This is a genomic window from Acrocarpospora pleiomorpha, assembly GCF_009687885.1.
GTDB lineage: Bacteria > Actinomycetota > Actinomycetes > Streptosporangiales > Streptosporangiaceae > Acrocarpospora > Acrocarpospora pleiomorpha.
The window spans coordinates 57,672-101,368 of the sequence record NZ_BLAF01000046.1 but is presented as its reverse complement, the minus strand read 5'-3'; the positions used below and the strand labels follow the sequence as shown (position 1 = coordinate 101,368).

At 66.9% G+C, this 43,697-nt stretch carries 38 protein-coding genes (1 of these 38 only partly in view); 19 read left to right on the top strand and 19 right to left on the bottom strand.

The window, feature by feature from the left end; all coding sequences use genetic code 11:
* The first annotated feature begins 296 nt into the window (after positions 1 to 296).
* Positions 297 to 1,100, top strand: a complete 804-nt coding sequence (locus tag Aple_RS33925) for a hypothetical protein (protein ID WP_155348814.1) — start codon at positions 297 to 299, stop codon at positions 1,098 to 1,100.
* Positions 1,097 to 2,170 (top strand): glycosyltransferase, encoded by a 1,074-nt coding sequence (locus Aple_RS33920; protein ID WP_155348813.1) that lies wholly within the window; start codon positions 1,097 to 1,099, stop codon positions 2,168 to 2,170. Before Aple_RS33925 ends, Aple_RS33920 begins: the two co-directional genes overlap by 4 nt.
* A gap of 76 nt (positions 2,171 to 2,246) precedes the next feature.
* Here Aple_RS33920 and Aple_RS52355 read toward each other — a convergent pair whose 3' ends face one another.
* Complete coding sequence (locus Aple_RS52355; RefSeq protein WP_170321787.1) at positions 2,247 to 2,408, bottom strand: hypothetical protein; 162 nt, start codon at positions 2,406 to 2,408, stop codon at positions 2,247 to 2,249.
* Between the two features lie 219 nt (positions 2,409 to 2,627).
* Entirely contained in the window at positions 2,628 to 4,001 is a 1,374-nt protein-coding gene (locus Aple_RS33915) for a hypothetical protein (protein WP_174889913.1), read from the bottom strand.
* Positions 4,002 to 4,161: 160 nt separating this feature from the next.
* On the opposite strand from Aple_RS33915, the gene Aple_RS33910 reads away from it, so the two are divergent.
* Entirely contained in the window at positions 4,162 to 5,334 is a 1,173-nt protein-coding gene (locus tag Aple_RS33910; RefSeq protein WP_170321786.1) for a mannosyltransferase family protein, read from the top strand.
* On the opposite strand, the gene Aple_RS33905 is transcribed toward Aple_RS33910, so the two are convergent.
* On the bottom strand, positions 5,309 to 5,842 hold the full coding sequence (locus Aple_RS33905; RefSeq protein ID WP_246264972.1) for a gamma carbonic anhydrase family protein: 534 nt from the start codon (positions 5,840 to 5,842) through the stop codon (positions 5,309 to 5,311). The two genes, Aple_RS33910 and Aple_RS33905, sit on opposite strands and share 26 nt — an antisense overlap.
* 155 nt (positions 5,843 to 5,997) lie before the next feature.
* On the opposite strand from Aple_RS33905, the gene Aple_RS33900 reads away from it, so the two are divergent.
* A complete protein-coding gene (locus Aple_RS33900; protein WP_155348810.1) occupies positions 5,998 to 7,080 on the top strand; it encodes a hypothetical protein in 1,083 nt (360 codons plus the stop codon).
* A gap of 368 nt (positions 7,081 to 7,448) precedes the next feature.
* Here Aple_RS33900 and Aple_RS33895 read toward each other — a convergent pair whose 3' ends face one another.
* The 3 genes from Aple_RS33895 to Aple_RS33885 form a co-directional block, all read right to left on the bottom strand.
* On the bottom strand, positions 7,449 to 7,667 hold the full coding sequence (locus Aple_RS33895; protein WP_155348809.1) for a hypothetical protein: 219 nt from the start codon (positions 7,665 to 7,667) through the stop codon (positions 7,449 to 7,451).
* Between the two features lie 167 nt (positions 7,668 to 7,834).
* On the bottom strand, positions 7,835 to 8,587 hold the full coding sequence (locus tag Aple_RS33890; RefSeq protein WP_155348808.1) for a GntR family transcriptional regulator: 753 nt from the start codon (positions 8,585 to 8,587) through the stop codon (positions 7,835 to 7,837).
* A gap of 151 nt (positions 8,588 to 8,738) precedes the next feature.
* A complete protein-coding gene (locus Aple_RS33885) occupies positions 8,739 to 9,290 on the bottom strand; it encodes a VanZ family protein (RefSeq protein ID WP_155348807.1) in 552 nt (183 codons plus the stop codon).
* Positions 9,291 to 9,651: 361 nt separating this feature from the next.
* On the opposite strand from Aple_RS33885, the gene kynU reads away from it, so the two are divergent.
* Positions 9,652 to 10,869, top strand: coding sequence for a kynureninase (gene kynU, locus Aple_RS33880; RefSeq protein ID WP_155348806.1), 1,218 nt, complete (start codon positions 9,652 to 9,654; stop codon positions 10,867 to 10,869).
* On the opposite strand, the gene Aple_RS33875 is transcribed toward kynU, so the two are convergent.
* Positions 10,870 to 11,229, bottom strand: coding sequence for a ClpX C4-type zinc finger protein (locus Aple_RS33875; protein ID WP_155348805.1), 360 nt, complete (start codon positions 11,227 to 11,229; stop codon positions 10,870 to 10,872). It abuts the gene before it with no gap.
* 294 nt (positions 11,230 to 11,523) lie between these two features.
* Between Aple_RS33875 and Aple_RS33870 the strand changes: the two genes are divergently transcribed.
* Complete coding sequence (locus tag Aple_RS33870) at positions 11,524 to 11,808, top strand: YiaA/YiaB family inner membrane protein (RefSeq protein ID WP_155348804.1); 285 nt, start codon at positions 11,524 to 11,526, stop codon at positions 11,806 to 11,808.
* Positions 11,809 to 11,894: 86 nt separating this feature from the next.
* Here Aple_RS33870 and Aple_RS33865 read toward each other — a convergent pair whose 3' ends face one another.
* From Aple_RS33865 to Aple_RS33845, 5 genes are all read right to left on the bottom strand, one after another.
* Positions 11,895 to 12,797, bottom strand: coding sequence for a polysaccharide deacetylase family protein (locus Aple_RS33865; protein WP_246264971.1), 903 nt, complete (start codon positions 12,795 to 12,797; stop codon positions 11,895 to 11,897).
* Between the two features lie 520 nt (positions 12,798 to 13,317).
* Positions 13,318 to 14,136: a class I SAM-dependent methyltransferase gene (locus Aple_RS33860; protein ID WP_155348802.1), complete on the bottom strand. Its 819-nt coding sequence runs from the start codon at positions 14,134 to 14,136 to the stop codon at positions 13,318 to 13,320.
* A 269-nt stretch (positions 14,137 to 14,405) separates the two neighbouring features.
* A complete protein-coding gene (locus Aple_RS33855; protein ID WP_155348801.1) occupies positions 14,406 to 14,699 on the bottom strand; it encodes a hypothetical protein in 294 nt (97 codons plus the stop codon).
* A 14-nt stretch (positions 14,700 to 14,713) separates the two neighbouring features.
* Positions 14,714 to 15,037 carry a hypothetical protein gene (locus Aple_RS33850; protein WP_155348800.1) on the bottom strand — a complete coding sequence of 108 codons (324 nt, stop codon included), beginning with the start codon at positions 15,035 to 15,037 and terminating at the stop codon, positions 14,714 to 14,716.
* A 272-nt stretch (positions 15,038 to 15,309) separates the two neighbouring features.
* Positions 15,310 to 16,959 carry a DUF6571 family protein gene (locus tag Aple_RS33845; protein WP_155348799.1) on the bottom strand — a complete coding sequence of 550 codons (1,650 nt, stop codon included), beginning with the start codon at positions 16,957 to 16,959 and terminating at the stop codon, positions 15,310 to 15,312.
* Between the two features lie 153 nt (positions 16,960 to 17,112).
* Here Aple_RS33845 and Aple_RS33840 point away from each other — a divergent pair, with 153 nt between their 5' ends.
* On the top strand, positions 17,113 to 18,372 hold the full coding sequence (locus Aple_RS33840) for an IS4 family transposase (RefSeq protein ID WP_155348825.1): 1,260 nt from the start codon (positions 17,113 to 17,115) through the stop codon (positions 18,370 to 18,372).
* Complete coding sequence (locus tag Aple_RS33835; RefSeq protein ID WP_155348798.1) at positions 18,347 to 18,586, top strand: hypothetical protein; 240 nt, start codon at positions 18,347 to 18,349, stop codon at positions 18,584 to 18,586. The genes Aple_RS33840 and Aple_RS33835 overlap by 26 nt, the downstream gene beginning before the upstream one ends.
* A gap of 619 nt (positions 18,587 to 19,205) precedes the next feature.
* On the opposite strand, the gene Aple_RS33830 is transcribed toward Aple_RS33835, so the two are convergent.
* Complete coding sequence (locus Aple_RS33830) at positions 19,206 to 20,363, bottom strand: NAD-dependent formate dehydrogenase (protein WP_155348797.1); 1,158 nt, start codon at positions 20,361 to 20,363, stop codon at positions 19,206 to 19,208.
* A gap of 95 nt (positions 20,364 to 20,458) precedes the next feature.
* Positions 20,459 to 21,382 (bottom strand): LysR family transcriptional regulator, encoded by a 924-nt coding sequence (locus Aple_RS33825; RefSeq protein ID WP_155348796.1) that lies wholly within the window; start codon positions 21,380 to 21,382, stop codon positions 20,459 to 20,461.
* A gap of 134 nt (positions 21,383 to 21,516) precedes the next feature.
* On the opposite strand from Aple_RS33825, the gene Aple_RS33820 reads away from it, so the two are divergent.
* The 4 genes from Aple_RS33820 (at position 21,517) to Aple_RS33805 (ending at position 24,782) form a co-directional block, all read left to right on the top strand.
* On the top strand, positions 21,517 to 21,915 hold the full coding sequence (locus Aple_RS33820) for a TOBE domain-containing protein (protein ID WP_155348795.1): 399 nt from the start codon (positions 21,517 to 21,519) through the stop codon (positions 21,913 to 21,915).
* A 16-nt stretch (positions 21,916 to 21,931) separates the two neighbouring features.
* The gene (modA, locus tag Aple_RS33815) at positions 21,932 to 22,723 is read left to right on the top strand and encodes a molybdate ABC transporter substrate-binding protein (protein ID WP_218038626.1); all 792 of its coding nucleotides are present in this window, start codon (positions 21,932 to 21,934) and stop codon (positions 22,721 to 22,723) included.
* 224 nt (positions 22,724 to 22,947) lie between these two features.
* Positions 22,948 to 23,754 (top strand): ABC transporter permease, encoded by an 807-nt coding sequence (locus Aple_RS33810; RefSeq protein ID WP_155348794.1) that lies wholly within the window; start codon positions 22,948 to 22,950, stop codon positions 23,752 to 23,754.
* A complete protein-coding gene (locus tag Aple_RS33805) occupies positions 23,751 to 24,782 on the top strand; it encodes an ABC transporter ATP-binding protein (protein WP_155348793.1) in 1,032 nt (343 codons plus the stop codon). The genes Aple_RS33810 and Aple_RS33805 overlap by 4 nt, the downstream gene beginning before the upstream one ends.
* A gap of 407 nt (positions 24,783 to 25,189) precedes the next feature.
* Here Aple_RS33805 and Aple_RS33800 read toward each other — a convergent pair whose 3' ends face one another.
* Together Aple_RS33800 and Aple_RS33795 are read right to left on the bottom strand one after the other, a co-directional pair.
* A complete protein-coding gene (locus Aple_RS33800; RefSeq protein WP_155348792.1) occupies positions 25,190 to 28,450 on the bottom strand; it encodes a galactose-binding domain-containing protein in 3,261 nt (1,086 codons plus the stop codon).
* Between the two features lie 27 nt (positions 28,451 to 28,477).
* Positions 28,478 to 30,607, bottom strand: coding sequence for a ThuA domain-containing protein (locus Aple_RS33795; protein ID WP_155348791.1), 2,130 nt, complete (start codon positions 30,605 to 30,607; stop codon positions 28,478 to 28,480).
* A gap of 183 nt (positions 30,608 to 30,790) precedes the next feature.
* On the opposite strand from Aple_RS33795, the gene Aple_RS33790 reads away from it, so the two are divergent.
* Entirely contained in the window at positions 30,791 to 32,002 is a 1,212-nt protein-coding gene (locus Aple_RS33790) for a Bcr/CflA family efflux MFS transporter (protein ID WP_218038625.1), read from the top strand.
* On the opposite strand, the gene Aple_RS33785 is transcribed toward Aple_RS33790, so the two are convergent.
* Both Aple_RS33785 and Aple_RS33780 read right to left on the bottom strand, forming a co-directional pair.
* Positions 31,994 to 33,013: a LacI family DNA-binding transcriptional regulator gene (locus Aple_RS33785; RefSeq protein WP_155348790.1), complete on the bottom strand. Its 1,020-nt coding sequence runs from the start codon at positions 33,011 to 33,013 to the stop codon at positions 31,994 to 31,996. The genes Aple_RS33790 and Aple_RS33785 overlap by 9 nt on opposite strands.
* Before the next feature lie 44 nt (positions 33,014 to 33,057).
* Positions 33,058 to 35,328 (bottom strand): alpha-amylase family glycosyl hydrolase, encoded by a 2,271-nt coding sequence (locus Aple_RS33780; RefSeq protein ID WP_155348789.1) that lies wholly within the window; start codon positions 35,326 to 35,328, stop codon positions 33,058 to 33,060.
* Between the two features lie 209 nt (positions 35,329 to 35,537).
* On the opposite strand from Aple_RS33780, the gene Aple_RS33775 reads away from it, so the two are divergent.
* From Aple_RS33775 to Aple_RS33750, 6 genes are all read left to right on the top strand, one after another.
* On the top strand, positions 35,538 to 36,836 hold the full coding sequence (locus Aple_RS33775; RefSeq protein WP_155348788.1) for a sugar ABC transporter substrate-binding protein: 1,299 nt from the start codon (positions 35,538 to 35,540) through the stop codon (positions 36,834 to 36,836).
* Positions 36,837 to 36,840: 4 nt separating this feature from the next.
* Complete coding sequence (locus tag Aple_RS33770) at positions 36,841 to 38,424, top strand: ABC transporter permease subunit (protein ID WP_155348787.1); 1,584 nt, start codon at positions 36,841 to 36,843, stop codon at positions 38,422 to 38,424.
* Entirely contained in the window at positions 38,421 to 39,272 is an 852-nt protein-coding gene (locus tag Aple_RS33765; RefSeq protein ID WP_155348786.1) for a sugar ABC transporter permease, read from the top strand. Before Aple_RS33770 ends, Aple_RS33765 begins: the two co-directional genes overlap by 4 nt.
* Positions 39,269 to 41,059 (top strand): glycoside hydrolase family 13 protein, encoded by a 1,791-nt coding sequence (locus Aple_RS33760; protein WP_155348785.1) that lies wholly within the window; start codon positions 39,269 to 39,271, stop codon positions 41,057 to 41,059. Before Aple_RS33765 ends, Aple_RS33760 begins: the two co-directional genes overlap by 4 nt.
* Positions 41,060 to 41,248: 189 nt before the next feature.
* The gene (locus Aple_RS33755; protein WP_155348784.1) at positions 41,249 to 42,475 is read left to right on the top strand and encodes an oxygenase MpaB family protein; all 1,227 of its coding nucleotides are present in this window, start codon (positions 41,249 to 41,251) and stop codon (positions 42,473 to 42,475) included.
* A gap of 149 nt (positions 42,476 to 42,624) precedes the next feature.
* Positions 42,625 to 43,518 carry a helix-turn-helix domain-containing protein gene (locus Aple_RS33750; RefSeq protein WP_155348783.1) on the top strand — a complete coding sequence of 298 codons (894 nt, stop codon included), beginning with the start codon at positions 42,625 to 42,627 and terminating at the stop codon, positions 43,516 to 43,518.
* A 71-nt stretch (positions 43,519 to 43,589) separates the two neighbouring features.
* On the opposite strand, the gene Aple_RS33745 is transcribed toward Aple_RS33750, so the two are convergent.
* Positions 43,590 to 43,697, bottom strand: the 3' portion of a protein-coding gene (locus Aple_RS33745) for a DUF397 domain-containing protein (RefSeq protein ID WP_155348782.1). Its footprint extends 96 nt past the window's final position; 108 of the gene's 204 nt are visible here — the last part of the coding sequence; its start codon lies off the right edge, out of view; it ends in the stop codon at positions 43,590 to 43,592.

Sequence of the window (43,697 nt, the reverse complement as noted above, 5' to 3'; positions counted from 1 at the left end):
AGAGCAGCCTGGAGGTCGTGGACGTGGCCCAACTCCTGATCAAGTCAGTCAAGTCCCAAGGGTAATCGCCGCACCATTAGTCGTATGTCCCGGCTTGGCCGCGCCTGTGTCTGGACTGAGGAACGCAGGGTCGCGAAGCGGCCCGGAGTGACGAGGGAAGACACAGGCTGAAGGCGGCCAAGCCCGCCGTGCCGGAGGCGCGGCCAATGTCACAGCATCACAAAAAGCTTTCTCCACATAACGGGAAAATCACGGTAACCTCAACGTTGGCTCAATCAACGGGGAGGGGGCTGGAAGTGGGTGTGGTCGTCACCGATGCTGAGGTAACCCTGGCGGACGTCCTCTCCCTGAAGATGGCCATCCAAGAACCCTTGGCGGCCGGAACCCAGCTCGTGCTTCGGCACCGGGGGAGCGGGGCGGAACGGCGGGTGATGCTCGGCACGCCCGGCCGGCGCGCCCGGGAGGCCAGCGTGGCCGTCTCGCTCGGCCCGCTGGCGTTATTGCCCGGCCGCTGGGACGCGTACCTGCAGCAGGATGGCCCGCGCACCCGGATGCAGAGCGTGGATCCCGGCTTCTCGCTGGACCGCCTCGACGCGTACGCGCTGGGTCGCCGCACGATGGCCTACCGCGCCTACCGGACCCGCAACGGCTTCCTGGCCATCAAGATCGCCGAAGCCGCGCCGGTCGCGGACGTGCGTGCGGTCTGGTTCCGGGAAGGTCGTTTCGAGGTGACCGGGCTGCTCGCGTACACCGGCCTGACCGACGACGACCAGCATCACACCGCCCGGCTGGCGCTGCGCCACAGCGACGCCCAGGTGATCGTCACCGCGACCGTGCAAGGGGTGCGGTTCCACGCCGCGCTCTCGCTGTGCGACGTGCTGGCCGCCACGCCCGACTCGCAGGGCGTGTGGGAGCCCTCGCTGGAGATCGACGGGATGGACGAGCCGCTGGCGCTCGGCGCGAGCCTGGACGATGTGGAGGGCAAACGCCGCAGGGTGCACTATCCGGCCACCCGCATCGACGGCGTGCCGATCAAACCCAGTTTCACCGCCGACGACCAGCTCCGCCTCGAAGTCGGCCCGGGGATGAGCGCGGCGTGAAGATCACGTTCCTGATGCCCTCCGCCTACGGGATGCGCGGCGACGTCCGGGCCATGCTCAACCTCGCCGCCGCCCTCGCGGAACGCCAGGACGTCGAGATCATCAGCGTCAAGCGCACCAGGGACGCGCCGTTCTTCCCGCTCGACGGCCGGATCAAGCTGCGCTGGCTGGTCGACGCCCGCCCCGGCCGCCACCTGCTGCCCCGCGGCCAGGTCCGCACCGAAGTGGCCCTCTGGCGGGCCCTGCGCGCCGTCCGCGCCGACGTCCTGATCACCGCCCGCCCGGGCCTGAGCGTGCAGTCCGCCAGGTACGCCCCGCGCGAGACCATCAGGATCGCCCGCGAATGGACCAGACCGGCCGTCCCTGGACCGGTCCGCCGGTTCTACCCCCGCCTGGACGCCGTGGTCACCAACACCGAGACCGGCCGCGACGAATGGTCCCGCCTGCTCGACGACGAGCTCTCCGTCCACACCATCCCCGACGCCCTCCCGGCCGGCCCCTGGCCGCGTTCCAGGATGGACAACCGCATCATCAGCGCGGGCGGCCGCTGGGTCGCCCCCAAAGCCTTCGACCGGCTGGTACGGGCCTTCGCCGTGGTCGCCGACAAACGCCCCGACTGGCGGCTGCGCCTCTACGGCGCCGGCTCGGAGGAGAAGCGCCTGCGCGCCCTGGTCGCCGAGCTGAGCCTGCACAACCATGTCTACTTCATGGGCACCACCCCCGATCTGCCCGGCGAGTTCGCCAAGGCGTCGATCGTGGCGGTGCCGTCCCGGCACGAGGTGCTCGGCATGACCGTGGTCGAGGCGCTCGGCTGCGGCGTCCCCGTCGTCGGATTCGACGGCCCGCGCGGCCTGAGCGAGTTCGTACGCCCCGGCAGGGACAGCGTCCTGGTCCAGCAGGGGGACGGCGAGACAGAGGCGTACGCGGCCGCGCTGCTGTCCCTCGTAGACGATGAGCGGCGCCGGATGACCCTCGCCGCCGGCGCCCTGGAGTCGGCCGCCGCCCACGCCGCCCCGACGGTCGCCGCCCGCTGGCAGGAACTGATGTTCGGCCTACGTTCGCGGGTGTGATAGAAGCACTGACTAGTCCCTACCAAAAACCATCCCGGACCCCATATGGAGTCCGGGATCAGTTTCGTCAGTGACTTCAGCGGCTCGCCGAAGTCCGCAACCCGAGCGCGTTGTCGAGCTCCTCCAAGGTCAGTCGGTCATCCGTGTAGTTCACGGCCGCCAACACCTCGGCGTAGAGCGCGATCTCGTCCAACGCGACACGGTCATGGACCCGAGAGTCCAGGTCGTCGTGCCCCACCGCGCTGTCCTTCCTTCCGCAGCCCACACCCACTTCGAGGTTACGTCCGTGTGTCTTGGCGCGACATGGCCCATCGGGACCATTCCTGACGCCAGGTGTCCCTCCACTGACCATTTCCCGGATTCTGAGATCACAATTCGGTGAATTCTCCGAGGTCACAGGGGTGGTATTGCTAAAGGATGAAATATCCCTAATTGTGGGGTAATAGTGACCTATCTGTTAGGTGGAGTAGAGCCAGTCGGAAGTGGTCTCAGTGACCCGTTTGCGCGGCGTGGTGGTGGGCTCCGGCGGCAAGTCGTCGCGGTTGTGGACGAGGCACTGGCCGACCGCGGCGGAGACCGGGAAACCGGTCGGCGGCGGGGTCGCTCCGGCCAGCTCGCACCAGGCCAGACCGGTCGCGTAGGCCGCGCCGAGGAACGCCGCGGCGGTGGACCGGTCCGGGGGCGTCAGGCCCTCCGGGAGGCGGCCGTCGACCGGCCAGCACCCCCGCAGCGGATGCCCGGGCTCGGCCAGCGTGACGTACATCGCCTGCCTGATCCCGTCATCCATCCACGGATACAAATATGTCACCGCATCGGTAGTCACCGACGCCACATCCGCGGCCAGCAGACTGGCCGCTACCGCCCGGGGATCGGCCCCCGAGTCCGCGGTGTACGCCAGCGCCTCCACCAAATCGTAGAAAACATGCCGGAAATGATCGCCCGGCGACACCTCCGACAGCGCGGCCGGAGCCAGATTGGGCGGGCAGCGCAGCAGCCAGCTGTGCGCCACGGCCCCGGACTGCAGCGCGGTGTGGTCCAGCCAGGGCTGGTTCAGCACCTGCTCGATCATGGCGATCAGCGCGCTCGCCCGGGGCCGGAACCGGGCGTCGGCGCGGAGCGCCTTGGCCGTCCGCGCCATCAGGGCGGCCAGGCGCAACCCCGCGTCGGGGAATCCGGACCGGCAGCGCTCGGCGTACAGCTCGACCAGGTCGGCGAGGCCGACCGGGGGCAGCCAGCGCACGAACTCGTCCCCGGGCAGCGGGCGCGCCAGGAACTCCCCGAACATCGACAGCATGACCTCGTTGCCGTCGAACGCGGGGGCGTACGCGCACCACATGACCGTGCCCCAGACCGCCGCCACCGTGCTGGCCACCTCGGCGGCGAACACCTGCCGGAACGGGCCGCCGGTGAGCGGGAAGTCCTCCCGGCGCAGGCCACGATGGGTGATGATCAGGTCCCGGACGCGCTCGGTCACCTCGTTCGGCACGTCGGGCCCGACGAAGCCCTGGGTCGAGCCACGATCGACGGAGAAGTCAGGACCGGTGGGGACCACCCAGTAGGGAATGGGCACGGTGACCGGGCGGGTGGACGCGCGGACGGGCAGGCTGGCCGGGGGAGCCGACAGGTGCCACTGACCGTCCGGATCCAGGCGATACCACCGGGCGTACGCGCCGAACAGCCAGCAGACGCCGTCCTGGGTCGCCAGGGCGCGGCGGGAGATGGCGTCGGCCCGGGATTGCGTGGGCGTCAGCGGCCATCGTGGGTCGGCCACCATGGCACGCACATCGCGTTCCATGGCGGCGAAGCCGTCCCACTGCGCCCCGTAACCCACGGTGCAATGGTAGAACTTCCTCCCCGCTTTTCCTGTTCCAATATCTGGACTGACCATGGCTCAAGGCGTGAATCTTTCACCTCGCTGACCTGCGGGAATGCCGGGGACCTGGGATTCGTCGGCGCTACGCTCTTGGCATGCTCGGCTGCCATCTACTTCCATGTCCTTCGTGACCGAGACCCGGCAGGACATGGCCGTATCAGAATCTGAGACGGCGCCGCCGCGCCCGCTGCCCAGGTGGCTGGGTTCGGCCTCCGATCGGGCCGCGCTGCTGGTGTGGTTTTTCTGGCACGTCGGGACGTACATCTACATGGTCCTGGCCGCGCCCGGGCGGACCGAGGCGCCGATGCTGGACCGGCTCACGCCCTGGGACGCGGACAACTTCATCATCATCGCCGAGTGGGGCTACGACGGCTCGCCCGGGATGACCGACGCGCCCAAGCTGGCCGCGTTCTTCCCCGGGCTGCCCTTCGTGCTGCGGATCCTGCACTGGGTGATCGAGGACTGGAGCCTGGCCATCGTGCTGGTCTCGCTGGTGGCCAGCGCGGTGGTGGCGGTGGCGCTGTCGAGGCTCAGTGACTCCTACCGGGAGGGCACCGGCACCTGGACGGTGATCGCCTTCTTCCTGAGCCCGTTCGCGGTGTTCATGCTCGCCGGCTACTCCGAGGCGCCCTTCCTGGCGCTGGCCATTCCCGCCTGGCTGCTGGCGCGGCGCGGGAAGTGGGAGCAGGCGATGGTGGTCGCGGCCCTGGCCTCCTCTATCCGGATTTCTGGGCTTTTCCTGGCCCTGGGACTCGCCGTGATGTTCCTGACCGCCGAGAACGGCCTGCGGGCCCGTGGCTGGCGCACGCTGCCGTGGCTGGTCGTGCCGGGGCTGCCGGTGGTGGCGTACATGGTGTTCCAGTGGTCGCGTACGGGTGACTGGATGGCGTGGAAGAACGTCGAGGCCGAATACTGGGGGAGGTACGCGGAGTGGCCGTGGGACACGTTCGTCAACACCTGGAACCGGTCGCTGGAGGAGGGCGCGCTGCAGACCTCCTACCGGGAGGAGATCCTGGCTGCGGCCGTCCTGGTGATCCTGATCATCTGGCAGCTGGTGCGACGGCGGTGGGCGGAGTCCGCCTACCTCGCCCCGCAGGCGGTGGCGTTGCTGGCGATGTCCTCGTTCTACATGTCGGTGGGCCGGGCTTCCCTGCTGTGGTGGCCGCTGTACATCGCCGTCGGGCTGACCGGTGCGCGCCGACCGTGGGTCTTCATGCTGTACGTCGCCATAGCGGCACCGGTCATGGCCATCAATGTCGGAAATTTCACCACCGGGGCATGGGTCGGCTAGCGCGGTGCCTTTCCGCCTTTTCCATGTAGCGTGACGGGGTTTCGGCGAAGGACGCCCGGTCGGCCTCGGTGAGCTCGCGGATCACCCGGCCGGGCACGCCCGCCACCAGCACGCCCTCGGGGATCTTGGCGCCGGGCGGGACCAGCGCTCCGGCGGCCACCAGCGTGCCCGCGCCGACTCGAGCGCCGCCCAGCACGATCGCGCCGATGCCGATCAGGGCGCCCGACTCCACGTGCGCGCCGTGCACGGTCGCCTTGTGGCCCAGGCTCACCCGCTCCTCCAGGATCGCCGGTTCGCCCGGGTCGGCGTGCAGGCAGCACAGGTCCTGGATGTTGCACTCGGCGCCCACCTCGATGCGCTCGTCGTCGCCGCGGAGCACCGAGCCGTACCAGATATTGGCGGACCTGCCGATCCGCACCTGGCCGACCACCACCACGCCGGGGGCGAGCCAGGCCGTTGGATCGATTGAAGGGGTGTCGTCATGGTCAAGACCTGCGATAAAGGGCATGCCATACATGATCCCACGCGCCGTTACACGGCCGACACGGCCCGTGTCGGATATTTCCGCAAGCAGCTGGGGCGTTCAGGTTGCGATGCGGGTCGGATAGCAGGAAAGTCGTGTCCTGACGTGTCGTTCCGCCTTTCGACTCCCCAGGGCCCTCCATGACGAACCAGACCGATAATTTCCCCGACCTCATGAGCGACGACTCCTTCGAAGTCGTCATGCGTGGCTACAGCCGTCGCCAGGTCCACGACTACATGATCCGCAGCCGCAACCAGATCCGCGACCTCGAAGAGCGCCTGGCCCGGACGATCGACCAGGCCGAGCAGAGCCGGCTGGAGCTGGCCGACGCGCGGCGCAAGCTGACAGAGTCCCCGCAGAACCCGGACGAGCTGGGCGAGCGGCTCAGCCAGATCCTCAAGCTGGCGCACGAGGAGGCCGCCGCCAACAAGGAGGCCTCTCAGAACGACGCCTCCAAGGTCAGGGACCAGGCCGCCGCCGAGGCCGAGCGGCTGGTGAACGCCGCGCGCGAGCAGGCGGAGTCGATCAGGACCGCCGCCCAGGAGGAGGCCGAGCGCCGCATCCACGACGCGACCGCCTCGGCCGAGCGGCTGCTCTCCCAGGCCGGGGCCGAGGCGGAGGAGAAGGTGGCCACCGCCAGCGCCGAGGCCGAGGAGACCCTGCGGGACGCGCGCGCCGAGGCCGACCGCCGGGTGACCGCGGCCAAGCTGGAGTCCGAGCGCCTGGTGTCGGACGCGCAGTCGGTGTCCACCACCACGCTCACCTCCGCGCAGCGCCGGGCCACCACGCTGGACGAGCACACCGGCCGCCGGGTGGTCTACCTCACCGACACCCACACCGAGGTGGTGCGCCGCCTCAACGAGATCGGCGTGGTCCTGGGCGACCTGCTGCAGCGCGAGTCCAGCGCGGGCCCGCTGATCGACGAGGCCTCGGTGCTGCCGCCCGCTCCTTCGGTGGAGGAGGGCTTCGAGGAGGACTTCTCGGGAGAGGGCTTCAACGACGAGGGCTTCTCGGGAGAGGGCTTCCCGGGAGAGGGCTTCAACGAGCCGGAGGAGGCCGCGGTCGAGACCAACCCGGTGCGGCCGGCCGGGCCCGCGCCGGAGCAGGCCCCCGAGGCGGTCCGCCCGGAGCCGGCCCAGCCCGCCCGCGTGCTCGACGGGCCGGAGGAGCCGGTGAGGGCGCGCCAGGCGAGCCACGACGAGACGCCGCCGTTCCGCGCCTAGTCCCGTGGCGGGAGGCGTTCTTGGTTGGTGCCCGTGGAGGCGCCTTTTTGGTTGGCACCAGCGGTAGCGCCTCCACGGGGGTTCAGGGAATGCGAGCGAGCGTAGGCGAACACATGTTTTGATGAGGTCAACGTCGCCCAGAGTTGCGGGGAGACGCAAAACGCCCGTGGAGCCGGTATAAGACCCACAAGGTGGGCGGTCGGTGCTGAAGCGGGAACCCCGGAAACGGGGAACGCCAGGCCGTAAGGCTACGGCTGCCTGTCCGTGCTCGCATTTTGATCACATTTCAGGTAACGGTATCGGGAACCCTTGAAAGCGGAAGCCCCCGCCCCCGATCGGGTCGGGGGCTTCCGCGCTCAAGGGTTGGGTCAAGGGTCCGCGGATTTGGCACGTTCCTCCTGTTCGTGCAGCTGCTCGCGTAACCCCTCCGGCTCGTCCGCGTCGATGGTCATCGCGCAGCCGGCTTCCCGCTGAGCGGAGGTGAGCGGGTGGTGCCGGGTGGCCCACCACCGCCCCGCGTCGCTCCGCCAGATTGTCCATTCCGGATACTCGCGGGCAATCTCGGCAAGATGCCGGTCAAAGGACATCCGCCCACCTTTCCCTCGCCGAGCCGCCCCAGGGTGCTTCTCCCGCGACCCATGCCGATCTGGGCCTGCGAGAACTTGACGTCTCACCCTCAAGGTGCGGGACTTCTCTAGAGAAATCAATGATCGGGATGGACAGGTCAACGTATCGCCGGACTTGTCTCCTTGACCTAGGCGTCGAAGTCGTACTGGAGTACATACGCGGCGGCGTCCATGGTCATCTCGTTGAGCTCGACCGGGATGCCGCCGGAGGTGTATGCCGTACGCGCCACGATGAGGATGGGGTTGCCCGCGGGAAGGCGGAGAAGTTCGGATTCGTTCGGGGCGGGCATGCGGGCCCGCACCTCCTCGGTGAAGTGGACCGGGGAGTAGCCGAGGTCGCCTAAGCGGGCGTACACACCGCCGGGCCCGGTGTCCGGGAGGGTGATCGCGGTGCCCTCGACGAGATCGGCCGGAAAGTGGGACGCGGCGAGCTGGACGGGGCGGCCGTCCACCGAATAGCGCCGCCGCCGGACCCAGACCTCGTCGGAGTCCAGCACCCGGCCGACGTCCTCGGTCGACGCCAGCCGCTCGATGTGGACCTCGTCCACCGTGTACGCGCGACCTCGGGTGTCCGAATCCCAGATCGCCCGGCCCTGTCCCCACTGTTCGCGGGAGAGCCGTCGTGAACCATGTCGTCTGATTGGCCGAAACAGCCTCACGTAGACCCCCGAACCTCGGCGCGGCACTGCCAAGCCCTCATTGATCAAAACGGCCAGCGCCTGCCGTGCGGTGGCGCGCGCGATGCCGTACTCCGACATGAGTGCGTTCTCTCCCGGAAGCCGATCCCCGTCTCGGAGTTCGCCGGACAGGATCTGGCTACGCAGACTGTCGGCGATACGCCGATAAATCGGGGGCTCGTGCTGCGCCGGGGATTCCGTCACGTGTGATCACCCTCTGTCACCAACGGGGAGTTAGCGTCTCCAGAGAACTTGCCCCGTCTTGACCACGATCGCACAGAGTTGTTGGTAGGTCCCGTGCCTATTTTTAGCGGTTCGGGCGCATGTGACGATCTTGCGGGATTTATGCAGTCCGTTATTGTGGAACGGTCCCCTCCGGTATTGGGTGAGCCCACCAACGCTTAGTCATGATTGCGGCCAGTACGGCGCCCGTGGTGTTCAGCAGAATGTCGTCAATCGATGACACACGGTGGAGGCCTAAAGCATATTGAAGCGATTCCACGATGAGAGACGACCCCGCCGCGACGGCCGCCACCCGGGGTAGCCGGGCCAGTCGCGGGGAGCGGATCGGGAGCAGCGCGCCGAGCGCGGCGAACACCAGGAGGTTGCCTCCTACCTGGGCGATCAGAGTGCCAGTAAAGCCGCCGGCAAGGGTTGTCAGGTCCTTCAGCGGGATCAGGCTGAGGTGCCTGGCGGGCTCCTGGGCGCTACCCGGAGTGAGGATCATCCACAGCCAGGGGAGGGTTCCGGTAACGGAAAGGGCATCACAGAGGGGTGTCCGGAAGGGGTGTTCCATGCCCGAACTAGCGCGTTGTCTCCCGATCAAATAGGCGGTCAGAAGCGCGATGGGGAGCGCCAAAAGGCTGAAAAGAATGATATGTCCCCACATACGCCATGCCAGCAACATGACTGTGTCCTTTTGGCTCGCTGGATGATCGTTCGTCGCGGGCGTACCCCGCCCCTGTTCGGGCGACGAAGTTATAGGAAGGTGGCCTTCTGGCAAGTGTCCGTACGGATCTTCGCCTGGTCGGAGCTGGGACGGTCGGGGACGGTCGGAACGACCGAGTCTGGAGAAGACAGGCGCGGCTGGCGTGATCTCCGGTCGATGTCACTCTGCGTGGTCTCGACCGTTTCATGATCTGTGACGCTTTGTGGTCGTTTTGGGCGGGCGGCCGAGCATGATCATCCGACCTTTTCGGGTTTTTCTCATAATGGCCATGCCCTGTCGCACTGGTCGAGTCAGGAAACTTACGGGGATGATGGGGTACATGAGTATCACCCGCGCCGGCTGTGCCGCGCTCGACGCCGCTGATCCAATAAGCGACTTCCGCGACGAGTTCGTCCTGCCTGACGGGATCGTCTATCTCCTCGGCAACTCGCTGGGCGCGCTGCCCCGGCGGACCGCCGCCCGGGTCGCCCACACGGTCACCGCCGAATGGGGGCAGGACCTGGGCGCCAGCTGGAACACCGCGGGCTGGTGGGACCTGCCGCAGACGACCGGCGACCGGATCGCCCCGCTCATCGGCGCCGGCCCCGGCGAGGTGCTGGCGGGGGACTCCACCTCGGTGACGATCTTCAAAGCGCTCGCGGCCGCCCTGGCCCTCCGCCCGGGCCGGTCGGTGATCGTCTCAGACGTGGAGAACTTCCCCTCCGATCAGTACGTCGTGCAGGGCGCCGCCCAGGCCTTCGACCGCGAGATCCGGGAGATCGGCTCGGACGCCGACCTGGCCAACGCCCTCGGGCCCGACGTGGCCGTCGTGTTGTTGTCCCACGTGAACTACCGTACGGGCGCGGTCAGGAACATGGCCGAGGTGACCGCGATGGTCCAGGCGTCCGGGGCGCTCATGATCTGGGATCTCTGCCACAGCACGGGGGCGTTGCCCGTGGACGTCACCGGGGTCGATTTCGCGCTGGGGTGCACGTACAAGTATCTGAACGGAGGGCCGGGCGCGCCCGCCTACATCTACGTCGCGCCCCGCCACCAGAAGGCCGCCCGCAACGTGATCTCCGGCTGGCACGGCCATGCCTCCCCGTTCGACTTCGAGCCCGGCTACGAGCCCGCCCCCGGCGTCCGCCGCTTCGCCGTGGGCAGCCCGCCGGTGCTCTCGTACGCGGCGCTGAACGCCTCCCTGGAGATCTGGGAGAAGGTGGACATGCGTTCTGTCCGGGCCAAGAGCGTGGCCCTCACCGAGCTGTTCATCGAACTCACCGAGCACCTCGGCCTGGAGTTGGCCACGCCACGCGATCCGGTCGAACGGGGCAGCCAGGTGAGCTACCGCCACCCGGAGGGGTATCCGGTCATGCGCGCCCTGATCGACATGGGCGTGCACGGCGACTTCCGCGCACCCGACCTGATCCGCTTCGGCTTCGCCCCGCTCTACCTCCGCTACGTCGACGTCTACGACGCCGCCAACACCCTGGCCGAGGTTCTCAGCAAGGAACTCTGGCGTGAGGCGCGCTACCAGAGGCGCCTCACCGTCACCTGATCAGTGCCGCTGGTCGTTGCGTGACTTGGCTTTCAGGTCCGCCACGATCTCCCCGGCCAGCGCCACACAGTCGGCGCAGATCCGCCCGGCCTCGCCGTGCACCATGTGCAGGCGCGGCCCCGGCGGCTTCCGGCAGAACGAGCACGCCGCCTCCCGCCGCGTCCGCCGCGTCGCGAACGGATGCGTGAAGGGCTTGGCGAACCGCTTCCGGGCCGCCTGTTTCGAAACTCCGAGCCGATCCCCGATCGCCGTCCACGATGTTCCCGCCGCCCGCGCGTCATGCACGGCCAGGTCGAGCAGAGCGTCGGCGTCCCGGCTCAGCTCCTGGCTCAGAAGGCTCGCGGCGGCAAGGGTTTCCAACGGATCAGAGGGATTCGCGGCTCGCGCTCGTGCTTTCGCGAGTAACTCTGATGGCTCCATAAGACAACCTTAAGTTGTCAATTGTCCTATATCAAGTTGTGACCTAGGTCGAGCTCTCGGGGCCCGCCGGGGTCGTTGCAAACGATCATGAGGCCAACTCCGCTCAAGCGCAAATGCCGCCGTCTTCGTTGGCATCGCATCGAGCGCGACCCCCTGCGAGTGGGGGATTACTCATAAGTAACTTAGGTAGTTGAGCTCAGGCCCGGAGTGTCGGAAATGGTCAGGATTCTGACTATGACCAGACCAGTGCAAAGCAAGACGACCGCGGCCTTCTACCTGCAGTCCGTGATCTCGTTCGGGCTGGCGCTCACGGCTCTCGTGGTCGGCGTCGCCTACCTTCCCGTGGACGCCTGGATCCGGGGATTCTTCGCCGTCGGGGTGTTCTACCTGGTGACCTCGTCCTTCACGCTGGCCAAGTGCATCCGCGACCGGCAGGAGGAGGCCGCGGTGGTGACGCGGGTGGATCAGGCTCGGCTGGACAAACTCCTCGCCGAGCACGACCCCTTCAAAACCGATTAATTAATGAGAAACCCGCCCCACAGCCAGCCGCATCGCCGCCGACCAGGCGATTCGCCGCTGCGGCTGTCCAGATCGCGACTTTCTCATTAATAGGGCAGCGCCCGCTTGGCGAACTTCGCCGACACCATCGGCTGCTGGAATTTCGGAACGGCGACAGAACGGACGTCGCCGTCCGAGGTGTAGCGCTCGGTGGGGTTGGCCTGGAGCCAGTCCAGCCACGCCGTGGAGCAGAACTTCATGCAGTCGCCCTTCTTGTCCATCGACCTGATGCGGGGGATCCCGACCGGGTCGAACTCCTTGCTGTACGGCGAGTAGGCGGGCGTGTATCCGGCCAGGAAAACCCCGCCGTAGTCGTACGCCACCGCGCCGTCCTTGCCCTTGAGCGCCCACGCCTTGGTGCGCGGCTGGTTGCCGTACGGCAGGGCGATGGTCACCGGGGCGGGCCCGTCCAGGGCGGTGATCAGCTGGTGGCCCGCGGCGACCTCGGCGGCGACCTGGTTCTGGGGCTTGCCCGAGAGGCTGAGGTGGTCCTTGGTGTGGTTGCCGATGTCGAAGCCGTTGGTCTTGAGCCAGGTGATGATCTGCGCCTGCTCGATCTTGTCGGGCTTGCCGAACATGTCGCGGGTGACGTAGAACGTCCCGACCGGGCGGAAGCCGGGGTGTTTCGCGGCCACCTCCCGCATGATCGCCACGGCCGTGTTGGGCATGGGCGTGCCGTCGTTGGCCAGGGTGACCTGGGACGGGGAGGAGTCGTCGAACGTGAGCACGACGGGGTGTTTCCCGGCCGGGATGTCGATCTTGCCGGTGACGTACTCGGCGGCGGTGATCGGGACGTAGTTCTCCTTGGCCAGGCGTTCCAGTTCGGTGCGGAACTGGAGTGGCGTGCGGTCGTCCTGGGTGCCGGGTTTCTCGACGATCCGGTGATACATCAAGACCGGGATCTGGCCGAGCTCGTTGGCCTTCACGGCCTTGGCTCGGGCCGCGTTCATCGGCTTCCCGGCGGTGGCGTTCTTGACTGGCGCTTTGGCGGGCGCTTTGTCGGACTTTGTCTCTGTGCTTCCCCCGTGTGTTCCACATCCGGCCAGGACGGCCAGGCTAGCTATCAGTGCTGCGATTTTCATCCGGATCCCCTCACCATGACGACATGTTTAACTACTCCCCGTGAAAAGCCGAGGAGAGTCGACATGGGGGTTAAAATCCGGATCTGGGATCAGTCCGGTAGGGCATGGCGCTCGCGCGATTAACGGGATACAAATAGCTCACCTCTTCATGCAAGGCTTGACGTAAGCTGCTGGATGGGTCGAGAGAGCGCTCCCTCGATCTATCGGCCTGTCTCGAGAACCGCACTCGGCCGGCAGGGCAAACAGGGGCGTGGGTGGGAGAACCCCGGATCAGCTGCCGCTTCGTTCGGGCGACCACGATGCTGGCGGGGTCGGGCGGAGCCCGATGGAAAACGAAGGGCTGGGTGGGTGGGAGAACTCCCGCTTCGCTAAGCGTGAATGACGGCGCTCAGAACGTGTAACGCAGGAGACGTCCGGCGTCCCGGAGGCCGGGAATTCGTGCCATCACCCACATGCCGACGCGTGCGGCAGGCGGGAACTCCGCCAGTCCGGTCAATTCCGTGCTGCGCAGCGCTGTCACGCACTTCAGGCCCGGATGCCAGCCCTCCAGCTCGTACGGGTCGTCGATGGCCCAATAAAGCGTTGCCCCGGCATTGCGGATGGCTGGAATCCAGCGCTGCAATCGAATCCCCATGCTCCCGTAGGAGTCGAATAGCAGCTCCCCCGAGGGGAATCTTGCGGTGAGGCGCTGAATGAGGGATTTACCCTGGTCTTTGCGGAGATACATGGACAAGCCTTCGAAGACGACCGCAGTGGGCCTGTCGGCGGGCACTTCTGTCAGCCATTCCTGGTCGGTCACCGAGGTCGCGATCGTGCGATAGTCACCGGAAGGCTGTGGAAGCAGGCGATTCCGCAGATCCAGGACTTCGGGATAGTCCACGTCGATCCATCGGATGGTGGACGGCCGATCCAGCCGCTGCACGCGGGTGTCCAGCCCGCACGCCAGGTGCAGCACGGTCGCTTCTGGGTGCGCGGCGAGAAACTCCTTGGTCCAGTCGTCCAACTGCCTGGCCCGCAGGGCAACCCCTGCCGCCGTCATCGCGTTGATTCCGGTCCGGCGGAAGTCGTACTCGATCCGCTCCACCGCCCGCGCCGCCTCCTGGTCGTTCAGGATGGGGCGTTTGGCCCGGCTGTCGACTGCCCGGGCGTACAGGGTGGCCAGCATGGTCTCCGGCGAGCCGGTGAGAGTGATCTTCTCTCGGTCCATGAAGCCATTTTGTCATCGGCTCCCAGAACAAAGCCTGATAGATGCAGGTCAGACGCCTGGAGCCCCTGGATGTGCCATGGTGGCGGCGCTCTTGATAGAGCAGTTGCCCGATGTAGCGGACCGGCTCACGGGGACGTCGAGCATGGCTCGATACGCGATCAACGTGGAGTCTTTCGGGTGCAGGTCGATCCTTTGGTTAGACCCGTCTACCGGAGGCCCCACGTTTCCGGTGCAAGACGTTCGTCCGCGAGAAGGCGCAGGATGCCAGGTCATGGCAGGTTGTAGCGGGCTCTGACGGTTCTGGCCTCTTCCTCGGTTACCTGGCGGGGAGTGCGGGACAGGGAGTGGTGCAGGTCGGCGAGGATGCGGTCGCCTGAGGTGCGGACGCGGGCGCGCAGGTGGGCGAGTTGCTCGCCGAACAGTTTGGCGGCGGGTCCTGTCCAGACTTTGCCCGATTGAAAGGCCTCGCATGGCCGCCCGAGGTCTCTTTCGGTCGCCCGGATCAGCGATTCCACGGTCCGGAGCGTGTCCTGTAGCGCCTCGTGAAGCGGATTGGGCACCATCTGCGCCACCTGATTCAATCTCCCTTTGCTGGAGAGGGCGACGGAGGGCTGGCCGCGACGGTCAGTTTCGGGCCGATCAGCTTCATCAACGCCACTACGTCGGCCCCCGGATCACGCCCTTGGGGGCCCCGGATGATACTGATGATCAGCGCTGCGTCGCCGCGGACCAGTGTCGCCTTCGCACCGGTGTGCCCTTCGTGATCGGAGCCTTTATCGTATTGATAGGGGAAATAGTAACCATCCCCGCCCGGGACAATCTGCGGCAAGCGTAGCGCGCCAAGACGAACTTCCTCATCGACGTTTCCCACCCAGGCTCTGGAGGTCAGCAACACACTCATGACCTTCCACCTCTCCCCGGTCGGCTCGTAGACGGTGCAGGACCCATGACCGTACCTTCCGGACAGCTTGAAATAGCCTTGGACGAGCGGATCATGTAGCCCTATCATCCGCTCCACGGCCTGTATCGGTATGTGGTCACAGACATAGGGCGGGGCGGCCACGGAAGGTAATGGTGTCTTGTCCACTGCTTCGGCTTCTTGTGGGCTGCACCCGGCGACCAATATCAGCACGCATGTCAGGGCCGCTATGGCGACAACTGATCCCCGTTTTCTCATTGAAACTTGGCGAACCCTCCGGAGAAGCCAATGTCCAGGTCTCTCTTGATATCCAGCCATGTCCTGCTCGAATCGTTCTGATAGAGCCACATGCGATATTCATCGTAGGCGACGGGGTTCCCGTCGGCGTCTGTGGCGTTCAGCATCTCCTGACGGGTCATCAGCGTCTTCCCATCCACCTTCAGGAAGTTGTTCGGTGCCGTCCGGGGATCCTGCCCGGGCTGGAGATCGCTGAGCGAACCCCACGGATGGGTCTTGGCCGGTGGGTCGGCTGGGCCGAACAGGCCATGGTTGAGCATCGCCTGGGCGGCAAGCTGGTGGATGAGGAATCGGGTTTGCTCCACGGACGTGTTCGCCTCCGCCACCGCCTTGTCTCTCGCGTTCCCCTTGGCGGCGTCCTCGATGATTCCGGTCCACGCTCCGGCGACACCGGCGGTGATGGGCCAGCTCGCGGTCTGCGGAAGCGCCAATACGGTGTTGACCAGCGCCATCAGAGCCTTCATATTGCGCTGCTGCGTCTCATCCAGTTCCTGGCCTTCCTCGATTCGGGCTATCCCCGCGGCGTTCGTGATGAAGCCGAAGCCCATGCCGATCGCATTCGCGTTGACTTCGAACGTTGAGACATCGCCGTCGGCCGCCGCCTTGTTGGCGCTGTGGTCGATCAATTTGTTCGCCCATACAGTCTCTGCGCCGGCCACGGCCACGAAAGCTTTTTCGTCATCCTGGAAGGCTTGCTTCATCACGGTCTGCAGATCGTCGGTCTTGAATCTGGCTCCCCAGCTCTCGCGCTCCGGGAGAAGCTTGTAATCTCCCCCGAACACGCCGAGGGTTTCATCCGTATCGGAAGATGCGACCCGGCTGACGTCGCCGATGTAGCCGGCAAGGATGTTGCCGACGGCGGTGGGGATGATCTTGGGCGGGTCGCCTGCTCTGATCCGCTCGGATTCCAGATGAATGAGTTCGGACGCGAGTTTCGCTGACAGGTACCCACGTGAGGGGTGCTCCACCGACCCGTTATGGTCGCGGAAGGTCAACGTGGCCGCTTCCAGGGCTGCGCTGAGCGCTTTCCCGTCGCTTACTCGGTAGTCGGTCATATAACGCTTCAGAGCTGTGGGATCTTGAGTGAAGAAATCCTGAGCCGCCTCGGGGACCCGGGCCAGCGCGGTCATCACCCCCACCATGGAATCCCCGAACGCCCCAGGAGACACCGCTGGCCATTCAGTCGGCTCGATCGGCTGCTGCGTCTTGGCTTCGATCTTTCTCGCCAGGTCCAGGAGGAAGGCGGCATCGAAGGTGCCGCGCTTCAGCGCCAGGGACAGTATGTAGTCCTTGCCGATGAGATCAGCGGTCAGCTCGTTTCGCCAGGCGGTGCTCAGCCGGGGGCTGGCGGTGGCCAGCGCGTTGCCCAGGGCCGCCTGCAGGCGCCGCGCCTTGGCGGCGTCGGGAGGGTCGGCGGTCTGCGCGAGCAGGTCATGAAACCCGCGCGTGCCGAGGGCGTACATCAACGTGGTGGAGAAGACCGGATCGGTGATCCGTTTCTCCAGCTGGGCGAGCGCCGTTTCGCTGATCTGCCCGTTGGCCGTGGTCTCACCGAGAGCAACGGCCGCGGCGTAGACCTCGGGATCGTTGGCGGCTTTGTTGTACAACCCCTCGTCGAAAGCGGTCAGTCCGCTCGCCGGGCCGGGTCCCGGGCCAATGCCACTCAGCCTAAGTTGATCACCGCTTGAGGTGCAGGGATGCGTTCTCCTTGCCCTTGTGAGCGTGAACGCCGGGGAGATCCACTACGGTTCGTGATCGTGATGGAGACCGGGGAACAGTCGGTTCGGCGGTTGGCGGACGCGGTGTCGCTGGGCGTGCTGGCACGGTGGGTGCCCCGCGATGAGATCGACACGGCGGTCGCGGTAACCGGCAAGCGGGCCAAACGCTCCGACGGGAAGCTGCCGCCGCACGTGATGGTGTATTTCACCATGGCGATGGCGTTGTTCGCCGACGATGACTACGAAGAGGTCCTGGCCCGGTTGACCGACACGCTGGCCTCCTGGCCGGACTGCTGGGACAGCCCGTGGGAGACCCCGGGGTCGGGGGGTATCACCCAGGCCCGGCAACGTCTGGGCTCCGAACCGTTGCGGGAGCTGTTCACGCAGGTCGCGGTCCCGGTCGCGGACATGTTGACGCCGGGGGCGTTCCTGGGGCCCTGGCGACTGGTGGCGATCGACGGGATGGAATGGGACGTCCCGGACAGCAAGGAGAACGCGGAGGTCTTCGGCTATGCCGGGTCCGGGGACAAGCGGTCGGCCTTTCCCAAGGTCCGGATGGTCGCCCTGTCGGAGTGCGGCTCCCACGCCTTTTTCGCGGCCGCGATCGGCGGGGCCGGCACCGGTAAGGGGTCGGGTGAGCAGTCCCTGGCCCGCACGTTGTGGGGCGAACTGGATGAGGACATGCTGCTGATCGGCGACCGCGGCTTCTACTCCTTTCCCGATTGGCATGAGGCGGCGGCCACCGGGGCGCAGCTGTTGTGGCGGGTCAAAGCCGATTTGCGGCTTGAGGTGCTGGAGATGCTGCCGGACGGCTCCTACACCTCGGTGCTGGTCCACCCCGATATCCAGGGCAGGCGCCGGGAGGCGCTGGTGGCGGCGGCTCGCGCCGGGGATGATCTCGATCCGGAGGAGGCGGCCCTGATCCGCGTGGTCGAGTACACGATCCCCAATCGCGGCCCGGGCGCCGACGGCGAGTTGGTCTGCCTGATCACCACGATCCTGGATCTGCGGGAGGGCCCGGCCGCCACCCTGGCCGAGATCTACCATCAGCGCTGGGAGCACGAGACGGGAAACGATCAGCTCAAGACGCATCTGCGCGGGCCGGGCCGGGTGCTGCGGTCCAGGAAACCCGACCTGGTGCTCGCGGAACTGTATGGGTATCTGCTGACGCATTACGCGTTGTCGGCGTTGATCTGCGAGGCCGCGACCGAAGCTCAGATCGACCCCGACCGGGTGAAGTTCACTCGTACTGTCCGCAAAGTCCGCAGCCGCGCTGATGGCGCTGCGGATTTTTCCCCCTGACCGGCACGACCGGGTTCTGGCGGCGCTGAAGAAGGACATCACCCGCAAGAAGAACCTTAATCCCAGGCGGCGCGACCGCAGTTACCCGCGGGTGGTCAAACGAGCCCGCCACAACTCCTACCGCGTCAAAAGGCCTGGTGATGCCGGGGTGCGCCATGACGGACCGGCCGTGATCTATCTAGCGAATCTCCCCGAGCTGGCTCTTGCGTCATGATCAACTTAAGCTGAGCGGCATTGGGTCCCGGGCCCCAGTTCAGGCAGACGGCCTGGATGGTCTCGTTCCGCCTACGAAGTTCGGGTCGTTTGCTGCTGATCCAGTTCTGTAGTTCTCGCAGCGCCGCCAAATCGGATGTGTCCAGGTCCAGCCTGGTCAATGCCTGCCGGATGTGCAGCTCGTTCGCGCCCAGCGTGCTTCCCGCTCGGCCCAGACCCTTTTCGAACTCGTCCATCAGCGTGGGATCGATCCCGGAGAAATCCCAGTTGACTACCTGAGGCGGGGGCACCGGGGGCTGCTGTGGGCGCGGTGACGGCTTTGGTGCGGGCTGCGTCATCGGGCCTCCGGCACGATCGGATGCGCACGGGAGCTACGCGTTCAGATTACCCAGAAGGCAGCATCTTTCTGGTGATTTTCGGGAGAGAGGCACGTTTACAGCGTTGAGAACTATGAGCCCTTCTTATTGGGTTTGCGGCGCAGACGACTTGCCGAGGAATCGGTTCATTCATAAGCGTCGATTTGGTTGATGAAGAATCCGTCAGGGGAGACGGGGGCCCCGGGCGGAGGCCGCTTGATGGGCCGCCCGGCCGGGGCCGACGTTGAGCGGAGCTCTGGGTGATTACTTCACCGAATAGGAATGGGCGCCTGTGCCTGCCAGGTTTCCCTTGTCGACGATCAGGTATTCGTCGCGGATGGGGGTGCCGTCCAGCCAGCATTCGAGGATTTCGCGGGTGCCGGCGGCGTAGCGAGCTTGGGCCGACAGGGAGGAGCCGGAGATGTGGGGGGTCATGCCGTGGTGGGGCATGGTGCGCCATGGGTGGTCGGCGGGGGCCGGTTGGGGGAACCAGACGTCTCCGGCGTAGCCGGCCAGTTGGCCGCTTTCCAGGGCGCGGACTACGGCGTCGCGGTCGGCGATTTTCGCGCGGGCGGTGTTGATCAGGTAGGCGCCGCGCTTCATGGTGCCGATCAGGGTGTCGTTGAACATGCCCTCGGTTTCCGGGTGCAGCGGGGCGTTGATGGTGACGACGTCGCAGTGCGGGACCATGGCGGCGGCGCTCTCGTGGAAGGTGAGGTTGAGCTGCTCCTCGACCTCGCGGGGCAGCCGGTAGCGGTCGGTGTAGTGCAGGTGCACGTCGAACGGGTGCAACCGGCGCAGGACCGCGAGGCCGATCCGGCCGGCGGCCACGGTGCCGACGTGCATGCCCTCCAGGTCGTACGACCGGGACACGCAGTCCGCGATGTTCCAGCCGCCCTTCAGCACGGTCTCGTACGACGGCAGATAGTTCCGCACCAGCGAAAGGATCATCATGGCCACGTGCTCGGCCACCGAGATGCTGTTGCAGTAGGTGACCTCGGCGACCGTGATGTTGTGCGCGATGGCCGCGTCCAGGTCCACGTGGTCGGAGCCGATTCCGGCGGTGATGGCCAGTTTCAGCTTCGGCGCCCTGGCGATGCGTTCCGCCGTCAGGTACGCGGGCCAGAACGGCTGCGAGATGACCACGTCCGCGTCGACGAGCTCCTGGTCGAACACCGAGCCCTCGCGGTCCTTGTCGGACGTGACGACGAGCGTGTGACCCTGGCTTTCCAGGAACGACCGCAGGCCGAGCTCGCCGGAGACGCTGCCGAGCAGCTGGCCGGGGGTGAAGTCGACGCCCTTCGGGGTCGGGAGGGTCTGGCCGCCGGGGTAGCGGTCGATGTGCGGAAGGTCGTCGCGGGCGTACGCCGAGGGGTAGCCGTCGACCGGGTCGTCGTACAGAACGCACAGGATTTTCGCCATGGGTTCGGCTCCTTTAAATCGGGTCGTATTTCCACCTTCCTCGTGCTGCGGATATAGAGTCAAAACGAATTTATCTATTTGTTGATAGATAAAAACTATCGCAGATAATCGTGGAGCAGCCGGTCGAGAGTGCCGCGGATGTCGATGTGGGCGGTGACGTCGAGCAGGGCGCGGGCCAGGACCGGTTCGGGGGTACGGTCAGCGATCACCAGGCCGACCCGGGGGGCCTGGCGGGGGTTTTCGAGGGGGATCACGCGCATGCCGTCAGGGACGCCGAACATGTGCAGCCAGGCGTGGGCGATCACGCTGGACCAGCGGTGGGTGGCGACATGGGCGTACAAAGCGGAGACGGTGTCGGTTTCGACGGCGGGGACGGCGACGACGCCGGCCCATTCGAAGATGCCGTCGAGGATCCGGCGGTTGCGCATTTCGGGGGCGAGCAGGCAGAGCGGGAGGGCGGCCACCTCGGTCCAGCGGACGAAGGCGCGCCCGGCGAGTTCGGCGTCGTCGGGGGTGAGGAGCAGATAGCGCTCCTCGTAGAGGGGGGTCGTGCGGACGTTGCCCAGCGGCTCTCCGTCCAGGTATGTCATGGCGACGTCCAGCTCGAAGTCCGCCAGGCGGCGGGTGATCTCGCGGGAGGACAGGGACGCGAGGGACACGCGGGCGTGCGGGTGGCGTTCGCAGAACGGGGTGGTGAGCAGGGAGGCCGCCGTCAGAGCGGTGGGGATGGCGCCCATGCGCAGGGTGCCGGAGAGGCTGCTGCGCATCAGGGACAGATCCTGGCGAAGCGCGTCGGCTTCGGCCAGGATGCGGTGGGCCCACAGCAGGACACGTTCGCCTTCGGGGGTGAGGCCGTCGAACTTGCGGCCGCGGCGGACGATCGGGACGTCCAGCTCGCGTTCGAGCTTGCGGATCGCGGCGGAGAGGGAGGGCTGGGAGACGTGGCAGGACGCCGCCGCCCGGGCGAAATGTCGCTCCCGGGCCAGCGCGACCAGATACTCCAGTTGGCGCAACAGCACGTCACAGCATGTCGTGTGATCGCGGGATTGGTCTAGTGATGTCTCATCTGCGAGGACATCTAGGGATATCACGATGCTGTTGCAAGGCATGGCGGGTGTATTGGCCAGAAAGTGCGAGGGTAGGGTGATATTTCGTGACGACGTTCCGAATCAGTGAGGCAGCCGGGTTGCTCGGAGTGAGTTCCGACACCGTGCGTCGCTGGGTGGACGCGGGGCGGCTCCCGGCGCGCCGGGATGACAACGGGCATCGCATCGTGGAGGGCTCGGACCTGGCCGCGTTCGCGCGAGCGCAGATCGAGACCGGGAACGGCTCGGGGCACTCGTCCGCGCGGAACCGGCTCCGGGGGATCGTGACCGAAGTGATCAAGGACGCGGTGATGGCCCAGGTGGAGATCGCCGCGGGTCCGTTCCGGGTGGTGTCGCTGATGAGCCGCCAGGCCGCCGACGAACTGGGCCTCGCGCCCGGCGTCGTCGCGGTTGCCGTGATCAAGTCCACCAACGTCGTCGTGGAGATCCCCGATCAGAGTCAGTAGTCAGTAGGAGGACCCATTGTTCAGGCGCGTTTCCGGATTGCTCATCGCGGTCCTCTTAGCCGCATCCGCGTGCGGTACGAGCGATGACACGGCCGCTCCTGCGGCTTCCTCCGCACCGGCGGCCAGCGCTCCGGCCGCGACAGAGCTGACAGTGTTCGCCGCCGCGTCCCTGACCGAGACCTTCACCGAACTCGGCAAGACCTTCGAAGCCGCCCACCCCGGTACGACGGTGAAATTCAACTTCGGCTCCAGCGCCACCCTGGCCACCCAGATCACCCAGGGCGCGCCCGCCGACGTGTTCGCCGCCGCCAGCCCGGCGACGATGAAGACGGTCACCGACGCCGGTCTCGCCGCCGGCCCGACCGTGTTCGTGAAGAACAAGCTGCAGATCGCGGTGCCGCCGGACAACCCGGCGAAGGTCGAATCGCTCAAGGATCTGACCGACCCCAAGGTCAAGGTCGCCCTCTGCGCCGAACAGGTCCCCTGCGGCGCGGCCGCGATCAAGGCGCTGGACGCGGCAGGGCTGAAGGTCACGCCGGTCACGCTGGAGCAGGATGTCAAGGCCACGCTCACCAAGGTCGAGTTGGGTGAGGTGGACGCGGCGCTCGTCTACCAGACCGACGTGATCGCCTCGGCCGGAAAGGTCACCGGCATCCCCTTCCCCGAAGCCGACCAGGCCATCAACGACTACCCGATCGCCGCCCTGACCAAGGCTCCGGCCCTCGACCTGGCCAAGCAGTTCGTCGACTTGGTCCTCTCCCAGCAGGGTAAGGACGTGCTGACCAAGGCAGGATTCCAATCCCCATGATGTGGTTTGGAATCCCGACATAACGGTCACGGCCCGTGATGTGGCGTGAATCCCGATTTGACGATCGGGGGGCGTGATCTGGAGTGGATCCCGACATGACGGTCGCGCCCTCACGGTCGTCGCACATGACCGTTTTGTGCGGATCGAGATGTGATCGTGTGCTGTGATCATTGTGGCGTGATCGCAGTCCTGACGCCGCCGATGATTGGAGGCGAACCGCCCAGATGGCCGATACCGATCGTGCGCCGGTAGCTGGGCGGCTGCCATGGGTGCTCGTGTTGCCTGCCGCGCTCGGGTTGGCATTCCTGGTTTTGCCGTTGGCCGGGCTGCTGATTCGTGCGCCCTGGTCGACGCTCGGGGAGCGGCTCACCGAGCCTCAGGTACTCGAGGCGTTGCGGCTTTCGCTGGTGACGGCGACGGTGGCGACGCTGATCTGCCTGCTGCTCGGGGTGCCGCTGGCCTGGTGTCTGGCCAGGTTGTCCTTTCCCGGCCGCCGGGTCGTACGCGCGCTGGTGACCGTTCCGCTGGTGTTGCCGCCGGTGGTCGGGGGAGTCGCGCTGCTGCTGGCGCTGGGGCGTCGCGGTCTGGTGGGTCAGTGGCTGGACAGCACGTTCGGGATCACGCTGCCGTTCACGACGGCCGGTGTGGTGGTGGCTGAGGCGTTTGTGGCGATGCCGTTCCTGGTGATCAGCGTGGAAGGTGCGCTGCGCGCCGCTGATCTGCGTTTCGAGGAGGCCGCCGCCACGCTGGGGGCATCTCGGTGGGTGGTGTTCAGGCGGGTCACGCTGCCGCTGATCGCGCCGGGGATCGTGGCGGGTGCGGTGCTCTGCTGGGCGCGGGCGTTGGGCGAGTTCGGGGCGACGATCACCTTCGCCGGGAACTTTCCGGGGCAGACCCAGACCATGCCCCTGGCCGTCTACCTGGCTCTGGAGACCGAACCCGAGGCCGCGATCGTGCTCAGCCTGGTGCTGCTGGCGGTTTCCGTGATCATTCTGGCCAGCCTGCGGGACAGATGGGTGAACAGCCCATGAGCCTGACCGCTCGACTCCGTCTCACCCGGCCGGCCTTCCGGCTCGATCTCGATCTGGAAGTGGCGCCGGGGGAGGTCGTCGCCTTGCTGGGGCCCAATGGCGCGGGCAAGACCACCGCGCTGCGACTCCTGGCGGGACTCACCCGGCTGGCTGAAGGCCACATCACCCTGGACGGCCTTCCGCTGCACGACCAGGCGACGGAGAAACGCCCAATCGGCATGGTCTTCCAGGATTACCTGCTATTTCCGCATTTGTCCGCGCTGGACAATGTGGCATTCGGGCTTCGCTGTCATGGTACGGGCAAAGCCGACTCTCGCCGCCAAGCCGCCGAGTGGCTGGCTCGCGTCGGTCTCACGGACCACGCGGGAGCCCGCCCCCGGCAGCTCTCCGGCGGGCAATCCCAACGCGTCGCCCTGGCCCGAGCCCTCGCCATCCGCCCCCGCCTGCTCCTTCTCGACGAACCTCTGGCCGCCCTGGACGCCCACACCCGCCTGGAGATTCGCTCCCAGCTCCGCCGCCACCTGGCCGACTTCGACGGCGCGACCGTCCTGGTCACCCACGACCCCCTGGACGCCATGGTCCTGGCCGACAGGCTGATCGTCATCGAAAAGGGAAGCGTCGTTCAGTCCGGCTCGCCAACCGAGGTCGCCCGCCGGCCCCGCACCGACTACGTCGCCCGCCTGGTCGGCCTCAACCTCTACCGAGGCATCGCCGCCAACCGCCAGATCAAAGTCGACGACGTCCTGTTCACGGTCACCGAAAGCCTGGAAGGCCCTGCTTTCCTGGCCTTCGCCCCCAGCGCCGTCGCCCTCTACCGAACCCGCCCCGACGGCAGCCCCCGCAACCTCTGGCAAGCCAGAATCGACGGCGTCGAACGCCACGGCGACAACGTTCGCATCCACCTGGACGGCCCGATCCTCGCCGCCGCCGACATCACCCCCGCCGCGGTCGCCGAACTAGACCTCACCCCAGGCCAAAACGTATGGGCCTCCGTCAAAGCAACGGAGACCCACGTGTATCCGGCGTAGAGCGCCAGGTTGCGCGCCGTTGTCCGGCGCCGTTTACGACCGCGCTGCTGCTCGCCGCACCGGCGCTCAACGGGACCGGCGGTCGGGTGTCGTTCGACCAAGGGATCTCGACGCCGGGTTGATCGCCGTCGTCCGGCCCCGTTTGCGACCGCGCTGCTTCTCGCCGCACCGGCGCCGAAGGGGGTCGGGTGTCGTTCGACCAAGGGATCTCGAGCGCCGGGCTGATCGCCGTTTCCGGCGCCGTTTGCCGCCGCGCTGCTTCTCGCCGTACCGGCGCTGGAGGGGATCCGTGGGCGGGTGTGTCGGTCGACCAAGGGATTTAAGGGCTCGGTGAAAGTCCGGATTAGGGGCCTCCACGGCGTCGGGCTTGGGGGGATGGCCGACGCCGTGGAGGCTAGGGGGGTGGATTAGGTGCCGTAGACCTCGAATTCCCAGAGGGAGTAGCCGTATTGGGTGAGGGCGCGTTGGGTGCCGTTTACCCGGACGTAGCGGCCGGTGCCGGAGACGGTTAGGTCGTCGGTGGCGCCGTCGCTGGTTGTGGTGGTGTAGATGTCGGTCCAGGTGGTGGCGTTGGGGGAGGTTTGGATTTGGTAGGCGCGGCCGTAGGCAGCTTCCCAGGTGAGGCGGACGCGGTTGATGTTCCGCGTGCTGCCCAGGTCTACGTAGATCCATTGCGGGTCGGCGTAGAGGCTGCTCCAGCGGGTGGCCGTGTTGCCGTCGACCGCGTTGGCGGCCACGTTGGCGCCCGCTTCTGTGCTGGAGACCGTTACCGGGCGGCCCTGGGAGAGGAGTGAGGAGCCGCCGCCGGCGGGGGTGCCGTAGACGTTCAGGTCCCAGAGGGAGTAGCCATACTGGGTGAGGGCGCGTTGGGTGCCGTTCACCCGGATATAGCGGCCGGTGCCGGAGACGGTCAGGTCGTCGACGCCGCCGTCGCCGGTTGTGGTGGAGAAGATGTTTGTCCAGGTTGTGCCGTTGGGGGAGGTCTGGACCTGGTAGGCGCGACCGTAGGCGGCTTCCCAGTTGAGGCGCACCCGGTTGATCGCGTACGACGCGCCCAGGTCCACCTGGATCCATTGCGGGTCGGCGTAAAGGCTGCTCCACCGGGTGGCGGAGTTGCCGTCTACCGCGTTGGCGGCCACGTTGGCGCCGGCTTCGGTGCTGGAGGCCGTGACCGGCTTGCCCTGGGCGAGGTCCGTGCCGGGGTTGCCGGTGCCGGGGACGCTCACGCCGGGGCCGATGAAGGTGTAGCTGTCCACGTCGTAGAGCGTGCCGGTGCCGTTGAACACCAGGTACAGGTCGTGGGTGTTGTCGTCGGGCTTGGTGACAGCACCGGTGACCTCGGTGTAGTTGTCCCAGCCGCCGGTGTTGCCGATGGTGAGCCTGGCGACTTCGGGGCCGGTGGGTAAGTCGTACCGGAATGACAGGGTGCCGCCCGCGTTGGCGGAGCTCACCCGGGCCTTGACGCTGGTGATGCCCTTGAGGCTGACGGCGTGGTGCCGTACCCACTCGCCGTTCTGGATGTCGCCGAGGCGTTTGCCGCCCTCGGCGGCGGCCTGGTCGACGACGCGGGGGCCGTTGAGCGTGACGTAGTGCTCGGCCTGCCACTGCTTGGGCCAGACGGTGATCTCCCGCTCGCCGGTCAGCGGGACCGTGCCGGTCGCGCCGCGGTCGGTGTAGCTGCCGCGCAGGACGAAGAACTGCACCGCGTCCAGACCGGCGTGGATCGGGCCGGTGTTGAACGAGGAGCCGCAGCCGGTGCCCTCACCCTCCTCGTGGGCGTGTTCCTGATGGCCGAGGGCGGCCCGGATGATGACGGAACCGCAGGCGATGGTGCCGTCCTGGGCGTCGGTGGCGCCGGCGGTGAGGTTGAGGTTCTCGCTCCAGCTGTACATGCCGCCCGCGGGGATGCCGTTGAGCGTCACGACCGGCCGGTTGTTGCCCACCACGATCGGGAGCACCACCGTGCCGGTACGGCCGCCGGGATCCCGCACGGTCAACCTCGCCCGCTTGTCACCCACGGTGGTGTACGTGAACGACGGGTTGGCGGCCGTCGAATCGGTGGTGCCGTTGTTGTCGAAGTCCCACGCGTACGTGATGGGCTCGCCGTCGGGGTCGGAGCTGCCCGCGCTGGAGAAGGTGACCGCCAGCGGCGCCAGCCCGTTGTTGACGTTGGAGGTGGCCTGCGCGATCGGCGACCTGCCGCCCTGGACATAGTTGATCTTGTAGAGTCCGGCGTCGGCCGCGCCCGAGAAATAGCCGCTGCCGTACTCCAGCAGGTAGAGCGAGCCGTCAGGACCGAACTCCATGTCGATCGGGTGCACCAGGTTCATGCCCGCCAGCACCGGCTCGATGATGGTCGGGTTCCCGGTCGACGGGTTGCCGTTGTCGAACTGGACCTCCTTGATCCAATTACGGCAGTACTCGGAGATCAGCCACTTGTTGTCGTAGTACTGCGGCCATTTCACGTCCGACACCAGGGTGGGGTCGTAGTGGTAGACCTCGGTGTGGTTCGGCGAGCCGCAGCCGCCCGGGTTGTCCAGGGCCGGCCACTGCACGCTGCCGCCGTGCTGCTCCCACACCAGCGCCGGCTTGGTGGGCGGCAGCTGCTGCTGCCCGGTGTTGCGCGGCGAGTTGTTCACCGGACCGGTGGTCCCCCCGCACGGGAACCAGCCGCGCGGCGCGTTGGCCGCGAAGTCCCAGTCGTTGTAGGCCACGTTCGGCCCGCCGCAGTACGGCCAGCCGTAGTTGCCTGGCCCGGTCGCCCGGTTGAACTCGTCGTAGGCCGCCGGACCCCGGTTCGGGATCGTCGCCCCGGCGTCGGGCCCGACCTCGCCCCAGTACAGGGTGTTGTTGGCCTTCTTGTCGACCCACACCCGATAAGGGTTTCGCACCCCCATGATGTAGATCTCCGGCTTTGTCTGCGCCGTCCCCTGCGGGAACAGGTTGCCCGCCGGGATCGTGTAGGTGCCGTTGTTCTCCGGGTGGATGCGGTTGATCTTGCCGCGCAGGTCGTTGGTGTTGCCCGACGTGCGCTGCGCGTCGTACTGCGGGTTGCGGCTGGTCCGCTCGTCGATCGGCGCCATGCCCGCCGAGTCGCCGCCGGAGTTGGTGTTGTCGCCCACCGCGAAATATAGATTGCCGTTGGTGTCCCAGGTCATCGACCCGGCCGAGTGGCAGCATAGGTCGCGCTCGGTCGGCCATTCGATGATCATGTCCTCGCTGGCGGGGTCGAGGACGTTGGTGGCCGGGTTGAAGGTGAATCGGGAGATGCGGTTGACCAGCGGTGTCACTTTGGGGGAGTAGAACAGGAACACCCAGCGGTTTGTGGCGAACTGGGGGTGCAAGGTGATGCCGATCAGGCCGTCCTCGAAGCGGGCGTCCAGCTGAACGGTCAGCGCGACCGTGGTGGTCTGGGTGGCCGGGTTGTAGAGGCGGACCTGGCCGCCGCCGGCGGAGGTGCCGCGGTTGATGTAGAGGACCTTGCCGTCGGGGAGCACGGACAGCTCGATCGGCTCGCCCATGGAGAGTCCGCCATCCAGCTTGACTTTCTCGAAGCCGCTGGTCGGGGGTGGGGCCGCCGCGGCTGGGGGTGCGGCCAGTGCCGTACCGGCCAGGACGGGTAACAGGAGCGCGGAGAGAGCGCGACGCAGGCGCGCGGAACCGAACACGAGAACTCCAGAGAATGTAGGGGGGTGTCAGGAGCCGTAGACGTCGAATTCCCAGAGGGAGTAGCCATACTGGGTGAGAGCCCGCTGAGTGCCATTTATTCGGATATATCGCCCGGTTCCGGTCACGTTGACGTCGTCCACGCCGCCGTCGCCGGTGGTCGTGGAGTAGATGTTCGTCCAGGTGGTGCCATTCGGTGAGGTCTGGATCTGGTACGCGCGACCGTAGGCCGCCTCCCAGCTGAGCCGGACCCGGCTGATCGAGTAGCTCTGACCGAGATCCACGTAGATCCACTGCGGGTCGGCGTAGGCGCTGCCCCAGCGGGTGGCCGTGTTGCCGTCCACCGCGTTGGCGCCGACGTGCGCACTGCCGCTCTCGACGCTGGAGACGGTGACAGGCTTGTTCCGGGACAGCAGGGTCGGCCCGGGGTTGCTGCCCGGCGTCCCGAACACATTCAGATCCCAGAGCGAGTAGCCATAAGCCGTCAACGCCCTCTGAGTGCCATTTATCCGGACATATCGCCCGGTTCCGGTCACGTTGACGTCGTCCACGCCGCCGTCGCCGGTGGTCGTCGAGTAGATGTTCGTCCAGGTGGTGCCATTCGGCGAGGTCTGGATCTGGTACGCGCGACCGAACGCCGCCTCCCAGTTCAGCCGGACCCTAGTGATGTTGTAACTCTGACCGAGATCCACCTGAATCCACTGCGGATCGGCATACGCGCTACCCCACCGGGTGCCCGAGTTGCCATCGGTCGCGTTCGCGGCCACATGCGCGCTCCCGCTCTCCACACTGGACGCGGTCGTCGGCTTGCCCTGCGCGACGTCGGCACCCGGCTGCGGCTGCCCGCCATCCCCCTTTATCCGGATATTGCGGTAGTTGATATCCGCACCATCACCGTCGTTCTGCACGCCGATGTAGCCATTGGCGATGTTCCGCGTGCTCATGTAATCGTTGATCTTGACGCCGTTCAGCCAGATCTCCACCCGCTGCCCGTGCACCCCGATCTCGTACGCGTTCCACTGCCCCGGCGGATTGAGCGCCGCAGCCCTCGCGGCCGTGTCCGGCGCCTTGAAGCTGTACACGCTGCCCGTGGTCCTGCTCGGATCCGCGTCCGTGGCATCGATCTGAATCTCATGACCGGCGTTCACCGGACCCCACGGGTCGTTGCCCGGATCGGGGAAGCCGATGAAGACGCCGCCGTTGTCGTCACCCGGCATCATCCAGTCGACCTTGAGCGAGTAGTTGCTGAAAGTGGACACCGGATACCAGAGCAGCCCCATGCCTCCGAACGAGGTCAGCGTGCCATTGGCCAGGGTGAATCCGCCGGGACCCGCCATCCGCCACTGGCTGAACGAGCTTCCGTCGAAGAGCGGGGTGTACCCGACCTCAGGACGGCAGTCCGCCGGAACCGCCTTGGCCGCCACCCGGATACCCCCGAGCAGCATCGTGCGGAAGTTCGCGTCCGCGTAGCTCTCCTCGGTGTGACCGAGCCCGGTGTACCAGGAACGCCCGCCCTGATAGTCCTGGCACCAGGTAATCGGATGGTCGCCCATCGACCCGCCTGAATACGACGACTCGTTCAGGCTGGCCAGGACCCGGACCGCCGAGCGCGGGTTGGTCCGGTAGTTGTACCACTCGTCGGTCCGCGTCCACGTCGGCGCCAGGTGCGAGGTGGACGGATTGGCCCGGTCCTCGACCTTGATGGTGGCCTGCTGGGTGGCCGGGTGGGACTGGAAGTAGGCGCCGACCAGCCCGCCGTACCAGGCCCAGTCGTATTCGGTGTCGGCGGCCGCGTGCACCCCCACATAGCCGCCACCGGCGGCGATGTAAGACTGGAACGCCGTCTGCTGGGTGGCGTTGAGCACGTCACCGGTGGTGGAGAGCCAGATCACGGCCTGGTACTGGGCCAGGTTGGCGGTGGTGAACGCGTTCGCGTCCTCGGTGGCCACCACGGTGAAGCCGTTGGCCGCGCCGAGCTGCTGGATGGCGGTGATGCCGTTGGGGATGGACGAGTGCCGGAACCCGGCGGTCTTGGAGAAGACCAGCACCCGCGTGAGCGGCGCCGCCGACGCGCTGCTCGGCAGCAGGGCAAGCCCGGCCGCTAATAGGACGAGTGATAATAAGGCGCGAAATAAGGTAGAAATCGGTCGTTGGGGCATCAACATACGCCACTCCTTGATTTGAAGAGGAGCGCGCCGCCGCACCTAATGGTTCTTGATCAACCGACTTATGATTTCTTCCGCCCGAAGGTTCACACGAGACGCGCATAAGTGTCAATGCTCTGTGCGCTAATAGCCCCCTGAGCTGGGTGACTCTGATGGGGTTCATTACCCTTTAGAGACGTGTCCCTCGCGCCACCCCGTCCCGTGTCCCTCCTGCCCTCCCTCGCCTCCCTCACGGCAGCCGCTCCGCTCGCCATCGACATGTACGTCCCGGCCTTCCCCGACATGGTCCGCACCCTGGAAACCACCAGCTCAGGCGTGCAACTGTCGATGACCGCCTTCCTGGCCGGCCTCGTCCTCGGTCAGTTCCTGCTCGGCCCGATCAGCGACACCCTCGGCCGGCGCGGCCTGCTGCTCGGCGGCACCGCGCTGTTCGGCCTCTTCTCGCTGCTCTGCGCCCTCGCCCCGACCGTGCAGTTCCTGGTCACCGCAAGATTTCTGCAAGGCGCGGCAGGCGCGTGCGGCGCCGTGCTGGCCCGCGCCGTGATCGTGGACTGGTATCGCGGCCCGAGCGTCGCCCGCTACTTCTCCACCCTGGCCATCATCACCGGCGTCGCCCCCGTGCTCGCGCCGCTCCTCGGCGCCCTGATCCTGCTCGGCGCCCCCTGGCAGGCCGTCTTCCTGGTCCTCGCCCTGTTTGGCTTCGCCCAGTGCGCCACGGTCTGGTGGCGCGTGCCCGAATCGCTACCCCCGGACCGCCGCAACCCCGGCGGCCTCCGGGTCGCCTTCCGCGCCATGGCCGGCCTGCTGCGCAACCGCTTCTTCGTCGGCTACGCCATCGCCCTGTCCTGCGCCGCCGCCGCCCTCTTCGCCTACGTGTCCGGTTCGTCGTTCGTCTTCCAGATCGTGTACGGCATGAGCCCCCTCGGCTACGGCGTCGTCTTCGCCGTCAACGCCATCTGCATGACCGCCTCGGCAGCCCTGTTCGGCGCGTTATCCCGCCGGGTCCGCCTGAACACCCTGCTGATGACCGCCCTCGCCGTGTCCTTCACCGCGACCCTCGCGCACGTCGCCATCAACCTCGCCACCGGCGGCAACGTGGCCGTGACCTGGACCTGCCTGATCCTCACCATCGCGGGCATGGGCACCGCCTTCCCCGCCATCATGACCATCGGCCAGGGCGTGGCCGGCCACTCGGCCGGAAGCGCGTCCGCCCTGCTCGGCGGCGGCCAGTTCCTGCTCGGCGCGATCGCCGCCCCCATCGTGGGGGTGTTCGGCGAGACCAGCGCCACCCCCATGGCGATCATCATGCTGGTGGCCCTCACCTGCGCGGTCCTGGCGCTCGCCGCCCTGGCTCGCCCCTGGCAGGGCCACGGCGAACACTCAGGATGACGACGGCGCGGGCCCGGTCGAGGAGCGCGCCAGCAGCTCGGTACGGAACACGAACTCCCCCCGGGGCGGCGAGAGCGCATGGATCTCGTCGATCAGACCCCGGACCGCCGCCGTGCCCATGGCCTGAACCGGCTGCCGGAGCGTCGTCAGCGGAGGATCGGAGAACACGGTCACCGACGAGTCGTCGAAGCCGACCACCGACACGTCGTGCGGCACGCTCAATCCCAGGCCCCGCACCGCCCGTACGGCACCGAAAGCCATGATGTCCGACCCGCAGATGATCGCCGTCGCCCCCCGGTCGATGAGCCGGGACGCGGCGACCTGCCCACCCTCGACGGTGAACGTGGTGTGCTCCACCATGTCCGACAAATCCAGACTGAGGGTGGCTTTCGCGGCCTCCAGGAACCCGGCCACCTTCCTGATCACCGGCACATACCGCTCGGGCCCGATGGCCATGCCGATCCGGACGTGCCCCAGCGAGGCCAGGTGCTCGACCGCCAGATACATGGCCGACTTCTCGTCCACCGAGATGGACAGCACGTCGAGCCCTGGCAGGAACCCGTTGATCAGCACGATCGGCAGCCCGCGGTCGACCAGCCGCCGGTAGCGGGACGGGTCGGCGTGCGTGTCGGCGTGCATGCCGGAAACGAAGATGATGCCCGCGGTGTTGTGTTCCAACAACATTTCAACGTACTCATCCTCGCTCACGCCGCCCGGGGTCTGGGTGCACAGCACCGGCGTGTACCGCTGCTGCGCCAGCAGCGTGCCGATCACCTGGGCGAACGATGGGAAGATGGGATTTTCCAGTTCAGGCACCACCAAGCCCACCAGCCCCGCGCTTTTGCGCGGGGCCTCGGGCTTGAACGGGCGCTCGTAGCCGAGTGCTTCGACAGCGGCCAAGACCAGGTCCCGGGTGTCCTCCGCCACGCCTGACTTGGCGTTCAGAACCCGGCTGACAGTGGCCTCGCTGACACCGGCGCGAGCGGCGACTTCCGTCAAGGTCACTTTCATGCTGAAAGTCTAACAGTCCTTGCAGCAGGAATTCATAAGGGCTTTCATGGCTGCCAGGTGTAGACGGTCGTGTCCGTCGACCCCTGCGTGTCGGCCGGCACGGCGAAACTCCGGTTCGAACCGCCCTCCCAGACCGTCGATCCGCCGTTCTTCTTCAGGAACTTGAACTGGATCGTCGTCCCGGCGGGCACCGACACCGGCAGGAACCACTCCGGATAGTTCGGGTTGTGCATGGCCTCGGTCGACTTGGCGGCGTCCCACGAGCCCAGCTCCGGGATGTTGCCGACGACGTGGATGTTCTCCCCGGGGACCGTGGTGGTATTGATCTTGAAGATGACCTGGACCTGGTTGCCGGACAGCACCTCGTAGCGGAAGGTGTTGCTGACGTTGGCGCCCTTGGTCACGGTGATGTTCTGCACCCCGGCGACCGCGCCCGCCGGCACGGTGGTGGTGATCTGGCCGTCGGAGTTCGACGTTACCGTGGCGGTGACCGTGCCGAACTTGACGGTGACCGCGCCGCCCAGGCCAGTGCCGTAGATGTAGACGGTGTTCCCGGCGCGCCCGGAGGTGGAGACGACATCGCCGATGCGCGGGATCGTGGTGCCCAGCGACGGGTTGTAGGACCAGACGTTCACCTCGCCGCCGGACAGCGAGAAGCTCGGGAGCTGCCCGCCCGCGACCGTGGTGGACGCGCCGCCGAGCAGGCCGGTCAGCTGGTCGGTGTAGGTCCCGGCCGGGATCGTGGTCGCCAGCGCGGGCACGGTGAACGCCGTGTTCGGCTGCCGGTTCACCGAGACGATGACCTGCTTGTCGTAGAACTGCCGCTTGAAGACCAGCACGTCGTTGGTGCTGTGCAGGATCTGCGTCTCGCCGTAGGCCACCGCGTCGTTGCTCTTGCGCAACGCCGCCAGCGCCTGGATCACCTTGTACGCCGTGGTGGTCTGGCTGAACGCGGGAGCGGCCGTCTGCAGGAACTGGCGACCGGCCACGTCACTGGCGTCCGCCGAGCTCACGTACTGCTCGGTTCCGTAGTAGATGTTCGGCGTGCCGCGCGCGGTCAGCAGCGTGGCCAGCGCCGCGTGATACGGCTTGTCGTTCGGCTGGATGAAACGGAACCGGGTCACGTCGTGGTTGTCCAGGAACGTCACCGCCTGGTTCTCGTAGATGTAGTCGTTGCTGGTCTGGGTCAGCATCGAGCCGAAGTTCGCCATCGTCTCGGAGAAGTTGCCGAAGGCGTTGGTGGAGGCCCGGAAGTACTCGAAGTCCAGGTTGTTGACGCCGGTGCGGTCCGGGAACGTGCGGTACTCGTCGTATTTGGGGTCGGGCCGGCCGATGAAGAACTCGCCGAAGTGCGCCATCGGGCCCTGCGGCGCGGAGTCGATCGCGTCCTTCAGGCCCTTGGTGAAGGCGGGGTTCATGTGCAGGGTGGCGTCGTGGCGGAAGCCGTCCACGCCTTCGGCCTTCCAGAACAGCGCGGCCTTCTCCAGGTGCTTGACCACGTTCGCGTTCTCCTGGGAGAAGTCGGCGAGCGAGCCCAGCTCCTTGTGCCGGTAACCGAACCTGCTGGAGTCGCCGCTGCGGTCGCCGAGGCCGTGGAACCAGCCGTTGACGTCGGCGTGCGGGTTGGCGAGCAGGTTCTCGACGATCCCGTCACCGTTGTTGTCGATCGGCTCGCCGGCGGCGTTGAAGACGTAGTTGCCCAGGCCGTCCTTGTCCGGCTCGTAGAGCTTGCCGTCCTCGGCGGCGTTGCCCAGGGTGGGGTTCTGCCAGCGGCTGGTGTGGTTGGTCACGAAGTCGATGACCAGCTTGATGCCCTCGGCGTGCAGCGCGTCGCGCAGCGCCCGGAACTCCGCCAGGGTGCCGAAGTGTTTGTTGGTGGCGAAGTAGTTGCGCACGTGGTAGCCGTGGAAGCTGGTCCACCGGTCCATGCCGCCGCCGGGCTTGTGGTCCTCGATGACGGTGTCGCGGTTGCGGTAGGGCGCCGAGATCCACACGGCGGAGATGCCCATGTTCTTGAGGTACGGGATCTTGGCGATGATGCCGTCCCAGTCCCCGCCCTGGTAGAGCTTGAGGTCGCTGCCGTTGCCGACGTTGTTGGCGTCCGGGTCGTCGAACAGGGTGGGGTCGAATCCGGCGGGCTTGTTGTTGCCCGTGTCACCGTCGTAGAACCGGTCGGTGATGATCTGGTACACCACGTCTTTGGGGGTCAATGGTCCGATTGGGGCTCCGGCGGCCAGGGCGGGAGCCTGGGCCGGGAGCAGGGCGAGAAGTACCGCTCCCGCCGCGATCGTGGCGAGCTTGCGTAAGGCGGCCATCTGCGTTCTCCAGAACACTTGACGCTAGGTCAACCCGACTGGTGGTCAGGCTGAGCGCGACCGTATCAAGCCGATTGCAACATGTCAGTAACTGTCTAGAAACTTGCCGAAATCCGTGGTTAGCTTTCGCAAGACGGCAGCGCAAGTGTTGCCTTGATTTCGCAAGAAGGGCGGCGCTCAGGCCGCCTGATTCCCCCCTAGGAGCCACCATGCGCTTGAGCAAGGTCTCAACGTTGGCCGCGGGTGTCACCCTCCTGCTCACCGCCGGTTGTGGGGGAGGCGGCGAGAGCGCCGCGCCCTCGGCCGCGGCCACCACTTCCGGCCCGGCGCCGGGCGCCACCACGATCGTCGAGCCCACCGACGGCCCGGTGAAGCGGGCCCAGGCGGACCTGGTGATCTGGGCTGACGACACCCGCTCGCCGATCATTCAGAAGATCGCGCAGAGGTTCGCGACCGAGAAGGGCGTGCAGGTCGCCGTCCAGCAGCTGGAGTTCGGCGACATCCGCGACAACCTGGTCACCGCCGGTCAGGCCGGCGAGGGCCCCGACGTCGTCATCGGCGCGCACGACTGGCTGGGCAAGCTGGTCACCAACGGCGCCGTCGCGCCCATCCAGCTCGGCGACAAGACCTCCCAGTTCAAGGAAGTCGCCCTGAAGGCGCTCTCGTACGACGGCCAGCTCTACGGCCTGCCGTACGCGATCGAGAACATCGCGCTGTTCCGCAACACCGCCCTGGCGCCCGAGGCGCCCAAGGACTGGAACGCGCTGATGGACAACGCGCTCAAGCTGGTCAAGGAGAAGAAGGCCACCGTGCCGCTGGGCCTGCAGGTCGGGCCTGAAGGTGACCCGTACCACTTCTACCCGGTGCACACCTCCTTCGGTGGCGGCATTTTCGCCACCAAGCCGGACGGCAGCTACGACCCGGCCCAGCTGACCATCGACGACGCGGGCGGCCTGGCGTTCGCCAAGGCGCTGGAGTCGTGGAGCAAGAAGAAGCTGCTCTCCGCCGACCTGACGCTGGACATCGCCAAGGAGGCGTTCAACACCGGCAAGTCGCCGTACATGATCACTGGGCCGTGGAGCACGGAGGACGCCCAGAAGGCGGGCATCGACCTGGCGATCGACCCGATCCCGTCCGCGGGCGGCAAGCCGGCCGCGCCGTTCGTCGGCGTGCAGGGCTTCATGATCTCCGCGAACGCGAAGAACAAGCTCGTCGCCAACGACTTCGTGGTCAACTACCTCGGCACCCCCGAGGTCATGAAAGAGCTCTACGACACCGGCAAGCGCCCCCCGGCCATGATCTCGGTGTACGACCAGGTGAAGAGCGACCCGATCATCGCCGGTTTCGGGGCCGCCGGAGACATCGGCCAGCCGCTCCCCAGCATCCCGGCCATGGACGCGGTCTGGACCGAGTACGGCCACGCCGAGCGCGACATCCTGCTCGGCAAGGGCGACCCGGAGAAGCTGATGAAGCAGGCCGCGGAGAAGATCCGCGCGAAGATCGGCTGATCTTGTGGGATTGACCACCAAGGGCGGTGAGCGCGTCGGCGTTCACCGCCCGCGTCTGGCCGAGGGCGGGTCCACCTCCACCGCGGCGCTGATCGGCAAGATCACGCTGCTCGGCGCCGTCAACGCCCTGGCCGTCTACGGCCTGCTGACGGCCTTCGCCGTCGGCGACTGGGGAATCTTCGGCTTCGTCGCGATCGCCACCGCGGTCGCCGACTACGTGTACTTCAGCAAGCGGGTCGAGGCGGGCAAGTACCTGGTGCCGGGCTTGCTGTTCCTGCTGGTCTTCCAGGTCTACATCGTCTTCCACACCGCGGCGGCGGCGTTCACCAACGTGGGTGACGGCCACAACCTGGAGAAACCGCGCGCGCTCGAGCACATTCTCGCGGTCTCCGAGAAGCGTGTTCCGGACAGCCCGCTCTACAAGGTCGCGGTGGTCACCGGGAGCGATGGCACGCTGGAGCTGCTGGCCACCGACCCGACCGGCCAGGTCACCCTGGGCGGCGAGCAGGTGACCGAGGGGATCACGCGGGATTCCACCGGTAAGGCCACGGCCGTGGCGGGGTATCGCACGCTGGAGTTGCGCGACCTGACCACGCGCCAGGAGGAGGTCCTGGATCTGCGGGTGCCGCTCGGCGCGCAGGGCGCGCTGCGCACCCAGGATGGGGCCACCGGGTTCCTCGCCCGGCCGACGCTGCGGCATGATCCGGCCGCCGACACGCTGACCGATGTGGAGAGCGGCAAGGTCTACACGGCTTCCCCTTCGGGGTATTACGAGGCCGCCGACGGGACCACCCTCACGCCGGGCTGGACGGAGAACGTCGGGTTCGACAACTTCGCGCGGGTGCTGACCGACACGCGGTTGCGCGGGCCTTTCGTCTCGGTCTTCATCTGGACGTTCGTGTTCGCGGCGCTGTCGGTGCTGTTCAACTTCGCGATCGGGTTGCTGCTGGCGCTGGCGTTGAACAAGACCGGGATGAAGGGGCGCAATCTTTATCGGTCGTTGCTGGTGTTGCCGTATGCGGTGCCGTCGTTCCTGAGCGCGTTGGTGTGGACGGGCATGCTCAATCAGACGTTTGGGTTCGTGAACCAGACGTTGCTCGGTGGGGCCGATGTGCCCTGGCTGAATGATCCGTGGCTTGCCAAGGGCAGTGTGCTGCTGGTCAATCTGTGGCTGGGGTTCCCGTACATGTTCCTGATCTGCACTGGGGCGTTGCAGGCGATTCCTTCTGAGCTCAACGAGGCCGCGAAGATCGACGGTGCGAGTGCCTGGCAGCACTTCCGGCGGGTCACATTGCCGTTGTTGCTGGTGTCGACGGCGCCCTTGCTGGTGGCGGCGTTCGCGTTCAACTTCAACAACTTCACGGTGATCTACTTCGTCACCGGGGGCGGGCCCAACCTGCCGGAGGCGCCGATCACGCTGGGCAGCACGGATCTGCTCATCTCGATGGTGTACAAGATCGCGTTTGGCGGGGCCGGGCGGGAGTGGGGGTTCGCCTCCGCGATGTCCGCGATGATCTTCGTTATCGTGGCCGGTATCTCGGCGTTCGGGCTGCGGCGGACGCGCTCGCTTGAGGAGACGTACTCATGAGGCGCTGGCTGGCCGACACCGGATGGCGGCACCTGGTCGGGTTCCTCATGCTGGCGTTCGCGCTGTTTCCGCTGGTCTTCGTGATCAGCGCGTCGCTCAATCCGCGTGGCACGCTGACGGCTTCGGCGACGTTGTTCGATGGGGCGTCGCTGGACAACTATCTGAAGTTGTTCACCTCCTCGACCTTGCCGTATACGCGGTGGTTCGCCAACACGATGATCATCGCGGGGGCTACGGCGGTGCTGACCGTGCTGCTCGCGGCCAGTGCGGCCTACGCCTTCTCGCGGTTCCGGTTCCGGGGGCGGCGGCTCGGATTGCTGGGACTTCTGCTTGTGCAGATGTTTCCGCAGGTGCTCGGGGCAGTTGCGATCTTCCTGTTGATGGCCCGGATCAAGGGCGTTTTCCCTGGTATCGGGCTGGGCACCCAGTGGGGTCTTGTCATGGTCTACCTGGGTGGCGCGATGGGGGTGAATACCTTCCTGATCAAAGGGTTCTTCGACTCGATCCCGCGTGAGCTGGACGATGCCGCCAAAGTGGACGGCGCGACCCATTCGCGGGTGTTCTTCACCATCATCCTGCGGCTGGGCGCGCCCGTGCTCGCCGTCATCGGGCTGCTGGCGTTCATCAACACCGTCAACGAGTTCCTGGTCGCCAGCGTGATCCTGCAGTCGCCGTCGGAGCACACGCTCGCCGTCGGCCTTTACGGGCTCATCTCCGAACGCCTCTCCGCCAACTGGGGCGTTTTCGCCGCCGGGGCGCTCATCGGGGCGATCCCCAGCGTGCTGCTCTTCCGTTTCCTGCAGCGTTACATCGTTTCCGGTCTTCTCAGGGGGTCAGTAAAGGGATGAAACTCGCGCTCGTGCCGCACCATGACGGTTCGGCCCTGCACGTGCCGGAACAACGCCCTTCACTCGGCGACATCGTTCCCGTTTATGTACGCCTTCCGCACGACTATCCGGTCGAAGCCGTCTACGCGCGCTCGGTTTACGACGGCGAGCCGCGGTACGCGCAGGCGGTCGTCGATCACCAGGACGCGCTGGAGGTCTGGTGGCGCGCCGACCTGCTGGTGCACAACTCGGACACGCGTTACCGGTTTCTGCTGGATCGGGGGGATGGCGGGCACATCTGGCTGCACGCGGGCGGGCTGAGTGACCATGACCCGACCGATGCCACCGACTTCCGGTTGACCACGTTCGGCGGCCCGCCCGCCTGGGTGGACGATGCGGTGATTTATCAGATATTTCCGGATCGGTTTGCTCGGTCGGGGCAGGTGGATCTGCCCGCGCCCGAGTGGGCGTTGCCCGCGCAGTGGAACGACAAGGTCATCGACCGGGGGCCGCAGGCGGGGATCCAGTTCTATGGCGGCGACCTCTACGGGATCGCGGACCGGCTGGACTATCTGGTCAAGCTGGGGGTGGACGTCGTCTATCTGACGCCGTTCTTTCCGGCCGCGTCCAACCATCGATACAACGCGACCTCGTTCGACCAGGTTGATCCGCATCTGGGTGGGGACGCCGCGCTGGCCGCGCTCACGGCCGCCGCGCATCAGCGGGGGATGCGGGTCATCGGCGACCTGACGACGAACCACTCCGGCGACACGCACGAGTGGTTCCGGCGGGCGATGGCCGATCCGTCCTCGCCGGAGGCGTCGTACTACTACCTGACCGGCGACGGCGGGTACGTCTCCTGGTTCGACGTGCCTTCGCTGCCGAAGCTCAACTGGAGTTCGCCGGAATTGCGGGAGCGCGTTCTGGCGGTGGCTTCGCGGTGGCTGCGGCAGCCGTACGGGCTGGACGGGTGGCGGATCGACGTCGCCAACATGACCGGGCGGCAGGGCGCGGAAGATCACTACCACGAGGCCGCGCGGGCGTTGCGCGGGGTCGTCGATGGGGAGAAGTTCCTGTTCGCGGAGCATTTTCACGACTACACGGCCGATCTGCCCGGTGACGGCTGGCAGGGCGTCATGAATTACGCCGGTTTCGCCAAGCCGGTGTGGTCGTGGCTGACGCCGTACCAGCGGGGGCCGATCATCCCCGGCATCCCGCTGCCGCTGCGGGCGCTGCCCGGCGAGCGGACCGCCCAGACGATGCGCGCGTTCGCGGCCGGCGTGCCGTGGTGGGCCACCAACGCCAACGTCACCCTGCTCAGCTCGCACGACAGCCCACGCATCCGCACCTTCCTCGGCACCGCCGACCGGGTCGCCGTCGCCGCCGGACTGCTGTTCACCTATCCGGGTACGCCCATGATGTTCATGGGCGACGAAATCGGCATAGAAGGCGCCAACGGCGAAGACGCCCGCGTCCCGATGCCCTGGGACGACCCGGTACGTTTCGCCGAACCCACCTACGACGTCTACCGCGAACTCATCGCCCTACGCCGAGCCCACCCTGCCCTCCGCACCGGCGGCCTCCGCTGGCTCCACGCAGGCCCAGACGTCCTTCTCTACCTACGCGAATCCCCCGAAGAACGCCTCCTGATCCTGGCCTCCCGCGCCCCTCACACCCCACTCCACCTGCCCGCCGCTCTCGCCCGCGACACCCCCCACAACGTCTACGGCGGAGCCCACGCCACCCTGGACTCCGAAACCCTCACCCTCCCCGCCGACGGACCAACCTTCCAGGTCTGGTCCCTCTAACCCCCGGCCTGGACCCGGCTCGCCTTCCTGCAGCAAGCCGATCCGAACCGGGACGGCCCGCCTGGCTAACCCCGGGCGGGCCACTTCCATGCGGCGGGAAGTCTTGCCGCGCTGAAGATCAACGGTTGACGATCATGGGGGTATATCGGGTGCGCTGACAGCCACCGATCCGGGGAGCTCGATTTTCTCATGCAGCCGACCACCCTCACCCGACGCCGCATGATGTTCCTCGGCGCGACCTCCGGGCTCGGTCTTGCGACCCTCGGCCGCTGGCCCGCCCACGCGGCAGCCCCCTGGCCCACCCACCGAGGCGACGAGCAGTCCGAGCGTTTCATCGGTGAGATGCTGCACGTCGGCGATCCGCTCGCCGACGCGGTGGTGGCGGAACTCGTGCTGCTCGGTTCTGGCGGTAAGAAGCTCCTCCAGAGTGGTATCGCGCAGGGTCTGAAATCCCTCGCCGATCCGCCACCCGCGCTCGCCGCCTTCCTCCGGGCCAACGAGACGATTCCCCCATGGGTCACCCCCTCGACGTACACGGGTGGATCCCGGACATTCATGTCCATCCCGCTGCCCGCGCACGCGCTCACTCTGGCGCTCGGCGCCCTGACGCACACCTACAGCTCGCCCGCCATCGCCGCTGTCCTGATCGGCACGGGCGAGCTCATCAAGAGCACCCAGCGCCGCCTCCTGGAGACCACCGACTGGCTGCTCCGCTGCATGCAGCCGGGCGCGCTCCGCGTCGGCGGCAGTGGCTACGTCGCGACGCTGCAGGTCCGCATGCTGCACGCCCAAGCGCGGGCCAGAACCCTCGCCAACGGCTGGGACGTCGCCGCCTTCGGCACGCCCATCAGCCAGGTCGACCTGGTCCGCACCTGGCTCGACTTCCTCCCCGTCTCGTACGGCTGCCTCTCCCGCCTCGGCTACGACCTGACTTCCGCCGAAATTTCCGACCTCTACCGGACGTGGTGGTACATCGCCCACCTGCTCGGTATCGACCCCCGCCTCTACCGGCGGATCACCGACCACACCACCGCCCGCCAGCTCCTCACCGTCGTCGACGCCACCAACCAGCCCCCCGACGCCAATTCCCGCGCCCTCGTCACCGAATCCGTCCGCGCCACCTCCGGCCTCTTCTCCCTGGCCACCGTCCTCCCACCCATCAGCACAGAAACCATCAACGCCACCTTCCGCCACATCAACGGCGACCCCATCGCCGACCTGTACGCCATCCGCCGCACCCCCGCCCAGGCCCTCATCCCCCCCACCGCCCTGGCCACCCGCAACGCCAGAACCCTGGCCCGCGCCATCCCCCTCACCTGGAACACCCAGATCAAATTCCACGAAAGCCTCACCGAAACCTTCCTCAACCTCCTCCCCACCTCCGCTTACGCAAGCGGCGGCTACGCCCACAAATAGATCAACGCGAATCGTATCGAATCAGTCACATCTCCTCCGAGTAAGCAGCCCGGGATGCCATAAGGTGTCTACATTTGCTGCGTGTCACGGGGGCTGATTCAGCCTGGGTCAGTTTGAATCAGCGCGCATGGTAATGGGGAGACAGCGACGTGGCCGATGTGTCGGAAGGCGAGGGGAGCGATTCTCGAGCGCGCCGCTTGCGGCTCGCGGCCACGTTGCGCCGCCTCCGGGACCTGTCCGGCCTGTCCGGTCGTGAGCTCGCCCACCGGGTTCAGATCAGCCAGTCCAAGGTGTCGCGTATCGAATCGGGGGTGACCATGCCCTCCCTGCCGGAAGTCCAGCGCTGGGCGGAGGCCGTCGACGCGCCCCTGGACACCCGCGAACGGCTGGCCGACCTGACCCAGGCCGCCGTCTACGAGACCCACGCCTGGCGCACCGCGCTCCAGGGCAAAGCGCATCTGCAGGACGACTTCCAGGAGCGGGAGTCCGCCGTCCGCCTGGTGCGAAACTTCCAGAGCGCGGTCATCCCTGGGTTGCTCCAGACGGCGGCGTACGCGCGCGCGGTGTTCGCGCTGTCGGTCCTGCCGTACGAGAAGGAGGACCTGGCCGCCGCGACGGCGAGCCGCCTGTTCCGGCAGGAGGCCCTCTACGAGGGCGACCGGCGCTTCGACTTCCTGATCACCGAGGCGGCGCTGCGCTGGCGACCGGGCTCACCGGCCCAACTGCTCGCGCAGTGGGACCGCCTCGCGTCCGTGAGCACGCTGGACAACATCTCCATCGGGCTGATCCCGCATGACCGCCGACCGACCGTCCTGCCGCTGCACGGGTTCGTCATCTACGGTCCGGTGTACGGCGGCAACGACGACACTGCGGAAACCTTCGTGGAGGTGGAGACCAACCACGCCAAGCTCACCATCCCCGACTTCGATATCACGCTGTACGAGAAGCAATGGTCGCTGCTCACCGAGATGGCGATCTTTGACGATGCCGCACGAGAGTTCCTCACCGAACTCGCCACCGAGGTACGCCACGAGATGAGCTAGCCATGCTCGGGCCAGCCCCGCCCCCGCGAGAAGGGCCGCGACCCCTTGGTCGCGGCCCCCGTTCTCACCCCTCAGGCGAAGGTTCCCTCGCGGACCTCGAACTGCCCGTTCCGCACCCCCGCGCAGAACGCCCGCCACTCGCCGGGCGTGAAGTAGAGGACTTCTCCCTGCGGGTTCTT

Coding starts and splice junctions, on each gene's coding strand:
- Aple_RS33895 (WP_155348809.1), bottom strand. CDS start 7,667: ATGTCCTTTGACCGGCATCTTGCCGAGATTGCCCGCGAGTATCCGGAA.
- Aple_RS33860 (WP_155348802.1), bottom strand. CDS start 14,136: ATGGACCGAGAGAAGATCACTCTCACCGGCTCGCCGGAGACCATGCTG.
- Aple_RS33840 (WP_155348825.1), top strand. CDS start 17,113: ATGGAGACCGGGGAACAGTCGGTTCGGCGGTTGGCGGACGCGGTGTCG.
- Aple_RS33855 (WP_155348801.1), bottom strand. CDS start 14,699: ATGGTGCCCAATCCGCTTCACGAGGCGCTACAGGACACGCTCCGGACC.
- Aple_RS33835 (WP_155348798.1), top strand. CDS start 18,347: ATGGCGCTGCGGATTTTTCCCCCTGACCGGCACGACCGGGTTCTGGCG.
- Aple_RS33775 (WP_155348788.1), top strand. CDS start 35,538: ATGCGCTTGAGCAAGGTCTCAACGTTGGCCGCGGGTGTCACCCTCCTG.
- Aple_RS33780 (WP_155348789.1), bottom strand. CDS start 35,328: ATGGCCGCCTTACGCAAGCTCGCCACGATCGCGGCGGGAGCGGTACTT.
- Aple_RS33765 (WP_155348786.1), top strand. CDS start 38,421: ATGAGGCGCTGGCTGGCCGACACCGGATGGCGGCACCTGGTCGGGTTC.
- Aple_RS33865 (WP_246264971.1), bottom strand. CDS start 12,797: ATGAACGCGGCCCGAGCCAAGGCCGTGAAGGCCAACGAGCTCGGCCAG.
- Aple_RS33830 (WP_155348797.1), bottom strand. CDS start 20,363: ATGGCGAAAATCCTGTGCGTTCTGTACGACGACCCGGTCGACGGCTAC.
- Aple_RS33805 (WP_155348793.1), top strand. CDS start 23,751: ATGAGCCTGACCGCTCGACTCCGTCTCACCCGGCCGGCCTTCCGGCTC.
- Aple_RS33785 (WP_155348790.1), bottom strand. CDS start 33,013: ATGAAAGTGACCTTGACGGAAGTCGCCGCTCGCGCCGGTGTCAGCGAG.
- Aple_RS33885 (WP_155348807.1), bottom strand. CDS start 9,290: ATGTTGCTGGCATGGCGTATGTGGGGACATATCATTCTTTTCAGCCTT.
- Aple_RS33755 (WP_155348784.1), top strand. CDS start 41,249: ATGCAGCCGACCACCCTCACCCGACGCCGCATGATGTTCCTCGGCGCG.
- kynU (WP_155348806.1), top strand. CDS start 9,652: ATGAGTATCACCCGCGCCGGCTGTGCCGCGCTCGACGCCGCTGATCCA.
- Aple_RS33760 (WP_155348785.1), top strand. CDS start 39,269: ATGAAACTCGCGCTCGTGCCGCACCATGACGGTTCGGCCCTGCACGTG.
- Aple_RS33905 (WP_246264972.1), bottom strand. CDS start 5,842: ATGCCCTTTATCGCAGGTCTTGACCATGACGACACCCCTTCAATCGAT.
- Aple_RS33795 (WP_155348791.1), bottom strand. CDS start 30,607: ATGCCCCAACGACCGATTTCTACCTTATTTCGCGCCTTATTATCACTC.
- Aple_RS33810 (WP_155348794.1), top strand. CDS start 22,948: ATGGCCGATACCGATCGTGCGCCGGTAGCTGGGCGGCTGCCATGGGTG.
- Aple_RS33850 (WP_155348800.1), bottom strand. CDS start 15,037: ATGAGTGTGTTGCTGACCTCCAGAGCCTGGGTGGGAAACGTCGATGAG.
- Aple_RS33900 (WP_155348810.1), top strand. CDS start 5,998: ATGACGAACCAGACCGATAATTTCCCCGACCTCATGAGCGACGACTCC.
- Aple_RS33870 (WP_155348804.1), top strand. CDS start 11,524: ATGACCAGACCAGTGCAAAGCAAGACGACCGCGGCCTTCTACCTGCAG.
- Aple_RS33910 (WP_170321786.1), top strand. CDS start 4,162: ATGTCCTTCGTGACCGAGACCCGGCAGGACATGGCCGTATCAGAATCT.